The organism is Arthrobacter sp. TMT4-20 (assembly GCF_054510775.1).
The window spans coordinates 172323-229304 of the sequence record NZ_JBTNDW010000002.1; the positions used below are offsets into that span (position 1 = coordinate 172323).

General features: G+C 61.8%; 50 protein-coding genes, 5 tRNA genes and 1 other RNA gene (1 of these 56 cut by a window edge). 23 read left to right on the forward strand and 33 right to left on the reverse strand.

Annotation, left to right across the window (positions count from 1 at the left end):
* Positions 1-172 precede the first annotated feature (172 nt).
* From ACX80Z_RS03880 to ACX80Z_RS03910, 7 genes are all read right to left on the reverse strand, one after another.
* A complete protein-coding gene (locus tag ACX80Z_RS03880) occupies positions 173-925 on the reverse strand; it encodes an EAL domain-containing protein (RefSeq protein ID WP_459314961.1) in 753 nt (250 codons plus the stop codon).
* A gap of 2 nt (positions 926-927) precedes the next feature.
* Positions 928-1893 (reverse strand): aldo/keto reductase, encoded by a 966-nt coding sequence (locus ACX80Z_RS03885; protein WP_019482853.1) that lies wholly within the window; start codon positions 1891-1893, stop codon positions 928-930.
* 73 nt (positions 1894-1966) lie between these two features.
* The gene (gene ndk / locus ACX80Z_RS03890; protein ID WP_019482854.1) at positions 1967-2383 is read right to left on the reverse strand and encodes a nucleoside-diphosphate kinase; all 417 of its coding nucleotides are present in this window, start codon (positions 2381-2383) and stop codon (positions 1967-1969) included.
* Between the two features lie 47 nt (positions 2384-2430).
* Positions 2431-2898 carry a DUF4233 domain-containing protein gene (locus tag ACX80Z_RS03895; protein ID WP_459303839.1) on the reverse strand — a complete coding sequence of 156 codons (468 nt, stop codon included), beginning with the start codon at positions 2896-2898 and terminating at the stop codon, positions 2431-2433.
* An 11-nt stretch (positions 2899-2909) separates the two neighbouring features.
* The gene (locus ACX80Z_RS03900) at positions 2910-4295 is read right to left on the reverse strand and encodes a bifunctional folylpolyglutamate synthase/dihydrofolate synthase (protein WP_019482856.1); all 1386 of its coding nucleotides are present in this window, start codon (positions 4293-4295) and stop codon (positions 2910-2912) included.
* A gap of 50 nt (positions 4296-4345) precedes the next feature.
* Positions 4346-7675 carry an isoleucine--tRNA ligase gene (gene ileS, locus ACX80Z_RS03905; RefSeq protein ID WP_459314962.1) on the reverse strand — a complete coding sequence of 1110 codons (3330 nt, stop codon included), beginning with the start codon at positions 7673-7675 and terminating at the stop codon, positions 4346-4348.
* Positions 7676-7975: 300 nt separating this feature from the next.
* Positions 7976-8746, reverse strand: a complete 771-nt coding sequence (locus tag ACX80Z_RS03910) for an SDR family oxidoreductase (protein WP_459314963.1) — start codon at positions 8744-8746, stop codon at positions 7976-7978.
* Positions 8747-8777: 31 nt separating this feature from the next.
* On the opposite strand from ACX80Z_RS03910, the gene valS reads away from it, so the two are divergent.
* On the forward strand, positions 8778-11396 hold the full coding sequence (valS, locus tag ACX80Z_RS03915; protein WP_459314964.1) for a valine--tRNA ligase: 2619 nt from the start codon (positions 8778-8780) through the stop codon (positions 11394-11396).
* Positions 11397-11483: 87 nt separating this feature from the next.
* Here the strand turns inward: valS and ACX80Z_RS03920 are convergent, their stop codons facing one another.
* The 6 genes from ACX80Z_RS03920 to ACX80Z_RS03945 form a co-directional block, all read right to left on the reverse strand.
* The gene (locus ACX80Z_RS03920; RefSeq protein WP_459314965.1) at positions 11484-12113 is read right to left on the reverse strand and encodes a mycothiol-dependent nitroreductase Rv2466c family protein; all 630 of its coding nucleotides are present in this window, start codon (positions 12111-12113) and stop codon (positions 11484-11486) included.
* An 80-nt stretch (positions 12114-12193) separates the two neighbouring features.
* Complete coding sequence (gene clpX, locus ACX80Z_RS03925) at positions 12194-13486, reverse strand: ATP-dependent Clp protease ATP-binding subunit ClpX (protein WP_024475453.1); 1293 nt, start codon at positions 13484-13486, stop codon at positions 12194-12196.
* A gap of 163 nt (positions 13487-13649) precedes the next feature.
* Positions 13650-14324 (reverse strand): ATP-dependent Clp protease proteolytic subunit, encoded by a 675-nt coding sequence (locus tag ACX80Z_RS03930; RefSeq protein WP_019482862.1) that lies wholly within the window; start codon positions 14322-14324, stop codon positions 13650-13652.
* 52 nt (positions 14325-14376) lie between these two features.
* Positions 14377-14973, reverse strand: coding sequence for an ATP-dependent Clp protease proteolytic subunit (locus ACX80Z_RS03935; protein WP_024475965.1), 597 nt, complete (start codon positions 14971-14973; stop codon positions 14377-14379).
* Positions 14974-15208: 235 nt separating this feature from the next.
* On the reverse strand, positions 15209-16723 hold the full coding sequence (gene tig / locus ACX80Z_RS03940) for a trigger factor (RefSeq protein WP_459314966.1): 1515 nt from the start codon (positions 16721-16723) through the stop codon (positions 15209-15211).
* Positions 16724-16810: 87 nt separating this feature from the next.
* Positions 16811-16884 (reverse strand) — tRNA-Pro (locus ACX80Z_RS03945).
* Positions 16885-17016: 132 nt separating this feature from the next.
* Between ACX80Z_RS03945 and ACX80Z_RS03950 the strand changes: the two genes are divergently transcribed.
* Positions 17017-17090 (forward strand) — tRNA-Gly (locus tag ACX80Z_RS03950).
* Between the two features lie 90 nt (positions 17091-17180).
* On the opposite strand, the gene ACX80Z_RS03955 is transcribed toward ACX80Z_RS03950, so the two are convergent.
* Positions 17181-18104: an Fpg/Nei family DNA glycosylase gene (locus ACX80Z_RS03955; protein WP_459314967.1), complete on the reverse strand. Its 924-nt coding sequence runs from the start codon at positions 18102-18104 to the stop codon at positions 17181-17183.
* A 4-nt stretch (positions 18105-18108) separates the two neighbouring features.
* Entirely contained in the window at positions 18109-18582 is a 474-nt protein-coding gene (locus ACX80Z_RS03960; RefSeq protein ID WP_019482866.1) for a ribose-5-phosphate isomerase, read from the reverse strand.
* Between the two features lie 176 nt (positions 18583-18758).
* On the opposite strand from ACX80Z_RS03960, the gene pepN reads away from it, so the two are divergent.
* From pepN to ACX80Z_RS03980, 4 genes are all read left to right on the forward strand, one after another.
* Positions 18759-21311 carry an aminopeptidase N gene (pepN, locus tag ACX80Z_RS03965; RefSeq protein ID WP_459314968.1) on the forward strand — a complete coding sequence of 851 codons (2553 nt, stop codon included), beginning with the start codon at positions 18759-18761 and terminating at the stop codon, positions 21309-21311.
* A gap of 31 nt (positions 21312-21342) precedes the next feature.
* On the forward strand, positions 21343-21837 hold the full coding sequence (locus ACX80Z_RS03970) for an OsmC family protein (protein WP_019482868.1): 495 nt from the start codon (positions 21343-21345) through the stop codon (positions 21835-21837).
* 312 nt (positions 21838-22149) lie between these two features.
* A complete protein-coding gene (locus ACX80Z_RS03975; protein ID WP_019482869.1) occupies positions 22150-22797 on the forward strand; it encodes a mechanosensitive ion channel family protein in 648 nt (215 codons plus the stop codon).
* Positions 22794-23279: a globin gene (locus tag ACX80Z_RS03980; protein WP_019482870.1), complete on the forward strand. Its 486-nt coding sequence runs from the start codon at positions 22794-22796 to the stop codon at positions 23277-23279. Before ACX80Z_RS03975 ends, ACX80Z_RS03980 begins: the two co-directional genes overlap by 4 nt.
* Before the next feature lie 7 nt (positions 23280-23286).
* Here ACX80Z_RS03980 and ACX80Z_RS03985 read toward each other — a convergent pair whose 3' ends face one another.
* Both ACX80Z_RS03985 and ACX80Z_RS03990 read right to left on the reverse strand, forming a co-directional pair.
* Positions 23287-23955, reverse strand: coding sequence for a hypothetical protein (locus ACX80Z_RS03985; protein WP_019482871.1), 669 nt, complete (start codon positions 23953-23955; stop codon positions 23287-23289).
* A 3-nt stretch (positions 23956-23958) separates the two neighbouring features.
* Positions 23959-24441, reverse strand: a complete 483-nt coding sequence (locus ACX80Z_RS03990) for an acyl-CoA thioesterase (protein ID WP_116777877.1) — start codon at positions 24439-24441, stop codon at positions 23959-23961.
* A gap of 156 nt (positions 24442-24597) precedes the next feature.
* Between ACX80Z_RS03990 and ACX80Z_RS03995 the strand changes: the two genes are divergently transcribed.
* Positions 24598-25479, forward strand: coding sequence for an acyl-CoA thioesterase (locus ACX80Z_RS03995; protein WP_019482873.1), 882 nt, complete (start codon positions 24598-24600; stop codon positions 25477-25479).
* Between the two features lie 133 nt (positions 25480-25612).
* Here the strand turns inward: ACX80Z_RS03995 and ettA are convergent, their stop codons facing one another.
* On the reverse strand, positions 25613-27295 hold the full coding sequence (ettA, locus tag ACX80Z_RS04000) for an energy-dependent translational throttle protein EttA (RefSeq protein ID WP_019482874.1): 1683 nt from the start codon (positions 27293-27295) through the stop codon (positions 25613-25615).
* A gap of 103 nt (positions 27296-27398) precedes the next feature.
* A complete protein-coding gene (locus ACX80Z_RS04005; RefSeq protein WP_459314969.1) occupies positions 27399-27902 on the reverse strand; it encodes a single-stranded DNA-binding protein in 504 nt (167 codons plus the stop codon).
* Between the two features lie 31 nt (positions 27903-27933).
* Between ACX80Z_RS04005 and ACX80Z_RS04010 the strand changes: the two genes are divergently transcribed.
* The 4 genes from ACX80Z_RS04010 to ACX80Z_RS04025 all read left to right on the forward strand — a co-directional run bounded on the left by ACX80Z_RS04010 (position 27934) and on the right by ACX80Z_RS04025 (position 32531).
* Positions 27934-29508 (forward strand): recombinase family protein, encoded by a 1575-nt coding sequence (locus tag ACX80Z_RS04010; RefSeq protein WP_459314971.1) that lies wholly within the window; start codon positions 27934-27936, stop codon positions 29506-29508.
* Positions 29509-29714: 206 nt separating this feature from the next.
* The gene (locus ACX80Z_RS04015; protein WP_459314972.1) at positions 29715-29882 is read left to right on the forward strand and encodes a hypothetical protein; all 168 of its coding nucleotides are present in this window, start codon (positions 29715-29717) and stop codon (positions 29880-29882) included.
* A 210-nt stretch (positions 29883-30092) separates the two neighbouring features.
* The gene (locus ACX80Z_RS04020) at positions 30093-31214 is read left to right on the forward strand and encodes an AAA family ATPase (protein ID WP_459314973.1); all 1122 of its coding nucleotides are present in this window, start codon (positions 30093-30095) and stop codon (positions 31212-31214) included.
* Between the two features lie 225 nt (positions 31215-31439).
* Entirely contained in the window at positions 31440-32531 is a 1092-nt protein-coding gene (locus ACX80Z_RS04025; RefSeq protein WP_459314974.1) for a hypothetical protein, read from the forward strand.
* Positions 32532-33195: 664 nt separating this feature from the next.
* Here the strand turns inward: ACX80Z_RS04025 and ACX80Z_RS04030 are convergent.
* Entirely contained in the window at positions 33196-34116 is a 921-nt protein-coding gene (locus ACX80Z_RS04030; protein WP_459314975.1) for a tyrosine-type recombinase/integrase, read from the reverse strand.
* A 423-nt stretch (positions 34117-34539) separates the two neighbouring features.
* On the opposite strand from ACX80Z_RS04030, the gene ACX80Z_RS04035 reads away from it, so the two are divergent.
* The 3 genes from ACX80Z_RS04035 (at position 34540) to ACX80Z_RS04045 (ending at position 39755) form a co-directional block, all read left to right on the forward strand.
* Positions 34540-37824, forward strand: a complete 3285-nt coding sequence (locus ACX80Z_RS04035; RefSeq protein ID WP_459314976.1) for a type ISP restriction/modification enzyme — start codon at positions 34540-34542, stop codon at positions 37822-37824.
* A gap of 1362 nt (positions 37825-39186) precedes the next feature.
* Complete coding sequence (locus ACX80Z_RS04040; RefSeq protein ID WP_459314977.1) at positions 39187-39312, forward strand: hypothetical protein; 126 nt, start codon at positions 39187-39189, stop codon at positions 39310-39312.
* Between the two features lie 65 nt (positions 39313-39377).
* Positions 39378-39755: a hypothetical protein gene (locus ACX80Z_RS04045; protein ID WP_459314979.1), complete on the forward strand. Its 378-nt coding sequence runs from the start codon at positions 39378-39380 to the stop codon at positions 39753-39755.
* A gap of 26 nt (positions 39756-39781) precedes the next feature.
* Here the strand turns inward: ACX80Z_RS04045 and ACX80Z_RS04050 are convergent, their stop codons facing one another.
* From ACX80Z_RS04050 to mptB, 4 genes are all read right to left on the reverse strand, one after another.
* Positions 39782-39940 carry a hypothetical protein gene (locus tag ACX80Z_RS04050; RefSeq protein ID WP_459314981.1) on the reverse strand — a complete coding sequence of 53 codons (159 nt, stop codon included), beginning with the start codon at positions 39938-39940 and terminating at the stop codon, positions 39782-39784.
* A 269-nt stretch (positions 39941-40209) separates the two neighbouring features.
* Positions 40210-40285: transfer RNA gene (locus ACX80Z_RS04055), tRNA-Arg, on the reverse strand.
* Positions 40286-40450: 165 nt separating this feature from the next.
* Entirely contained in the window at positions 40451-40861 is a 411-nt protein-coding gene (locus ACX80Z_RS04060) for a DUF3224 domain-containing protein (RefSeq protein WP_019482876.1), read from the reverse strand.
* 55 nt (positions 40862-40916) lie between these two features.
* The gene (mptB, locus tag ACX80Z_RS04065) at positions 40917-42446 is read right to left on the reverse strand and encodes a polyprenol phosphomannose-dependent alpha 1,6 mannosyltransferase MptB (RefSeq protein WP_019482877.1); all 1530 of its coding nucleotides are present in this window, start codon (positions 42444-42446) and stop codon (positions 40917-40919) included.
* Between the two features lie 292 nt (positions 42447-42738).
* Here mptB and ACX80Z_RS04070 point away from each other — a divergent pair, with 292 nt between their 5' ends.
* The 5 genes from ACX80Z_RS04070 (at position 42739) to def (ending at position 45966) form a co-directional block, all read left to right on the forward strand.
* Positions 42739-43233 carry a hypothetical protein gene (locus ACX80Z_RS04070; protein WP_459314982.1) on the forward strand — a complete coding sequence of 165 codons (495 nt, stop codon included), beginning with the start codon at positions 42739-42741 and terminating at the stop codon, positions 43231-43233.
* Positions 43234-43253: 20 nt separating this feature from the next.
* Positions 43254-43856: an oligoribonuclease gene (gene orn, locus ACX80Z_RS04075; protein ID WP_083850901.1), complete on the forward strand. Its 603-nt coding sequence runs from the start codon at positions 43254-43256 to the stop codon at positions 43854-43856.
* Between the two features lie 140 nt (positions 43857-43996).
* Positions 43997-44072 (forward strand) — tRNA-His (locus tag ACX80Z_RS04080).
* Positions 44073-44187: 115 nt separating this feature from the next.
* Positions 44188-45345: an acyl-CoA dehydrogenase family protein gene (locus ACX80Z_RS04085; RefSeq protein WP_459314983.1), complete on the forward strand. Its 1158-nt coding sequence runs from the start codon at positions 44188-44190 to the stop codon at positions 45343-45345.
* 48 nt (positions 45346-45393) lie between these two features.
* Positions 45394-45966, forward strand: coding sequence for a peptide deformylase (gene def, locus ACX80Z_RS04090; protein WP_019482881.1), 573 nt, complete (start codon positions 45394-45396; stop codon positions 45964-45966).
* Positions 45967-46062: 96 nt separating this feature from the next.
* On the opposite strand, the gene ACX80Z_RS04095 is transcribed toward def, so the two are convergent.
* Positions 46063-47346 carry an MFS transporter gene (locus ACX80Z_RS04095; RefSeq protein ID WP_459314984.1) on the reverse strand — a complete coding sequence of 428 codons (1284 nt, stop codon included), beginning with the start codon at positions 47344-47346 and terminating at the stop codon, positions 46063-46065.
* Between the two features lie 115 nt (positions 47347-47461).
* An RNA gene (gene rnpB, locus ACX80Z_RS04100) (RNase P RNA component class A) lies at positions 47462-47866 on the reverse strand.
* Positions 47867-47974: 108 nt separating this feature from the next.
* Here rnpB and ACX80Z_RS04105 point away from each other — a divergent pair.
* On the forward strand, positions 47975-48739 hold the full coding sequence (locus ACX80Z_RS04105; protein WP_459314985.1) for a YaaA family protein: 765 nt from the start codon (positions 47975-47977) through the stop codon (positions 48737-48739).
* A gap of 4 nt (positions 48740-48743) precedes the next feature.
* Here ACX80Z_RS04105 and ACX80Z_RS04110 read toward each other — a convergent pair whose 3' ends face one another.
* The 3 genes from ACX80Z_RS04110 to ACX80Z_RS04120 form a co-directional block, all read right to left on the reverse strand.
* Entirely contained in the window at positions 48744-49724 is a 981-nt protein-coding gene (locus ACX80Z_RS04110; protein ID WP_459314986.1) for a reverse transcriptase-like protein, read from the reverse strand.
* A 4-nt stretch (positions 49725-49728) separates the two neighbouring features.
* On the reverse strand, positions 49729-50469 hold the full coding sequence (locus ACX80Z_RS04115; protein WP_459314987.1) for a zinc ribbon domain-containing protein: 741 nt from the start codon (positions 50467-50469) through the stop codon (positions 49729-49731).
* Positions 50470-50582: 113 nt separating this feature from the next.
* On the reverse strand, positions 50583-51482 hold the full coding sequence (locus tag ACX80Z_RS04120; RefSeq protein ID WP_459314988.1) for a Nif3-like dinuclear metal center hexameric protein: 900 nt from the start codon (positions 51480-51482) through the stop codon (positions 50583-50585).
* Between the two features lie 110 nt (positions 51483-51592).
* Here ACX80Z_RS04120 and msrA point away from each other — a divergent pair, with 110 nt between their 5' ends.
* The 3 genes from msrA (at position 51593) to epsC (ending at position 53764) form a co-directional block, all read left to right on the forward strand.
* The gene (gene msrA, locus ACX80Z_RS04125) at positions 51593-52117 is read left to right on the forward strand and encodes a peptide-methionine (S)-S-oxide reductase MsrA (RefSeq protein ID WP_459314989.1); all 525 of its coding nucleotides are present in this window, start codon (positions 51593-51595) and stop codon (positions 52115-52117) included.
* A gap of 100 nt (positions 52118-52217) precedes the next feature.
* Entirely contained in the window at positions 52218-53153 is a 936-nt protein-coding gene (cysK, locus tag ACX80Z_RS04130) for a cysteine synthase A (protein ID WP_019482888.1), read from the forward strand.
* Positions 53154-53176: 23 nt separating this feature from the next.
* Entirely contained in the window at positions 53177-53764 is a 588-nt protein-coding gene (gene epsC, locus ACX80Z_RS04135) for a serine O-acetyltransferase EpsC (RefSeq protein ID WP_019482889.1), read from the forward strand.
* 104 nt (positions 53765-53868) lie between these two features.
* Here epsC and gndA read toward each other — a convergent pair whose 3' ends face one another.
* The 4 genes from gndA to ACX80Z_RS04155 form a co-directional block, all read right to left on the reverse strand.
* Complete coding sequence (gene gndA, locus ACX80Z_RS04140; RefSeq protein WP_019482890.1) at positions 53869-55308, reverse strand: NADP-dependent phosphogluconate dehydrogenase; 1440 nt, start codon at positions 55306-55308, stop codon at positions 53869-53871.
* 206 nt (positions 55309-55514) lie between these two features.
* The gene (locus ACX80Z_RS04145) at positions 55515-55853 is read right to left on the reverse strand and encodes a DUF732 domain-containing protein (RefSeq protein WP_459303861.1); all 339 of its coding nucleotides are present in this window, start codon (positions 55851-55853) and stop codon (positions 55515-55517) included.
* A gap of 103 nt (positions 55854-55956) precedes the next feature.
* Positions 55957-56032, reverse strand: a tRNA-Val gene (locus ACX80Z_RS04150).
* A gap of 87 nt (positions 56033-56119) precedes the next feature.
* Positions 56120-56982 carry the 3' portion of an NAD-dependent protein deacetylase gene (locus tag ACX80Z_RS04155; RefSeq protein WP_459314990.1) on the reverse strand. 73 nt of this gene lie beyond the right edge of the window, so 863 of the gene's 936 nt are visible here — the last part of the coding sequence; its start codon lies beyond the right edge, outside the window; the stop codon is at positions 56120-56122.

A 56982-nucleotide genomic window follows, 5' to 3' on the forward strand; every position in this document is an offset into this window, starting at 1 on the left:
AACTGGCTCAACTGGCTCAACTGGCTCAACTGGCTCAAGATAGGTGACCCGGCTGACCTCCCGCGGTATGGCGAGCAACCCGGTCAGGTGGGGTCAATCTGGGCATCGGTGCCGGGAATGTTGACCACCGGCGTCCAGGTTCCTCACGACCCAGCCTGAAACCTGACCGCTGCTAGAGGACAGCCGCCCCGAACTGTAGCTGCGGGAGCTCCTCGAAGGCGGGCTTCGCGAACCAGTATCCCTGGAACAGGCCGATACCAGCCGCCTGCAGCGCGAGGTATTCCGCTTCGGTCTCGATGCCCTCCGCGAGGACAGTGATGCCGAGCTTGTCTGCCATGTCAACGATGCCAGCGACGACTGTCTGCCGCGCCGGGCTGGTATCGATTCCGCGGATCAGCAACATGTCGATCTTGATCAGGTCGGGTTGGAAATCGACCAGAAGACCCAGTCCCGCGTGTCCGGCACCGAAGTCGTCGATGGCGGTGGTGAACCCATGTTTGCGGTATTCGATGATGATGTTCGTGAGGTGCCCGGTGTCCGAGACCTCCTCGTTTTCAGTGAATTCGAACATGATTGACGACGGCGGAAAGCTCCACCGGGCGGCTGCCCGCAGCGTCGCGCGAAGGCATGCAGCCGGTTCGTAGACCGCGTTCTGCATGAAGTTGATCGAAAGTTTCAGATCCTCCCCCGCAGGGAACAACCGCGATGCCAGCTCAATGGCTTTGACACGGCAGTCCTGGTCAAAGCGATACTTCTGCTCGGGTGACACCTTGGACAGGATCTCGTAGGCGCCCTCCCCCGAGGTTCCCCTGACCAACGCCTCATAGCCCCAGACGCGACCGGCAACGGCGTCGTAGATCGGCTGGAAGGCCATGCTGAAGTCGAAGTCGAGCTCCGCTGCTGTGGTGCAACTGCCGCAGGCCATGGTCAGGGGGTCGACCTCGGGAAAATCCGGTCCAGTTCCTGAAGTTCAGTTTCGGACGGGGCCCAGCACACCGCCTCGGCATTCTGTTGAATCTGCTCCGGTTTGGTGGCTCCGGCGATCACTGACGCGACGGACGGCTGCGCGGCGAGCCAGGAGAAGGCCACCTGCAGTTCGGTCAGGTCGCGGGCCCGGGCGAACGCTCCGAAGTCGGCCAGCTGGTTCCAGTCAGCCCCTTCGAGCAGGTTCGTCCGGGAGTGGGTCAGCCGGCTACCGGCCGGAACCTTCGAGGCACTGTATTTGCCGGTCAGCAGACCGTTCGCCAGCGGGAAGAACGGCAGCACGCCAATCCCATAGGCTTCGGCTGCCGGAACCACCTCGGCCTCGATGCTGCGCTCCAGCAGGTTCCAGTGGTTTTGCGCGGATATGAAGGGCGTGTACCCGCCGAGCTGGGCAACAAACTCGGCTTCGGCGAGCTGCCAGCCTGCCCGGTTTGAATGGCCGATGTACCTGACCTTGCCGCTCTTGACCAGTGCGTCGAGGGCCGAAAGGGTCTCCTCGATGGGGGTCAGCGGGTCAGGTGCATGGAACTGGTAGAGATCAATAAAGTCCGTGCCCAGGCGCCGCAGTGATGCCTCGACCGCCTTCATGATGTAGCGCCGCGACCCCCTGGCGCCCCAGTCCGGGCCGTTGGCACCCTTGAGGTCCAGTCCAAACTTGGTGGCGACCAGCACGTCATCGCGGTTTTTGACCAAGGCTTTGCCGAGCATTTCCTCGCTCAGGCCAGGCGTCTTTCCATAGGAGTCCGCCACGTCGAAGAAGTTGATTCCCGCGTCGACAGCTGCGCCGATCACCGCGTTGGTGCCGCGCTGGGTTTCGGTTGGCGTTCCGGGGCGGCCCAGGTTGTTACATCCGAGTCCCACCACTGAAACGTTCAATCCGGAGTTGCCGAGCCTGCGATATTCAGTCATGGCTCTACGCTACAACACCGGTTACCCGAGGCATCTTTCGGCGCCCCGGGTAACACCCGGCGTCGACGAGGGGTCAGGCGAACCAGATACCGATTTCGCGCTGGGCCGACTCCGCCGAGTCCGAGCCGTGGACGAGGTTCTGCTGTACCTTCAGGCCCCAGTCGCGGCCGAGGTCGCCGCGGATGGTGCCGGGTGCGGCTGCCGTCGGCTCGGTGGCGCCGGCAAGGGACCGGAATCCCTCGATAACCCGCTCGCCCTCAAAAATCGCAGCCACGATGGGCCCGCTGAGCATGAACTCGACGAGTGGTTCGAAGAAGGGCTTCCCAACATGCTCGTTGTAGTGCTCTTCGAGCATCTCGCGGCTGGCCGAGACCAGCTTGAGGTCCACCAGGGTGTATCCCTTGGCTTCCACCCGGGACAGGATGGTCCCGGACAGTGCGCGGGACACGCCGTCGGGCTTGATCAGTACAAGAGTGCGTTCAGCGCTCACAGAAGTCCTCCAAAGTGTTGGGTATGGCCAGTGGAACTCTACTAAACTTATCCTGCGGGCTCTGACCCGTCCTCCGGGTTGGCCCGCTCCCACTCAGCCTGCTGGCGGTCCCGCTCGACGTTCTCGGCGTCGAGGCGGATGCCGGTACGAATCCCGTACAGCCAGGTCAGGGCGAACAGCACCCCAATCAGGAACATGGTGGGTTCGATGAACCCGGTCGCGATGATCACCAGCTGGAGAATCCAGCCGATGGCAATGCCGTAGGGCTTGGTGAGGAATGCGCATGCCCCGACCAACGCGATGGCCAATGCGATGCCCACCGAGAGGATCAGCACCGGTGAGATGGTGTCGCGCAACAGGCCGAATGCGGTGAGGGTCGCGAACAGCACCACCAGCGCCTCGAGGGTGAGGACCACCGAGGCGAAGGTGACTTTGATGGAACGCCGTTTCTTGGGCATTCCGGGTCGCCATTCGCGTTGCGCCTTGGTCATGCGACGCTTTCGATTCTGCTCCATCAGAGTCAGCCTCACTTGCCCAGCAGGGTGCGGGCTTCCCCCACCACCGTGATGGAACCGGTGATGAGGATGCCCCCTGCGAGGTCGTTGTTTTCTTCGGCCTTCATGACCGCCCATTCGAGGGCGTCATCGAGCCGCTCGGCGATGTGGACGTTTTCCTCGGCGAAACCAGCCGCCAACGCATCCTGCAGGAGCTCGGCCGCGGGAATGGCGCGGGGCGAGGTTGACTGGGTCAGGCAGATGTCCTCGAGGATGCCACCGAGTTCCTCATGCAGTTCGGCCAGGATGGCCCCCGCGTCCTTGTCCTGGAGCACACCGACCACCAGGATCAGCCGGCTGAAGTCGAAGGCTTCCTTGACCGCCGCTGCTGCTGCCTTGGCGCCGGCGGCATTGTGCGCGGCGTCGACAATGATGCTCGGTGCGGTCCGCACCACTTCGATCCGCCCCGGCGAGGTCACGGTCCGCAACCCTTCGCGGACCACCGCCGCATCAAGTTCACGGGTCCCGCCACCGATGAATGCCTCGACGGCGGCGACGGCGACGGCGGCGTTCTGCGCCTGGTGCGCCCCGTGCAGGGGCAGCAGCAGTTCCTCGTACCGGCCGGCGATCCCGTTGATGGACAGCACCTGGCCGCCGACGCCGATCGTCCGGGTTTCAACCCCGAACTCAACACCTTCGAAGCGGAACTCAACGCCGACTTCGCGGGCCTTTTCGAGGAGCACCTGGGCGGCCTCCTGGGGTTGGGCCGCACTGATCAGGAACCCGCCGGGCTTGATGATCCCCGACTTTTCCAGCGCAATGTCGTATTCGGTGTCGCCGAGGAGTTCCGTGTGGTCCAGGGAGATCGGCGTGACGACAGCAACCTGGCCGTCGCCCACGTTGGTGGCGTCGGTGATCCCGCCGAGGCCCACCTCGATGATCGCGACGTCGACCGGCTCGTCGGCGAAGACCGCGAACGCGAGAATGGTGATGCTCTCGAAGTAGGTCAGCCGGGGGTCGCCCGCCGCTTCCAGTTCGCCGTCGATGATTTCCAGGAACGGCCTGATCTCGTCCCAGATCCGCACGAAGGTTTCGTCGGAGACCGGTTCGCCGTCGATGCTGATGCGCTCGGTGACGCTGCTCAGATGTGGGCTCGTGTAGCGCCCGGTCCGCAGCTCATGCGCCCGCAGGATGCCCTCGACCATGCGTGCGGTCGAGGTTTTCCCGTTGGTTCCGGTCAGGTGGATGATCGGGAACGCCTTGTTGGGTTCGCCGAGGATTTCCATTGCCCTGATCATCGGGGCCATCCGCGGTTCCATTTTGTTCTCAGGTGCCCGGCTCAGCAGTTCCGCGTAGACACTTTCCACCGAAAACTTGTCGAACGCTGTAGGCGCCGGGCCGTTTGACTCCGAATCCATTGATTCTGAATCCCTTGGCTCTGAATCCCTTGGCTCTGGGTTCTGCTGGCTCATGAGTGCCTCTCTACTGTGACGGTAAACTCGCCGTCCGTTGGCGCAGCAGCGACAACGTGCAGTTCGTTGGTCAGCGTTTCCGCTTTGATGAGTGCCGCGTTCGATGTCAGGGCATCGACCAGGTCCGGTGCGACGCCAAGCGTGGTCACGATCCGGTCGCTGATGTGCAGGTCCGCGTCGCGGCGGGCCTGCTGGATGGCCCGGATCGCGTCTCGGGCCGCTCCTTCGGCGGCGAGTTCCCCGGTGACGACGGTATCGAGCACGAGGAAGCCGCCCCCGGGCAGCACCGTGACAGCCTTCCCAGAGTTGTCGCCGTCGTCGGCCACCACTGTTTCCAGGGTGTATTCGTGGGGTTCGAGCGCCAGCTCGCCGGCGGTCACTGCACCGGCTGCGGAGACCGTCCAGTCGCCGGCTTTGGCGGCCTTGATGGCGGCCTGGACATTCTTTCCCAGGCGCGGCCCGGCGGCCCGGGCGTTCACCACCAGTTTCTGCACAATCCCGAATTCTTCGGGTGATGCGTCGGCGGCGTCGAGGAGCCGGACCTGCTTGATGTTCAGCTCGTCGGCGATGATCCCCTGGTACTGACCAATCAGGTTGCCCGCCGACGGCGCCACGACGGTGAGGTGGGCCAGCGGCAACCTGACGCGCAGGTTGGCTGCCTTCCGGAGGCTCGACCCGGTGGAGCAGATTTGGCGGGTGCGTTCCATCCGTTCCACGAGGTCGGGTGCCTCCGGGAATGCCGACGCCTCCGGCCAGTCGGTCAGGTGCACCGAGCGCCCGCCGGTGAGCCCACGCCAGATTTCCTCGGTGACCAGGGGCAGCAGGGGCGCTGCGGCCCGGCAGACCGCTTCGAGGCAGGTGTAGAGCACATCGAAGGCGTCGGCGTCCTCATCGAAGAACCGCTGCCGGCTCCGGCGGACGTACCAGTTGGTCAGCGTGTCCAGGTAGCGGCGCAGCGTCTCGCAGGCGTCGCTGATGTTGAAGGCATCGAGCGACGCTGTCATATCCCGCACCAGGTTTCCGGTGTAGGCGAGGATGTAGCGGTCCACTGGTTCGGCGAGGCGATTGGCCCGTTCGGGGCTGACCGTTTTTGCCTCGTAGCCGGTGCCGCCGGCTGCCGCGTTGGTGTAGAGGCTGAAGAAGTGCCAGACATTCCAGAGCGGCAGGATGACCTGCCGGACGCCGTCGCGGATGCCCTGTTCGGTGACGATCAGGTTTCCGCCACGCAGCACCGGGGAGGACATGAGGAACCAGCGCATGGCGTCGGCGCCGTCCCGGTCGAGGACCTCGGTGACGTCCGGGTAGTTGCCCAGGCTCTTGGATGCCTTCTGGCCGTCGTCGCCCAGGACGATGCCGTGGCTGATCACGTTGCGGAACGCCGGCCGGTCGAACAGCGCCGTGGAGAGCACGTGCAGCATGTAGAACCAGCCGCGGGTCTGGCCGATGTATTCGACGATGAAGTCAGCAGGGTTGTGGGAGTCAAACCATTCCTGGTTTTCCATCGGGTAATGTACCTGGGCGAAGGGCATGGAACCGGAGTCAAACCAGACGTCCAGTACGTCCTCGACCCGGCGCATGGTGGACTGGCCCTCAGCTGGTGTGCGGGGGTCGTCGGGGTTGGGGCGGGTCAGCTCATCGATGAAGGGACGGTGGAGGTCCGGCTCCCCGGCCTTGTTCAGCGGCAACCGGCCGAAGTCCGCCTGGATCTCGGCGAGCGAGCCGTAGACGTCGGTCCGCGGGTAGGCGGGATCGTCGGACTGCCAGACCGGGATGGGGCTGCCCCAGTACCGGTTCCGGCTGATCGACCAGTCCCGGGCGTTGGCCAGCCACTTGCCGAACTGCCCGTCTTTCACGTTCTCGGGGATCCAGTTGATGCCCTGGTTCAGGTCCACCATCCGGTCCTTGATCTTGGTGACCTCCACAAACCAGGACGACACAGCCCGGTAGATCAGCGGGTTGCGGCACCGCCAGCAGTGCGGGTAGCTGTGCACGTAGCTGGCCTGACGGACCAGGCGTCCGCTGTCCTTCAGCACCCGGGTGATGGGTTTGTTCGCCTCGAAGACCTGCAGTCCGACGATGTCGGCGAGAGGCCCCTGCCCGTACATCGGGAGGAAGCGCGCACCTTCATCGACTGAAAGGATGACCTGGATGCCAGCCTCCTCGCAGATTTTCTGGTCCTCTTCACCGTAGGCGGGTGACTGGTGCACAATGCCGGTGCCGTCGGTGGTGGTGACGTAGTCGGCCACGAGGAACCGGAAGGCGTTGCGGTAACCGCCCTGTTCGGGGTCGGCCAGGTAGTCCCAGAGCGGTTCGTAGGCCAGGTCCGCGAGCTCGGCGCCCTGCAGGGTGCGCTCGGTGGCGGCTGTCGCCTCTTTCGCTGAGGCGTAGCCGAGGTCCTTGGCGTAGTTGCCCAACAGGTCAGCGGCGATGAGGAAGCGGCGGTCGTCGTCGGCCAGTGTTGGTCCGGCGGGAACCAGTGCATAGGCAATGTCGGGCCCGACGGCGAGAGCGGCGTTGGTGGGCAGGGTCCAGGGCGTGGTGGTCCAGGCGAGGGCCTGCACCCCGGCGAGCTCCTGCGACAGCTCGGTGGTGCCGGCCAGGATGGGGAAGGTCACGGTGACGGTCTGGTCCTGGCGGTCCTGGTAGACGTCGTCGTCCATCCGCAGCTCGTGGTTGGACAGCGGCGTCTCATCGTTCCAGCAGTAGGGCAGCACCCGGTAACCGTTGTAGGTGAGGCCTTTGTCGTACAGGTTCTTGAACGCCCAGATAACCGACTCCATGTAGTCGACGTTCAGCGTCTTGTAGTCGTTGTCGAAGTCCACCCAGCGGGCCTGGCGGGTGACATAGTCCTGCCACTCGCCGGCGTATTTCATCACTGAGGACCGGCAGGCGTCGTTGAATTTGTCGATGCCCATGGCTTCGATCTGCGCCTTGTCGCTCATGCCCAGCTGCTTCATCGCTTCCAGCTCGGCGGGCAGTCCGTGGGTGTCCCAGCCGAACCGGCGCTCCACACGGTGGCCGCGCTGGGTCTGGTAGCGGCCCACCAGGTCCTTGGCGTAGCCGGTCAGCAGGTGGCCGTAGTGGGGTAGCCCGTTGGCGAACGGGGGGCCGTCGTAGAAGACAAACTCATTTGAGCCGTTCTCACCGTCGGGAAGGTCTGCGCTGCGGGCGTCGATCGACGCCTGGAACGTGCCGTCTGCGTCCCAGTACTTGAGGATTCGTTCCTCGATCTCGGGGAACCGCGGGGACGCCGAAGAGGAGGAGGCAGCGCCAGCCGCGCTGTCATGGCTGGTGGCCTTGGGGTAGATCTGTGGCATGTTGTTCATCCTGTAGGCAAGGTGTGGTTCAGTTACCTGCGAGGACGCGTCCAACAATCGGGTCAGCCTGCAACCCGGGTGCCAAACCCGCGGTACCACCTCACTTGCCGCCAACGAGACATATCTTCTCGCGGCTGCCACTTCGTGACCGCTATGACGGGCTTACCCGTCCGGTTCTACTAGCCTGCAGCACGAAGGACGTACGACAGGGGTTCTTCCGGAAGCTCACCGGTGATGGCCGGGTCAAAGCTGTTGCACCTAGTCTAGCGGAAACTGACCGGCCCGCGCGGGGCGCCAATGGAGCTGGGACTACTGGCTCCGGATCACCTTGTGCGCTGCGGCCTGCGCCAGCGGGCGGACCACAATCTCGTCGAGGTTCACATGGTGGGGCACCGTCACCGCGTAGACGACGATATCCGCCACGTCCTCGCTGGTGAGTGGCTTTTCGACGCCGTCGTACACCTTTGAGGCGGCGTCTGCACTGCCCAGCCGGTTCAGGGAGAACTCCTCGGTGTGCACCATGCCGGGCAGCACCTCGACCACACGGACACCATGCTCGGCTTCCTCCAGCCGCAGCGCCCGGGTCATGGCACGCTGGGCAGCCTTCGCCGCGTTGTAGCCGGCGCCACCTTCGTAGGAGACCATTCCGGCCGTCGACGTCAGGTTCAGGACAGTGCCGCCATCCGCCTGGCCCCTCAGCATGGGGAGAAACGCGCGGGTCATCTTCATCGTGCCCACCACGTTCGCCTGGTACATCCAGTCCCAATCGGCAGTCTTCGCGTCGACCAGCCGGTCGGCGCCGCGGGCACCGCCGGCAATGTTGATCAGGGTGTCAGCACCACCTGCGTCGGCGACGGTGCCCAGAAGGCGCTCGACGTCGTCGTCCTCGGTGATATCGGTGGGCACCGCGATGGCCCCGGTCTCGGCGGCCAGCTCCGCCAGACGGTCGGCGCGACGGGCGACGGCGAAGACCCGCCACCCCTGGGCCGCGAGCAGGCGGACCGTGGCCTGCCCAATGCCGGTGCTGGCTCCGGTAACAACTGCTGCTCGCTGCGCTGGCGTGATCTGGGTGGAAGTCATGGATCCAACTTATCGTGAAACAATTGCCGGTATGGCTGAACACACTCCGGGCACAGACACGCCCGCAACAGTAAATGTCCCTGACAAACCGGTTCTTGAGGGTCTCGAGTCCCGGCTCGCCGCACAGTGGCGGGCGGATGGTACCTACACCTTCGACCCCGAGACGTCCCGGGCGGAGGTGTATTCGATTGACACTCCCCCACCCACGGCATCAGGTTCGCTGCACGTAGGCCACATGTTCTCGTACACCCAGACCGACGTCGTCGCCCGGTATCAGCGGATGCGCGGCAAGAACGTGTTCTACCCGATGGGGTGGGACGACAACGGTCTGCCCACTGAACGCCGCGTCCAGAACTACTATGGTGTGCGCTGCGACCCGTCGGTCGCCTACGACGCCGGCTACACCCCTCCCGCTGAGCCGCCCAAGAACCAGCGCGACTTCGACGCCGTCTCGCGCCGGAACTTCATTGAGCTGTGCGAGGAGCTCGCGGTCCAGGACGAACTGGTGTTTGAAAACCTGTTCAGCACCCTCGGCCTCTCGGTTGACTGGAACCTGACGTACCGCACCATCGACGACACGTCCCGTGCCGTCAGCCAGCGCGCGTTCCTGGAGAACCTCGCCGGCGGCGACGCGTACCTTGCCGAGGCTCCCACCCTCTGGGACGTCACGTTCCGCACGGCAGTGGCACAGGCCGAACTCGAAGACCGGGAACAGCCGGGCGCCTACCACCGGATCGCGTTCCACACCCCCGGCGGGGAGAAGATCTTCATCGAATCGACCCGCCCGGAACTTCTGCCCGCCTGCGTGGCGTTGGTGGCGAATCCCGACGACGAGCGGTACCAGCACCTGTTCGGCACCACTGTCACGTCGCCGCTGTTCGACGTTGAGGTTCAAATCAAGGCGCACCCGTTGGCGAAGCCCGACAAGGGCACCGGCATTGCCATGATCTGTACCTTCGGTGACCTCACCGACGTCATCTGGTGGCGTGAGCTGCAGCTGCCCACCCGCGCCATTGTGGGCCGCGACGGCCGGATCCGCTCGGAAACCCCCGAGTGGATCAGCACGGAGAAGGCACAGGAAAACTATTCGGCCATCGCCGGGAAGACCGTTTTCAGCGCCAAGGAAGGCGTCGTTGCCTTGCTGCGCGCCAGCGGGGAGCTGGAGGGCGAGCCGAAGAAGGTAGTCCACCCGGTCAACTTCTACGAGAAGGGCGACAAGCCGCTCGAGGTTGTCACCAGCCGCCAGTGGTACCTCCGCAACGGCGGCCGCGACGAAGCCAAGCGGGAGAAGCTCATCCAGCGCGGCCGGGAGATCGACTTCCACCCCGCGTTCATGCGGTCCCGGTACGAGAACTGGATCGAAGGACTCAACGGCGACTGGCTGGTCTCCCGGCAGCGTTTCTTCGGCGTCCCGATTCCGGTCTGGTACCGCCTCGACGCCGACGGGGAGCCTGACTACGAGGCTCCGATCGTGCCGACCTACGAGGCACTTCCCGTGGACCCGGCAGCCGAACCGGCTCCCGGCTTTGAGGAGAGCGCCCGCAACCAGCCGGGTGGTTTTGTCGGCGAGAACGACGTGTTGGACACGTGGGCGACGTCGTCGCTGACGCCCCAGATTGTGGGCGGCTGGCCGAAGAACCCCGACCTGTTCGCAAAGGTCTTTCCGTTCGATCTTCGGCCGCAGGGCCACGACATCATCAGGACCTGGCTGTTCTCGAGCGCCGTCCGCGCCGATTCGCTGCAGGATTCGGCACCGTGGCGCCATGCCGCCCTGTCCGGCTGGATCCTGGACCCGGACCGCAAGAAGATGTCCAAGTCCAAGGGCAACGTGGTGGTCCCCACCGACGTGCTCGAGGAATTCGGGGCCGACGCCGTCAGGTACTGGGCTGCCTCAGCCAAGCTGGGCGCCGACACGGCCTATGAGATTGCGCAGATGAAGATTGGGCGGCGGCTGGCCATCAAGCTGCTGAACGCGTCGAAGTTTGTGCTGAACCTTGGTGCCACCGAGCACACGGTCCTCACCGATGACACCTCGGTGGTCACGAACCAGCTGGATTTGTCCCTGCTGGCTCAGCTGGGACAGGTCATCGACGCGTCGACTGCCGCGTTCGAGAAGTATGACTACGCCAAGGCTCTGCAGCTCAGCGAGACGTTCTTCTGGTCCTTCACGGATGACTACGTGGAGCTCATCAAGGACCGCGCCTACGGTGCTGCCGGTGAGGCCGAGCAGGCGTCGGTACTGGCCACCCTCGCGACCACTCTCGATGCGATGCTGCGGATGTTCGCGCCGTTCCTGCCCTTCGCTACCGAGGAGGTCTGGAGCTGGTGGCGCAGTGGATCGGTGCACCGGACCGAATGGCCGACGTCGGGCCACCTCGCCGGAACCATCCGCACCGCCGATACCGGCGTGTTGGGCACAGTGGCGCTCGCCCTCGGCGGCATCCGCCGGTCGAAGTCCGAGGCGAAGGTGAAGCAGCGCACCGAGGTGCTCAGCGCCGTCGTCAACGGCTCTGCTGCGCAACTGCGCCAGCTCAACGCCGGCCTGAACGATCTGCTGGCGGCAGGCAATGTGCGCGAACTGCGCCTGGCCGAAGCCGAGGGTGAGCTGTCGGTGTTCGAGGTAGAACTGGCTCCCGTCGAAGCGGTCTAGCCTGCAGCTGACGCAATCCTGAAAGAGGGAGGCCCCGCAGACCGATTCGGTCTGCGGGGCCTCCCTCCCTTTTTCGGTTACTGCCAGCTAGTCGAAGGAAGGGCTCTCGGTGCGTGAACGTTTCAGTTCGAAGAATTCCGGGAATCCGGCGAGCATGACGGCGCCGTCGAAGATCCGTCCTGCGTCTTCGCCCCGGGGGATGCGGGTCAGTACGGGGCCGAAGAAGGCCGTGCCGTTGAACGCGACCACGGGGGTGCCGACTTCATCGCCCACCCGGTCAATTCCGTCCTGGTGCGAGGCGCGGAGCTGGGCGTCGTATTCCTCGCTGGTGGCGTAGTCCGCGAGTTCGGCGGGAAGTCCGACTTCCTCGAGGGATTCGCGGATCACTGCAGCGAAATCCTGGTTCTTTCCCTGGTGAATCCGGGTGCCCATTGCATCGTAGAGCTTCTTGATGTTGTCATCACCGTGGAGTTCAGCTGCGGCAACGATGACCCGGACGGGCCCGTAGGCCTGCTTCATGAAGTCCTGGTATTCCTGGGGAAGATCACGGCCGTCGTTGAGCACGGCCAGGCTCATGACATGCCAGTCGACCTTGATGCTGCGGACCTTCTCCACTTCCTCAATCCACCGGGAGGTGATCCAGGCGAAGGGGCAGGCGGGATCAAACCAGAAATCGGCCTTTTGGACATTGTCGGTGGGAACAATCGTTTCAGTCATATTCCCTACAACCCGGGTACCAACCGGCGTATTCCGGCCGGACGCCGAAATTTCCGGCGTTAGGCCGACTTGTTCCGGCGCTAGGCCGACTTGTTCCGGCGCTTCGCAACGACGTCGTGCGAGATCAGCGTGGGTTCCGCCTTCTTGGCGACCACATCTTCAGTGATGACAACTGTGGCAATGTCATCCCGGCTGGGCAGGTCGAACATCACGGGCTGAAGGACTTCCTCCATGATGGCGCGCAACCCGCGGGCCCCGGTTCCCCGTTCGAGCGCCTGATCGGCGATGGCCTCGAGAGCCTTCGGCTCAAAGGTGAGCTCGACGCCGTCGAGCATGAACATTTTCTGGAACTGCTTGATCAGGGCGTTCTTCGGTTCGGTCAGGATCTGCATCAACGACTTTTGGTCGAGGCTGGTCACCGTGGTGATGACCGGCAGACGTCCGATGAACTCGGGAATCAGGCCGAACTTGAGCAGGTCCTCGGGCATGACGTCGCCGTAGCTGGCTTCCTCACTCTTCAGTGAGGACAACGGGGCGCCGAAGCCGATCCCCTTGCGTCCCGCACGGGAGCCGATGATCTCTTCCAGGCCAGCAAATGCACCCGCAACGATGAACAGGACGTTGGTGGTATCGATCTGAATGAATTCCTGGTGCGGGTGCTTGCGGCCGCCCTGGGGCGGCACCGAGGCGACAGTACCCTCGAGGATCTTCAGCAATGCCTGCTGCACGCCTTCACCCGATACATCGCGGGTGATTGACGGGTTCTCGCTCTTGCGGGAGATCTTGTCGATTTCGTCGATGTAGATGATGCCCTGCTCGGCCTTCTTGACGTCGTAGTCAGCGGCCTGGATGAGCTTCAGGAGGATGTTCTCAACATCTTCCCCCACGTAGCCCGCCTCGGTGAGCGCCGTGGCGTCCGCGACGGCGAAGGGGACGTTCAGCCGGCGGGCCAGGGTCTGCGCGAGATAGGTCTTGCCGCAGCCGGTGGGGCCGATGAGGAGGATGTTCGACTTGGCGATCTCCACGTCCTCGGCAGGCACCGCGTCGGAGAGGTTTCCCGTGCTCCGCGGGGCATGCCCGGACTGGATCCGCTTGTAGTGGTTATAGACGGCGACGGCGAGGGACCGCTTGGCGGGTTCCTGACCGATCACGTATTCCTGCAGGAAATCGAAGATCTCGCGGGGCTTCGGAAGCTCGAAGGTGCCAAGGTCAGCTACCTCGGACAGCTCTTCCTCGATGATCTCGTTGCAGAGATCGATGCATTCATCGCAGATGTACACACCCGGGCCGGCAATTAGCTTCCGGACCTGCTTCTGGCTTTTCCCACAGAAAGAGCACTTAAGCAGATCTGTGCTCTCACCAATGCGAGCCATGTGTCAGTCCCCTTACGTGGATCTGTTGAAATCGACACCCGATATCCGAGCTGATGGAACCGGGCTACCTTCCACTCTAGGACAATTGGCGCGGCTATGAAGCACCAAAAGGCCCGTGGTGCGATTGTTTCGCACCACGGGCCTTGGTCCGGAGAAGAGTGCCTTACGGCTTGTTGATCTTCGGAGGGCTGATCTTGCGTGACGTCAGAACTTCGTCCACCAGGCCGTACGCCTTGGCGTCGGCGGCGGTGAGGATCTTGTCGCGTTCGATATCGATGTTGACCTGCTCGGCGCTCTTGCCACTGTGCAGGGCCAGCGTGTCCTCGAGCCAGGTGCGCATCCGCATCACTTCGTTGGCCTGGATTTCCAAGTCCGACGCCTGACCACCCTGGCCGCCGCCAAGGGCCGGCTGGTGGATCAGGACACGGGCGTTGGGAAGTGCAAGCCGCTTGCCGGGGGCCCCTGCCGCGAGCAGCACGGCTGCAGCGCTGGCAGCCTGGCCGAGGCAGACGGTCTGGATTTCAGGGCGGATGAACTGCATGGTGTCGTAAATTGCGGTCATGGCCGTGAACGATCCACCCGGCGAGTTGATGTAGAGCGTGATGTCGCGCTCTGGATCGGTCGACTCAAGCACCAGCAGCTGGGCCATCACGTCGTCGGCCGATGCATCGTCAACCTGCACGCCAAGGAAGATGATGCGGTCCTCGAAGAGCTTGGTGTACGGGTCCTGGCGCTTGAACCCGTAGGGGGTGCGCTCTTCGAACTGGGGAAGAACGTAGCGGTTGGACGGCATCTGCGGTGCGGCGCCGCCTGCTGCGGCTCCAAAATTGTGGTTCATGGTCTCTCCTGGGTGATCTCTGCTGTGGTGGGTGGGGCGCAGGCGCAGCGACTTAGTCGCGCTGCGTTCCGCCGCCGCCGGATACCGTGTTGGCGTGCGCAGCGATCTTGTCGAAGAAGCCGTATTCCAGGCCCTCCTGCGCAGTGAACCACTTGTCGCGGTCGTTGTCCTTGAGGATTTTCTCGACCGTCTGCCCGGTCTGCTCTGCCGTGAGTTCAGCCATCACGCGCTTCATGTGCAGGATCAGTTCGGCCTGGATCCGGATGTCCGACGCCGTTCCACCGATGCCGCCGGAGGGCTGGTGCATCAGTACCCGGGCGTGAGGGGTCGCATAGCGCTTGCCCTTGGTGCCCGAGGAGAGGAGGAACTGTCCCATCGACGCGGCAAGCCCGGTGGCGACGGTGACCACGTCGTTCGGGATGAACTGCATGGTGTCGTAAATGGCCATTCCCGCGGTAACCGACCCGCCGGGCGAGTTGATGTACAGGAAAATGTCTTTGTCCGGGTCTTCAGCTGACAGCAGCAGCAGCTGGGAGCAGATGGCGTTGGCGTTGTCATCCCTGACCTCTGAGCCGAGCCAGATGATGCGCTCTTTCAGGAGCCGGTTATAGATGTAGTCATCCCGGCCAGCGGGGTCTACGGTCGCCATGGTCGGGGTGGTGGGTTCGATTGCCATTGGAAGTTAGCCTCTCACTCTGGTTGGTCTACCGGGTGCCGGTAGCCGACCGTTTGTCTCTCATTGGACAGTAACTTGTTTGGGGGTCCGTTTGATCCCGCTGCGGAGGCTGTTCGCTGACGGCGCACCAGAGCGGGGGCTGCGGAACTTAACGGCCGAGGGCCGTCCTCCCGGGTGGGAAGACGGCCCTCATTCGTCAATGGTGGGGCTATGCCTTGCTGGACTCTTCGTCAGCTGCAGCCTCGGCCTTGGCTGGCTTTTTCGGAGCCGCCTTCTTCGCAGCGGGCTTCTTCTCCGCAGCTGGCTTCTTTTCAGCGGCTGGCTTCTTCTCAGCGGCAGGCTTCTTGGCTGCAGGAGCCTTCTTGGCTGCTGGGGCCTTCTTGGCCGGCTTCTTCTCAGCGGGCGCCTCGGATGAGTCGTCAGCTTCATCGCCGGGGCGAACGAAGTCGCTCAGGTCAACAACGGATCCGGAGCTGTCCGTGACGACTGCCAGTTCAAGGACCTTCGCCAGTGCCTTACGACGACGGACCTCTCCGACAATCATCGGAACCTGACCGCTCTGATCCAGCATCTGAGCGAACTGGTTCGGCTCCATGCCGTACTGGCCGGCGGTCGACACGATGTAATCGATCAGCTCCGGCTGGCTGACACCGATTTCTTCCTTCTCGGCGATCGCGTCGAGGATCATTTCGTTCCGGAACGCCTGCTCGGTGTTCTCGCGAATCTCGGTGCGGTGCTCTTCGGTGTCGTGACCCTCGGCGTTGGCATGGGCGTTTTCACCGGTGAAGTGCTGTTCCAGCTGATCCTCGATGAAGGCTGCTGGGACGGGGACCTCGATGAGCTCGATGAGCTTCTCAAGAACCAGGTCACGAGCTTCAACGCCCTGCTCGGTGACCTTCTCTTCGGCTGCGCGCTTGGTGAGGTCGGCGCGCAGTTCAGCGATGGTGTCGAATTCGCTGGCAAGCTGGGCGAAGTCGTCGTTGGCTTCGGGGAGTTCGCGCTCCTTGACGGCGCTGACCTCAACCTTGACCTGCGCCTTGTTGCCGGCGTTCTCGCCGTTGGCCAGCGTGGTCTCGAAGATGGCATCCTCGTCGGCGCTGAGTCCGGTGACGGCTTCGTCCATGCCCTCAAGCATGGTGCCGGAACCGATCTGGTAGGAAACGTCCTGCGCGGCGTCAACCTGCTCGCCGTCGACCGTTGCTACCAGGTTTACGGTGAGGAAGTCACCGTCGGCGGCGGGACGATCAACCGCGGTGAGGGTACCGAACCGGCCGCGCAGCTCGTCAAGAGCCTTGTCGACGTCGGCGTCGGATGCCTCTGCTGCTTCGACGGTCACTTCGAGACCCGAGTACTCGGGAAGGGTGATCTCCGGGCGGACATCCAGCTCGACGGTGAACAGGAGCTGTCCATCCTTGGCGGCGGGATCCGGCACTTCGGTGATCTCAACCTCTGGGCGGGTCAGGGGACGGATTCCCGTTTCCTGAACGGCGCTCTGGTAAAAGTCATTCAAACCATCGTTGATTGCGGTTTCGATGACGTAACCGCGACCTACCCGCTGGTCAATCAGCTGGTTGGGGACGCGTCCCTTGCGGAAGCCCGGAACCTGGACCTGGGCGGAGATGGTCTTGTAAGCCGCATCGATGTTTGGCTTGAGCTCCTCAAAAGGAACTTCAACATTGAGCTTCACTCGCGTGGGAGTGAGGTTTTCGACAGCGCTCTTCACGGCGTAGTACTCCTGAATGATTGAAGATGAATGACCACACGGCGCCCGTGGAATTACCGGAACGGCATCCGCGGCGATAATGCAGAGTCGGGGTGACAGGAGTTGAACCTGCGACTTCCTGCTCCCAAAGCAGGCGCTCTACCAAGCTGAGCTACACCCCGTAAGTGCAGCCATTAGTCTACGTAACTTTTGCTCCAGTTGCACATTTGGCTAAACGGCCTTGCCTGTGGTGTAGTTATAGGCGTTCCGACGGCCTGAGCCGCTAAAGTAGTTAGTAGCTTGCTCGGGTTTTTGGGGATGTAGCTTAGTGGTAAAGCCTCAGTCTTCCAAACTGATGATGCGGGTTCGATTCCCGTCATCCCCTCCAGAATGTGGGTAGATGTCCCCAGCCCAGTCCAATAAAAAAGCACCCCGCCAACCTGGCGCCGGGTGCTTTTTTCGTTTGACTACCGGGCTGCTAGGGCGCCTGGCAGCCGGGACACCAGAACAATTTCCGCGCCGCCATCTCGGCAACTGCCACCGGCGTTCCGCAACGGCGGCAGGGCAGACCTGCCCGCCCATAGACGTAATGTGCGTCCTCGCGTTTGACCCGGGACGACGACGAGGATCGATCGGCCGGCGACGTCGTAATAATCCGGCCAGCACGCACTCCGTCGCCCATGATCGCGGCGATGTCCTCCCACAGGACTGTGGCTTCCTCAACGCTGACCGATTTGCCGGGGCGCCACGGGTCCAGCTTTTGCCTGAACAGCGCCTCAGCCCGATAGATGTTGCCTACGCCCGCGATCACCGCCTGGTTCATCAGGAGCAGGCCCACCGGGCTGGCGCTCTTGCGCAGACCGGACGCGAACCGGGCGACGCCGTCGGGCGCATCCAGAGCGGCGCTGCCGAGCGGATCGGGGCCAAGGCGGGCGACGACGGCGTCGCGCTCCGGTTCGGTAATAACCTCACAGGCTGTCGGGCCGCGCAAATCGGCCCAGCCATAGTCGCTGACGAGGCGCAGACGGACGGCACCCACGGGAGCCGGCGGCCCGGCGTAGGTGGCGTCGGGGGTGCCGGCGACCTCCCGCTCCCCCACCTTGCGCGGCGCACCGATGCTGGACGCGCCCATGAACGACTTGTCGCCGCCGAAGCTCCAGGCACCGTAAAGCCCCAGGTGCACGCGTAGGAAAAGTGTGGGGGTGGGACTTTCGTCGAGTCCGTCGGCGAACTCGACGAAGAGTTGTTTTCCATGCGCGGCGGCTCGCACCAACACGCGTCCGTCCAGGCCCGCCGCGCCAGCAGCAAACCGACCCTGTGGGCTGGAGGCCGCGACCTGCTGCCCGCCGAACACTGAGGACAGCTGGGACGCCAGCCGGTGAATTGAATGGCCTTCGGGCATGGGACTACAGGTTGACGCTGCCGGTGGTCTCGTAGGCGGCGAGCTGCCCGATCCGCCGCACGTGGCGTTCGGCGTCGCTGAACGGCTCGGCGAGGAACGCGTCAATGATGAGTGTTGCTTCCTCGACCGTGTGCTGCCGTCCGCCGACTGCCACCACGTTGGCGTCATTGTGCTGGCGCGCCAGCTTTGCGGTGTCCAGGCTCCAGGCCAGCGCAGCGCGGACTCCCCGCACCTTGTTGGCAGCCATTTGTTCGCCGTTGCCGGATCCACCGAGCACAATGCCCAGCGCTTCGCGCCCCGCCTGCTGGTCAATGACGACGGCCTGCGCTGCGTTGATGCAGAACCCGGGGTAGTCATCCTCGGCGTCGTAGACCTGTGGTCCGTGGTCGATGACCTCGTACCCGGTTCCGCGCAGGTGCTCGATCAGATGGGCACTGAGCTCCATGCCGGCGTGGTCAGTGGCGATATGAACGCGCATGAAAGATCCGTTTCGATGAGATGGGTGTGTGCTGTCAAGGGTACTTGGTTGCCGGGTGTGCAGGTTGGTCGACGCTGATGAAAGAATGGCTGTGCTGCGTAAGCTGCATCACACCCGACGCCCGCCACCCGCAGGGCTTCCCATCATCTTTTTCGAAAGGCTCCACTTTGCCAGGCATGAATCTGACGCGCGAAGAGGCACGAGCTCGCGCTGACATTTTGACCGTCACCTCCTACGACATCAACCTTGACCTCACCCGTGGCGACACAGTCTTCGGGTCGCGGACTGTCGTGAAGTTCGAGGCCACCCAGGGTGCTTCAACGTTCATTGACGCCGTCACCAAGGAGGTGTCACGGGTGACCCTGAACGGCGTCGAGCTCGACCCGTCCGAGGTCTCTGATGGAATCCGCATCCAGCTGCCCCAGCTCGCGGCAGCCAATGAGCTGGTGATTGACGCTGACATGTTTTACATGAACACCGGCGAGGGTCTGCACCGCTTCGTCGACCCGGTCGACAACGAGGTGTACCTCTACACCCAGTTCGAGGTTCCGGACTCCCGGCGCGTGTTCCCCGTCTTTGAGCAGCCCGATCTCAAGGCCACCTTCAGCTTCACCGTGACGGCGCCGTCGCACTGGGATGTCATCTCCAACTCCCCCACGCCCGTCCCTGTCGACGCCGGTTCGGCCGACGACGGCGTCGCGACGTCCACCTGGTCCTTCGAGCCCACCGGTGTGCTGTCGTCCTACGTCACTGCCCTGATCGCCGGACCGTACCAGTCGGTGCGCAGCGAGCTCACCAGTTCGGACGGCCGTGTCATTCCCCTGGGTGTCTTTGCCCGGAAGTCTCTGATGCAGCACCTCGACGCCGAGAACGTGTTCGCGTTGACCCGGCAGGGGTTCGCCTTCTTCGAAGAGCAGTTCGGAACCCCGTACCCGTTCGCCAAGTACGACCAGCTCTTTGTCCCCGAGTTCAATGCGGGTGCCATGGAGAACGCCGGCGCCGTGACTTTCGTGGAAAGCTACGTTTTCAGGTCCCGGGTCACCGACGCCACCGTTGAGCGCCGGGCCATCACCATCCTGCATGAACTCGCGCACATGTGGTTCGGCGACCTGGTGACCATGCGGTGGTGGAACGACCTTTGGCTCAATGAATCCTTCGCCGAGTTCATGTCCACCCTCGCCGCCGCCGAAGCCACCGAGTTCAAGCAGTCATGGACCACGTTCGCCTCACTGGAGAAAGCCTGGGCCTACCGTCAGGACCAGCTCCCCTCCACCCACCCGATCGTCGCCGACATCAACGACCTCGAAGATGTGCAGGTGAACTTCGACGGCATCACCTATGCCAAGGGCGCCTCGGTGCTCAAGCAGCTGGTGGCCTGGGTGGGCCAGGACAAGTTCATGGAAGGCGTCAGGGAGTACTTCGGCAAGCACTCCTGGAAGAACACCGAACTGGTGGACCTGCTGTCCGAGTTGGAGAAAGCCAGCGGCCGTGACTTGAAGGAATGGTCGGCCCTGTGGCTGGAAACGGCTGGCGTCAACACCCTGCGGCCTGAACTCGAGGTCGACGACGACGGCGTGATCACCAGCTTTGCGGTCCTCCAGTCGGCTGTTGCCGACTACCCCACGATCCGCCCGCACCGACTGGCGATTGGCTGCTATTCCCTGGATGATGCCGGAAAGCTGCAGCGTATTGACCGGGTGGAACTCGACGTCGACGGCGAACGCACCGACGTGCCTGAACTGGTTGGCCGGGCCCGCCCCGACCTGGTGCTGCTCAACGACGATGATCTGGCCTACGCGAAAATCCGGCTCGACGAGGTGTCGTTGCGCACAGCAACGCGACACCTCAAGGACTTCAACGACTCGCTCCCCCGCACCCTGGTCTGGGCTTCAGCCTGGGACGCAGCCCGCGACGGTGAGACACCGGCCCGCAACTACGTGGAGCTGATCCTGCAGAACATCGGCGCCGAATCCGATTCGTCGGTGGTGCTGGTCCTGCTCCGTCAGCTCGCCACGACGCTCGCGTTCTATGTGAACCCCGTCGACCGGTCAGCGATGACTATCGCGGCCGCCGACAGCCTCTGGGAACTCGCCCAGCGGGCCGACGCCGGATCGGATTCACAGTTGCAGTTCATCAAGGCGTTCGCAGGACACGCGCAGACCGGACCCCATCTGGACACCATTGAAGCGATCTTCACCGGCTCCGAGGTGCCCGCGGGGTTGGAGATTGACGCCGACCTACGCTGGGAGTTGGTGACCTCACTCGTGGCTGGTGGCAGGTTCGCACAGCCGGACATCGACGCCGAGCTCGAGCGCGATGCCACCGCCACCGGTCAGCTGGCAGCCGCCCAGGCGAAGGCGGCCATCCCCACGCCGGAGGCGAAGGCCGAAGCGTGGCACAGCATCATTGAGCGGTCGGACATGCCCAACGCGGCCCAGCGGTCAGCGATTGCCGGGTTCATGCGCGTTCACGACCCAGCAGTCCTTGCTCCCTTCGTGGACAAGTACTTTGCTGCTGCCCCTGACGTCTGGGGCAGCAGGACTCACGAGATCGCTCAGCAAATCATCGTGGGGCTGTATCCATCGCGGTTAACCACCCAGGAGACGCTGGACAAATCTGCAGCCTTCCTGGCCGCGCTCGATGCCGAAAGCACCTCGTTGCGACGCCTGATCCTTGAGAGCCAGGACGGGATTGTGCGGGCTCTGAAAGCGCAGGCCGTCGACCGGTAAATCAGGCGGTTTGGGGTGTAGTTTATAACCCATGAACCTCTCCGAGCACCACTATCGGATAGCTGTCAGATGGACCGGGAATCGTGGCGAAGGCACCCGGTCCTACCGAGGCTACGGCCGGGACCACGAGGTGTCGGCTGTGGGTCCGCCGTTGCTGCTCGGCACGGCGGACCCCACCTTCCACGGAGACAAGGACAGGTGGAATCCTGAACAGTTGCTGCTCGCGGCACTGTCCCAATGCCACATGCTGTCCTATCTCCATATGGCGGTGAAAAACGGGGTGGTAGTGACCGCCTACGAGGATCCCGCCGTCGGCACCATGAGGTTGAATGGCAACGGCAGCGGCGAGTTCATCAGTGTCACCCTGAAGCCTCGGGTGACCATCACCGATCCCCTGCTGAAATACACCGCGCAGGCCATCCACCGTGATGCCGCCGCGTCCTGTTTTATCGCGCGGTCGGTTAACTTTCCGGTCAATCACGAACCGGTGGTAGTGGTGGTGGAAGAGGCCCCGCAGGACGCCTAGGAAGCGTCGTCGGTCCGGCGCGGATGGAGCCGTTCCTCCGCGCCGGGATCAGACCCGATTTTCCGCTCGCTGCTTCGGGTGGCCCTCTCGGCCTGCGCCAATCCAGCGCCGCCCGGCGGGCCCGACGTCGTCCCCCGCGGCACCCATGCCCAAATTGAGTGTTTGGCCGACAATCCGCCGGGAGAGAAATCCGCTGCCGCCGGGGATCAGGATGCATCTCGGCTCGACCTACGGCGCTAGCCTAGGACCAGACACCCTTTCCGCCGCTGGCGGGGAGAACCCTGCGCTTGTGAAGGAAACGGTCACGCCCCCATGCAGTCGCCCACCCAGATTGGTTTAGGAGACCAGCTACTCCACGCCGCCATCATCCTGGTGGCTGGGCTGGTGTTATGGCTGGTGGTCCGCTTCATCATCAACCGGATGGTGCGGCGGGTGCGCAGCGGGTCCGACCTGTTCAAGAAACCGCATCTCAAATGGGCGCAGCCCGTCCTTCGTACCCTCGACCACAAACGGCGGGTGCAACGAACCGAGACCATCGGAGCACTGCTGCGCAGCGTTTCGGGCCTCACCATCGCGATCATTGCCATCATGATGGCCCTGCAGGCGCTCGGCGTGGATATTGGTCCCATTCTCGCGAGCGTCGGAATCGTGGGTATCGCCATTGGCTTTGGTGCCCGCGAAATCATCAGGGATGCGTTCCTCGGGTTTTTCATCACCCTCGAGGATCAGTACGGAATCGGCGACACCATCGAGGTCGGCGACACCGTCGGAGTGGTGCAGTCGGTAGGTCTGCGGATTACGCGTCTGATCGATGACAACGGGGCCATCTGGTACCTCCGCAACGGGGACATCATGAAAGTGGGCAACCGTTCACAGGGCGACTACGTGGCGCCAGTAGCTGCCGATGCCGCACCCGTTGCCCCGGTACCCGGCGCCGAACCTACAGGAGAGAAATCATGACAAACCCCGGAAACGCCGAAGGCATCCCCATCCCGTCCCGATTCGGGGAGCCGCTCGCCAGGCTCACACCGGTGGGTCCGCGATTCGACCAGCCAGCCTATACCGACAACTTCTACGAAGCAGTCGGAGGGCATCCGGTCTTCGTGAAACTGGTCGATATCTTCTACGCCGGCATCGCCGATGACGAGTTGCTGCGCCCGATGTACCCCGAGGAGGATCTCGGACCGGCCAAGGAACGCCTGCTGATGTTCCTTGAACAGTACTGGGGCGGTCCCAAGACGTACGGGGAGCAGCGAGGGCATCCGCGACTCCGGATGCGGCACATGCCGTTCGCCGTGTCACCCCAGGCCCGGGATCACTGGTTGACGCACATGCGCGCTGCCGTCGACGCCCTGGACCTCGCACCTCTCCATGAGGCGACGCTGTGGGATTACCTTGAGCGGGCTGCCCATTCGATGGTCAACTCAGCGGACGACCGCTAGGACCCGTTCATATCACGGTAGGGATCCGCGACAGCACATGGCCTCGCGAGGTGCTGATCCGGGTCCACCGCCCGTTGGTCAGGACCAGTGGACGCTCTTCCCCGGCGAGGAAACCCAGGGCGAAGGCCCCGAAGGCTGCACCCGCTGGCACCTCGACTGCCAGATCTTCGATGCTGCGACCCCAGATCGCTCCCCTGGCACTGTTGACGATCAGGGCACCCGGATTGTTCGGGACGGTCTCCGCGACTTCGCGGATACCGTTTCTGGCTGCAGTCTCGACAAGCTCGGCGCTCAGGTCGCCGCGCGGCTCCCACCCGGAGCGTGGGGGCAGCACCCCGGTCCAGCTCTCGGTGACCGTGGTCGGGGGAACCTGCAGGACGACGTCGTCGTCGGCCATCCGGGCGAGCCGGTCCGACACCGAGGCCAAAGCAACAGTGGTGTCCACGTTCGCCGGGGCTGCCAGCGGCATGGTCCGCAAACCAAGAACGGTGGGGATCGCCTCGCCGAGGATGCGCGGCCGGAGAATGCAGATGTAGGCGGCGAGGACAGTTCCCGTCGCCTGCAACCGGACGGCGCCGTCTTCGGCTGCCCTGGCCCGGGCGATGAACGTCCGCAGGTCGGCGACCACCAGAGGGTCGGTGAAGATCAGCTCGGTTGATTCCGGCGGTGACACCATCGGTCAGCCGTCCTGTCGGCGCCGGAAGGCCACCGGGTCGCCGAGCCAGCGCTCCAGGGCGGCGCGCTGGGCCTCGTTGAGTTTCGCGGGCCGGCCGGTGGTCCGGTTGACGAGGATCATGGTGGAAGCCGCCAGAGCGTAACTGATAGAGCCGTCCGGCTCCGCGATCTGGTAGCCCAGATCAAAGCTTGAGCCGCCGATGCCGGTCACCCAGATGCTGATCTCCAGCGGGCTGGGGCGGTAGTTCAGCGGCGCCGAGTATTCGATCTCGTGCCGTGCAACGAGCGTGAAGTGGTCCGGGCCGATCAGGTCAAGCAGGGTATCGGACGGTTCGGCGCCGCCCTGGCCCGGGTCCGAGAGTGGCAGGTGAATGAACTGGACGCGCGCGTCTTCAAGGTACTGCAAGAACCGCACGTTATTGACGTGTCCGTAGGAGTCTTCGTCGCCGAAGCGTAGCTGAATAGGGAAGCGCTGGATCCGGGGCATGCTCCCATCCTCTCAAACGTAACCCGGCCCGGCTAAACGCTTCACCACTGGTGTTGAGGGGCGGACGCGTGTGCAACTAAGGTCAGAAGTACTTTCGACGTCGTTCCCGCGACGGACCTACCCCACGCATCACCGCACTACAAGGAGAATTTACCTATGGCTGTCGAGTCCACTGTCGATCCAACCCAAACGCTGGTCGACCTGCTTGATCTGAGCAGCGCGGATGGAGCGCAGACCGACGAGGAGATCTTCGTGGGTACCTCGGTGCAACAGGCAGGGCGGCGGATTTTCGGTGGTCAGGTGTTGGCTCAGGCACTGATCGCGGCGATTCGCACCGTCGAGCCGACCCGGGAAGTCCACTCCATGCACGCCTACTTTTTGAGGGCGGGAGATGCGCTTGAACCGATCACCTTCGGGGTGCAGCGTCTGCGTGATGGCCGGTCCTTCTCGGCCCGGCGGGCGCACGCGTACCAGAATGGGGTCCCCATCCTGTCGATGATCGCCTCCTTCCAGCAGCCCGACGACGGTCTGTCCCACCAGGAGCGGATGCCTGAGGGAGTACCCGATCCTGAGTCGCTCCCCAGCACCGCCGACCTGCTCGGCGACATGGACCACCCGTTGGCACGCGCATGGTCATTTGACCGGCCGTTCGACATTCGGCATGTGGATGGTGCGCTCTATGTACAGCACGACAGCGACCGGGTGGCACGCAATGCGGTCTGGATGAAAACCTTTGCTCCGATGCCGGCAGATCAGGGACTGCACCGGGCGGCCCTTGCCTACGCCAGCGACTACACGCTGCTCGAATCAATCCTCCGCCAGCACGGCCTGAGCTGGATCACCCCCGGCATGAGTGTCGCCAGCCTGGATCACGCCATGTGGTGGCACCGTCCGGTGAAGGTGGATGAGTGGTTGCTTTATGTTCAGCAGTCCCCCAGCGCTTCGGGGGCACGTGGCCTCTCGACCGGGCAGATCTTCAACCGTGCCGGCGAGCTGGTGGCAACCGTTGCCCAGGAGGGCATGGTCCGCGTTCCCTGATGCCCCCACCTGGATCGAGTCAACCGAAATAACCGGAAAATCGCCGCAAACGCGTCCTTGGTGTTTTTCGATGAAAAGAAGGAGCGCCCCGACCGTTAGTGGCCGGGGCGCTCCCTTTTCAACGAGTTAGCTGTTAGTCGCGGGTCAGGCGGCGGTGCGTGACGCGGTGAGGCTTTGCGGCGTCGGCGCCGAGCCGTTCCACCTTGTTCTCCTCGTAGGACTCGAAGTTACCCTCGAACCAGTACCACTTGTCCGGGTTCTCCTCGGTGCCCTCGTAGGCGAGGATGTGGGTCACGACCCGGTCGAGGAACCACCGGTCGTGCGATACCACCACGGCGCAGCCGGGGAATTCCAGCAGTGCGTTTTCCAGGCTGGACAGCGTTTCGACGTCGAGGTCGTTAGTCGGTTCGTCAAGGAGGAGAAGGTTTCCACCCTGTTTGAGCGTCAGGGCCAGGTTCAGCCGGTTACGCTCACCGCCGGAGAGGACACCGGCACGCTTCTGCTGATCGGGGCCCTTGAAGCCGAAGGCCGATACGTAGGCCCGTGAAGGCATTTCGACCTGTCCCACCTGGATGAAATCGTGTCCGTTGGAGACAACCTCCCAGAGGGTCTTCTCTGGGTCGATGCCACCACGGGACTGGTCGACGTAGGAGATTTTCACCGAATCACCGATGGTCAGCTTTCCGCCGTCGATTGGTTCCAGGCCCACGATGGTCTTGAACAGCGTGGTCTTACCGACGCCGTTGGGGCCGATGACGCCGACGATGCCGTTGCGGGGCAGCGAGAAGGACAGTCCGTCGATCAGGATGCGATCGTCGTAGCCCTTGCGCAGGTCAGTTGCTTCAATGACCTGGTTACCCAGGCGTGGGCCCGGCGGGATCTGGATGTCTTCGAAGTCGAGCTTCTTGGTGCGCTCCGCTTCTGACGCCATCTCCTCGTACCTGGCGAGCCTGGCCTTCGACTTGGTCTGGCGGCCCTTGGCGTTGGAGCGAACCCATTCGAGTTCCTCGGTGAGGCGCTTGGACTGCTTGGCATCCTTTTTGCCCTGCACCTCGAGGCGGGCACGCTTCTTTTCCAGGTAGGTGGAGTAGTTGCCCTCGTAGGGGTACAGGTGGCCGCGGTCGACCTCGGCGATCCACTGTGCAACGTGGTCGAGGAAGTACCGGTCGTGGGTCACGGCCAGGACAGCTCCGGCGTAGCTCTTGAGGTGCTGCTCGAGCCACAGCACACTTTCAGCGTCGAGGTGGTTGGTGGGCTCATCGAGGAGCAGCAGGTCGGGCTTCTGCAGAAGCAGCTTGCACAACGCAACCCGGCGTCGTTCGCCACCAGAAAGGATTGTGACATCGGTTTCCGGGGGCGGGCAGCGCAGCGCGTCCATGGCCTGTTCCAGCTGGGAATCGAGGTCCCAGGCGTCAGCCGCGTCGATGGCTTCCTGCAGTTTCCCCATCTCTTCAAGCAGGGTGTCGAAGTCGGCGTCCGGGTTGGCCATCTCTTCGGAGATCTCGTTGAATCGCTGGATCTTGCCGTAGATCTCACCGACACCTTCCTGCACGTTGCCCAGAACGGTCTTTTCCTCGTTCAGGGGCGGCTCCTGCAGCAGGATGCCCACTGAGTAGCCAGCGCTGAGCTTCGCTTCGCCGTTCGAAGGGGTGTCCAGGCCTGCCATGATCTTCAGGATGGTGGACTTGCCCGAGCCGTTGGGGCCCACGACGCCAATCTTCGCGCCGGGGTAGAAGGACATGCTGACGTCGTCGAGGATTACTTTGTCGCCGACAGCCTTGCGTGCCTTGGTCATTGTGTAGATAAATTCCGCCATGCTCCAAGGCTAGTCGGTGCAACCAACTATCTCCCATTTGTGTGCGGTAGCTCCCGTTGCCTGACAGGAGCGTTCCCCTTCAGAGGGGCGGCGCCACCGAGTTCTAGAAGGGTGCATCACTGAGTTGACGTCCTGCTTCCGGTGAACTGGTGCCACCGGAAGACGCGTCATCGGCGTCGTCGGCGTCAGCGGCGTGCCCGGCGTCGGCGCCAGCGGTCTGCCCGTCAGCCTGCCGCCTGTCAGCCTGCCCGTCGGGGTGCTCTGCGCCGTCGTCGTCGGAGCGCTCCGGGTAGCCGCCCGACGCGTCCATGATCTCCCCGGTGGCCTGGTCGACCCGTGGATAATCCACGTCGGAGTCCTGCACATCCGATGGATCACCCGCCGTCGACGTTTCCCCTCCGGTGCGATCGGCGCTGGTGCGGTGGAAGTGGGCGGTCCCCCACATCAGGTCATGCCCGACCGTTTCAGCGTCGATATCTACCGAGGTACCGGTTCTCCCGTCCTCCCGGATCCACGGCCGGACCCGAAGCCGCCCGCTCACCACCACCTTGTCGCCCTTCTTGATGCTCACTCCGGCGTTGGTGGCCAATTGCCTGAACATCGACACGGCGTACCATTAGACCGGGCATAATAAGCGCATGACGACGAGCGCGATTTACCTTAGGATCTCAGCAGACAAGGGCAAGGCTACCGGCGAAACAGGGCTAGCAGTAGACCGGCAGGACGCCGAGATCCGCAAGATGCTAGACCGCAAAGGCTGGAAGGCTGGGAAGGTCTATACGGACAATGACCTGACCGCTTCCGGTGCGAAACGCCGCCCAGCTTACGAGCAGATGATTAGCGACTTCCGCACAGGAGAAATTCAAGCTATTTCCGCTTGGGATCTCGACCGGCTATGGAGAGTGCCGACCGAGTTCGAAGCTCTCCTACAGCTTGTGACCGATCAAGGCCTCATGCTCGCAACGGTAGGCGGTGATGCTGACCTCTCTACAGACAACGGAATCCTCTACGCACGAATCAAAGTAGCTGTAGCAGCCGACGAACTACGCAAGCGTGCAGCGCGTCAAAGAGCTAAGTTCGCTCAGGACCGAGAGCAGGGCAAGAACCACTGGAGAGGGCGCAGACCGTTTGGGCTGGAACTGGATGGGAGTCTCAATGAGCGGGAAGCGGAAGCGCTCCAGACGGTAGCCGGGATGATCCTTGAGGGCGCGACGCTGAACAAGTGTGTCCGGTGGCTCAATGATGAAGGCGTGACTACTACTTTCGGCGGTCCGTGGTCTCGCAGTCCCCTCAAGCGCACCATCATGCTTCCCCGCCTTATCGGGAAGATGGAACGCAATCCTCTGAGCAAAGCTGACATAGCGAAGATCAAGGAAGAGAACGAGAAGTTGAAGAAGGAAGGGAAGCCAATCCCTCCGACTCCGGAACCGGAACTAGTCGAGGGAAATTGGGAGCCAATTCTTGAAGACAGCACATGGATTGCTGTACGCGGGATTCTGACCAATCCAGCGGGCTTGCGCAAGAGCCAGACCAAGCACACAGAGAAGGATTATCTCCTGTCCGGTGTCGCTACCTGCGCGAAGTGTGGCAAGAAGGCGTATGGCACCATGCTCAAACGAGCCAAGGGCAATCGAGTGACCGCATACGCCTACCGGTGCGCTGATATCGCCGGACACTTCAGCAAGACTATGGACCGGACCGATAAGTACGTCTACGAGTCCACCATGGCAATGCTCATGCTTCCCGGTGCGCAGGGCGCCTATGCCTCTGTGCAGACCGTCAATGATCTTCAGTCACTCAGGGAAGCACGCGCGGCTGAATTGACCTATTGGGAGGACTGGCGAAAGGAAGCAGCACGTGAGAGATTCCCGACCGATGACTACCGCCTACCGCGTGAAGCTCATGAGGGACGGTTAGCCAGGATTAACGGAGAGCTTCTGAGCATTGAGCGGCTGGAGGTTATCGGCATTGACGATACGGGAGCGCTATTGGAGAACTGGGACAGCATCAGTCTTGAAAGGAAGAGGAGTATTCTCCGGACTGTCTGGAAGGATATCCAGATTAGGAGCACAGGTAGGGGCGTGAGGTTCAGTGAGGACCACATCAAACTGATTCCGTCCGCTCAGACACAGGCCGCACTGGATAGAGCCACTACTCCGGTAACTGAGCCGGTTCGCCGTGAAGACCTGAACTTCAGAGAGAGGGTTTCTTGATAGCGGCTCTGCCGTGATAGGATGCAGGTTGCACTAAGCGCTCCGATGATCGGGGCGCTTTCTGCGTTAAGGGGCGACTTAGATAGTCTATAGAAGAGTTGACGATAACCCTTGGGAAATGGTATGTTGCAACCTAGCATTTTTGATGTGCTATACTGATTACACGAGCACATTCGTCAAGCAACAAACCCAGAAAGCATTTCGATATGGATAGACACGCGCCCAAAAAGCCTCTTACTAAAGCCAAGATCAGCCTTGCGGCTACCCGCCGACGCATCAAGAGCACTGAAATTGCCCTGCAGGACCTCGTGATGAAAGAACGCAAGCTCCTCAAGGAAATTGCAGTTATGACTGACGAGCAGCTACCGGTCTAAGAAGACAAAAAAGACCCCCGGCAGAATTCCATGTCAACACCGGGGGTCTGAATAAATAGCGTTACCAAGGACCAAAAGATCACTAAGTACTCACTTGCTTATAGGTCCATTATACAGCACCAAAAAACAACAAGTGAAGCGCCAACGGGCGAAACCGCGACGTTAGGAGTCCTAAGGGACAGATCAACTTACACAATCGAAAGCAACGACATGTCCACACTCCCCGACCTCTGGGACCAATTTACCGTCCCAGTCCTCTCCACTGACGAAGAACCCAAAGTCCGGCTCAAGTCAGTGACCGATATGCTCAAGACCTCAGAAATCGACTGGATTGTCGACGGGCATATTCACCGCTCAGGATTGACGCAGCTATACGGAGCGTCTTACACCGGCAAAACTCTCGTGGTGCTAGACCTAATCATGAGTTGGTGCGCAGGACTGACCACTTGGCAAGGCCTCCCCCTCTGTAACAACGGCGAACCTCAGCAGGCCGTCTATGTCGCAGCCGAAGGCGGCGCAGCTCTGTCCGTGCATGTAGACGCATGGCTCAAATATCATCAAGAAGTGGACCGATCCCTGCTGGACGGGTTGGTGTTCCTCGACGGCGGCGAGGGTGACCACGTCTTCCTCGGCATCGGTAAAGAACAGCCGAACCTTGAGGACTCCTGGACTCGCCTCAGCGCTGAGATGAATCAACTGGAAGTCACTCCGTCAATCATGGTCTTTGACACTCAAATTGACCTAGCACCGGGCATCGACGAAAACTCCAATACGGACATGGTGGGTATCCTCCGGAGAATCAAACGCCTCGGCGATTCCTCAGGCTTCATGGCCATTGTCGTGCACCACACTGGACACGACGGCAACAAGGCCCGCGGAGCATCCGGCATGATGGGCAAGTGCGACGCTCAAGCCAAGCTCGTGCGAATCGGCGAAGGCAAGGCCAGTCTTGAATGGATGAAAGTCAAAGGCCGCGCACGCCCTCAGGAAACATTCTCCTACCAGATCACCGGACAGAAGCTCCTGCCTGAACTTGATTCCGAAGGTGCCGTGTGCGCTCCGCTTTCCAAACAACAAGCCAGTATCGCCCAGCATCAAAGCAAGTGCCCGAGCAGTGCGTTGCTCCAAGGCATCAAGGATTTGCTAACACGGGATTCTGCCACCTCGCGTAGAGCGATTGCCGAGTCGATGGGCATTAACAAAGACTCCACCCCCCTCAAGGATGCTCTCCTTTGGATGGAAAACTCCAACCTCATCGAAAAGACCGGAGCAGGTCGTAGCTCCGGATATACATTGGCGGCGCTGAGCATGGTTCCGGACACAACTAACTGACTGCCAGTCAAATAACCTTCAACACTTCCTAATCGCCTGCCCAGACGAATGCAGAAAATACAGACAATTGGCTAAAAAGCCCGGAAACACAGGGAACTAGAGCTGCTAACTGTCTGGTAATCGTCTGCCGGATGAAAAAACGCAATTGTCTGTATTGTCTGGGGGGCCGTAGGCCCCAGACAATCACATAGGGCCGACGAGTAGGAGCCAATCAGAAAGACCAAAATGGAACAAGCAACCTTCAGAGAACTCGCTGGGGACATCCACATCTTTTCAGCAGAAGCATCAACCTTTATCCGACGATGGTTCAAACCTTCCGACAAAATTTGCATTGTCGGAAGGGACGGACGTAAGACTATTTCCCAGTCACTCGGAGCGTGGGAAGCCGCCTCCCTGACCGACCAGCAGATTCGTGATGATCTCGTCTTCTCTGGTGGCTCATGGAACGTCTACGTGGCGGTAGCTCCCATCATCGATGACGTGACCACCTACCGACGCGGAACCGAGAAAAACGTGGCCTACCTTCCCGGCGTGTGGGCTGATGTCGATGTGAAGCAGGGAAGCTTCGATTCCCAACGGGAAATCCTGGACTTCCTTAACGATTTGGAATGCAAACCAACAATGATTGTGGGTTCCGGTTCGGGGGGCGTGCACGCCTACTGGAAGCTGAAACTCGCAGAACGCGGCACCAAAGAACTCTTGTCCCGCTGGTGGAGCTACCTCGACCAATCCGCCGGCGACCGGCAGATCGACAAGCTGATTGACACAGCACGAATTCTCAGGCTCCCAGGCACGGTGCACTTCCCCAAGACAGGCGGCCCACTGGGCGCTGTAAGGCTTCTAAGCGAAGGACCGGAGTCGTACACCGTTGCTCAGTTGGAAGCCGCCTCAGAGGCCGCCTACAGGCTCAAGCAGGAGTCACGCCGAGTGCTGCGGAGCCGTGAGAAGGAAGCTCCCGCCTTCGAAACGCTCAACCAGTGGACAGCGGCTGTGCACCTGTCACAGCTTGAGAGCGAAATCAACGAACGCATGCCATGGAGCACGATTCTTGAGCCGTACGGATGGAGATTACGTCGCACACTATCCGACGGCTCGTTGGAGTGGAGTCGACCAGGCAGCGGTGACCGGAGCGCCGTCACAGACTATGAAGGCTCCCCCGTCATGAGTCTACTCAGCACATCCCACGACACGGGACTGTTCGACTTGCTCGATTCCGAAATCCCACTGACCAAATACCGAGTGCTCCTCAGGCTCCACTTTGCAGACAATCATGAAGCACTTCTCAAAAACTACCTATCAATCAAGGAACCAAAATGACGGAAAAGATCGACTACTGGGACGGCGAGTCCACCTTCTTCATCGAAGACCCCAAAACCGGGACGGTACACATACTTCGGGAAAGCGGGTGCTCGGTGGAGATAGCCGAGCGCAAATGGCAAGAGGACAGGGACCTACTGGAAGAAAGAAGGCGAGCTACTCACCCCATAGTCCGGGCAGCCCGAGACACAATGCTCCGTTTGCACTGGATCCGTCTCGACGCTCGCATCTACTGGATCCGTCTAGCCGCTCGCAGAACCTGGTTCAGTCGGGCCACAGGTGACGGTGCCGCGAACGGTTGCTAGGGCACTGGTTCCAAGTGCTAGTTCCTAAGGGCCTACTTCCAAGGCTGAACTTGACGAGGGGGTATGTTGTGATGATTTTGCAGCTATTTCGTCAAAGAGGCTGGGGCCATAGGTGCCGAAGACGTCCCTAGATGTTTTGAAAAATACTGCGGCATCCCTATCCAGCACTCCCCTGTCCAGAAGTACAGGACGCGCTAAAAGTTCTTGTAACTTTCCCTGAACGGCTACCACTAAAACTTTTTGTAAATTGAGGATCAGGCAAGAATCGTCCTGCGAATCGGGGCAGTCGCAAGGTCTGTTCACGCTGGACGCCAAACAATGCTAAGAATTCTTGTAACACAAACCGTCAGATGCGTCTGTCACGACAGTGCCCTTGCGACTGTGTAGCCAGCCGACTTCGTGAGGCTGTGGCGTGCCCGGTCATACCGGCGGGTGGTGCGTGGGTCAGCGTGACCCATGCTGTCCTGTAGATCATGCAGAGCGGTTCCTGAGTCCAGAGCGATAGTGGCGAACGCGTGACGCAAACTGTGAGGGCTGATCTCCCCCTCAATTCCCGCCTTGCGTGCCAGCCGTTGCACCGTGCGGAACGCCTCAGAGGATGCCCACGGCTTGCCGGTGGCCGTGGTGAACAGCGGCAGGCCTACGCTTGCCGCAGTCACCAGCTCCCGCCCCGTGGTGTCGAGATAGGCATTGAGAGCTTCCACAGCCGGTGCCGGAACGGCAACCTTGGCCTGTGTACCGCCCTTGCGTTGGATGCTCAGCGTCCGGTGTCCGGTGTCGTGCCCATAATCCGTGGTGCTGGCGCTCAGCGCCTCGCTGAGCCTGATCCCGGTGAACAGCAACAGACTCACCAGCGCACGGGACCGGGGACTATCAGCCTGGGCAGCGCTCAACAAAGCGCGCGCCTGATCCTTGCTCAGCCCTTGGGTACTGGAGTGGTCAGCGTCCACCTTGGGACGTTCCACCAGCTCCGCCGGGTTAGCCGTGACCAGCTCAGCGGATACCGCGTAGCGGTAGAAGCTCGACACGGCCGCTAGCTTTTGCGCAACGGTGGCCGGTTTCCCGGTCAGCGCGTGACGGTAGCCGTCCACATGCACCCGCCGAACGCTCAGTAGGTCCACCTGGTAACTGTCCAGCCACGCACAGTAACTCTCCATGATCCGTGCGTAGGCACGAAGCGTGTGGGGTGATCCTCGCTGCGCCAGCTTCCACGCCGCGATAGTCGGCGCATGCCGTGACGCGTTCCCAACGGGTCCAGTGGTCAAGTTCTCAAGTTCCATACACACATGATAACCGACATTATCATGGGTAACTTCCGGAAGCTCCTCGCTAATTTTCCCCGGAAGTTCTCTGAGATACCCGACATGGCCTGAGTCTGCAGATGCTCGAGGTTTAGGCGATCGATTATGGGGTCACTTGCGAACGACGCTCTCAAATCGAAGGGACATGATAAATCCGAACGTAGACAAAAAGATGTCCTCCTATTCAGCCTCCTTCCTAATCCGCCCTCGATTCCCACCCAAGGACCCGGGTGAGCCGATCTTTGCTGCCGCGCCCGAACGCTACAAGCAAGAACCTTGCCCCGTCGGCATCCCACAAATTCACCCCTCACGTGTTTTGGAGTCAATATTCAGTAATCTGCGTCTGTAGGCTGGCACAACTGGCTTGATCCTTTTCAAGCTGAATGAAAGGGGCGTTCGTTCTTGACTACTTTTGATGAAGCCGTCCAGCTGTTCGGAGTTGAGGCTTCAGCGAAACTCCGCGGTCCAGGCCAGCGTGAAGCACTAATTCGGACGCCGATCGATGCCTTTTTGCGCCGATGCGGCGATGTGCTGGGATTGTCTGTTCAACCGCACGATGAGGTGAGCGAGGCCGAAGGAACGGTGCGCCCGGACTACGCCATTGACGTAGGCGGTGCCATAACCGGATACGTCGAGGTCAAGGCTCCAAGCGTTCCTGTAAATCCTGAGCTGTATGGGAGATCGAGTCATAATCACAAGCAATGGCAAAAACTTCGCGAACTCCCGAACCTGATCTACACGAACGGAATCGAGTGGAGGCTGTGGCAGAACGGAGAGCCGGTTGGCCCACCTGTCCACATGCAAGGACCCTCTGACCTAGCGATGGCGCGTTCGAATCTGAAGCCGGGCCCAGGATTCGAGCGGCTAATCACTGAATTTCTTCGTTGGAAGCCTGCCGACATCAACAGCGTTAATCGACTTGTGGAAACGATCGCCCCGCTGACTCGGCTCCTTAAGGAACAGGTCCAAGACAGGATTACTCAAGAACGAAAGCTCAAGAAAACCAACGCTTCGACTGAAAGTCTCGTCTTTTTGGGTCTGAGAGCAGACTGGCGACGTATGTTGTTTCCGGGTGCCACCGATGACCAGTTCAGCGATGGGTACGCCCAAACTGTCACCTTCGCTTTGCTGCTTGCCCAAGCTGAGGGTGTGAATCTTGATCGTGGGGACCTCCACCAAATCGGGGCTAAGTTGCGTGGCTCGCATTCATTGATGGGTCGCACTCTTCAACTTCTCACTGACCAACTTGACAGTGGATTTCTTAGCGGACTCGACTTGCTAATTAGGGTTATTGGCTCGGTAAATTGGAACAGGGTCGAGTCGGGACGTGGCGACGTCTATCTTCACCTTTACGAGCACTTCCTCCAAATTTACGATGTGGACAGCAGAAAGAAAACCGGTTCGTATTACACCCCGGTCGAAGTCGTAACAGAGATGGTGCGCCTGACCGAAGAGGTACTACACCTACACCTTGGTCGCTCTCGTGGCTTTCGGGATCCGCGAGTCCATACAGTTGACCCAGCGATGGGCACCGGCACATTTCCTCTGGCCATAATGAAGCGTGTGGCCGAGCAAGCCGCCGCTGAGTATGGGGACGGAGCCGCTCCAGAAGGCCTAGCCAATCTCATGGAGCGACTTTATGGTTTTGAATTACAGTCAGGTCCATTTTCAGTAGCTGAACTTCGAATCTCAGGATTGATGAAGGAGTTCGGGGCCAAGCTTCCCGACAAAGGACTTCAACTGTTCGTCGCGAACACCCTTTCTGATCCAAAGTCAGTCCAGCCCGACCTGTCCAGCACCCTCCAGGTCATCGCTGAACAGTCGTACCGGGCAAACCAGATCAAGCGGGAGACAAACGTCCAAGTCATAATTGGCAATCCACCGTACAGAGAACGCGCAGCGGGAATGGGCGACTGGGTCGAATCTGGTGGCGGCGCGAAGGAATACCCGGCGATTATGCAGGATTTCAAGGAGAAGGGCAAAGGCAGCACCGAGTTCAACCTAAAAAATCTTTACATATATTTCTGGCGATGGGCTTTCTGGAAGAGTTGGGAATCCACCCAAGAACTGGAGGAAGTTGAAGGTGATTCCGGAGTCGTCAGCTTCATTACCGCGCAAGGATACTTAACAGGTGATGGATTCGCAGGGATGCGACGTTACATCCGAAAAAAGGCGCGCCTTGGTTGGATCATCAATCTCACCCCCGAAGGCAAGAGACCGCCGCAAAAAAACGCCATATTCTCAATCGAGACCCCGGTCGGCATCGGAATTTATCTAAGGGACCGGGACACAGACGAAGCCGTTCCTGCTGACATAAAATACATAGAGCTTTCGGGCACACGCGACGAGAAATTTCAAAAACTAGCCGAACTTTCATTAACATCGGATGGGTGGCAATCAGCCAGGACGGGTTGGACAGCACCTTTCACTGCGCAAGCTAATAGCCTCTGGGACGACTACCCGTCCATGAGTGACTTATTTCCCTGGTACAGCACCGGTGCCGCTATGAATCGCACATGGGTCTACGCGCCCACCCGTGAGGTTTTAGAGAATCGATGGCGTGAGCTGACGCTTGAGGGAAACCCCGAGCGTAAGCAGGACCTCCTAAAGAAGTCCCGCGACAGTAACCTCAACAAGGTCAAGAAGCCACTTCCAAAAGTCAGGTCGGAGATCGATGTGATGATGCCGTTGAAGGCAGAGTTCACGACGGCCAGTCCCGCAATCGAACGAGTAGCATATCGTTCATTTGATCGGCAGTGGGTGATCGCCGACTATCGTGTTCTCGATATGCCCCGCCCCGACCTATGGGCTGCTAGGCAACCGGGCCAAATATTCATTAGCGAGCAACATTCACAAGCGTTTAGTGGGGGTCCGGGACTAAGCTTTTCGTCGTTAATACCTGACGTGGACCATTTCAATCTTCGAGGCGGAAGAACTTTACCTTTGTTGCATCCCAATGGCGAGTTCAACGTCACGAAAGGGCTACTTCAATCGCTTTCCGGTGTCCTAGGCATGCAGATCACCGGAGATGACCTGCTTGACTACGTTGCCGGTGTATCGGGACATCCCGGGTTTACGGCTCACTTCGCAACGGAACTACGAACCCCTGGAATACGCATCCCGCTGACTTCTGATCCTGCGCTGTGGCTTCGAGCCGTCGATCTAGGACACCGAGTTGTGGATCTCCACACCTACGGCGGTAGATCTGGCAACGGCGGCACAAGCTTGATTAGGGAAACTGGCGACCCCGAATACAAGGTTACAGTCAGCGAAATGCCTGACGGATTTCGGTATGACTCATCGGCTCAAATTCTCTATGTGGGCGAATCAGGCGAATGGCACGGTGTCAGCCCTGCTATCGCTGAATATAGTGTCGGTCAGAAAAACATTGTTTCCATGTGGTTCAAGTACCGCGTTAAAAAGCCGATCACCCGCGGGGGGACTGAACTCGACGGTATAGTTCAAGAACATTGGCCAGCCGAGTGGTCTCGGGAGCTAAGCGAATTGCTAATTGTTTTGGGTCGACTCGTAAAAATGGAACCCGATCAACAACAACTGCTTGACTGCGTGATGGCAGGCGACCTACTTCCGAAAGACAAACTCACTGCGGAGGGTGTGGAATGGCCAGATCAAAAATATCGCCCCCAGTTCCCCATGACGGAGCCAGATCATGAACAAGTGTTCTAATCAAAAAGTTTGATTGAATCTCTATCCACCACCCAATACGTATAGCAAATTCAATTGCAGTCTAATTAGCCACATTAATTGATAGATCACTAACAGGGGAATACTTGAATCACCCACAACATCAATTACCTACACAACCGGCCCTTACAAGGAGAGCCTCTCTCGGTCGATCGAATATCAAGCGATCCAGCTGAAGTTGGCGCTGCCCCCGACCTGAATGAGAAACATCCGCTCCATCACGAAGTAGCCATACTGGAAGCACGTCGCGCCATTGTCCCGGGTCGACGTAGCTGTGCGCTACGGGTCTGAAACGTCAAACAATCGGGTACTACGCGTCATGGGTTCGAAGAGGCATCGGGTGGATCACCACCAGCGGTGACGGCACTGTCCGTTCTGACATTCCCAGCGGGCTATATTCCGTTCAAGCTGGCCAGTCTTCGGGTGGATCTGCTCCATCATGTCCAAACAGCAGCCTGCGAAGACCGTGTTCGGCATCGTTTCCTGGACATCCGGGAGGTATTCTCCGTAAGCGATCTTCCACGCCTCAGTCCGGCACTTCGGACAAAGGGGCAGCTTCGGCCGTCGTGGCCTACGAGCGAGACTAATCATGACGACACGGTACTGTCCTGGTGCGATACCTGCACAGCCTGGTAGTAGCTAAAGGTTTTTGTAAGCCGAACTTGTCGTTTCTGCGCTCTGCGTAGATGTTCCGCGGGAGACCGAAGCGCCGGAAGACCGACAGGTCACCGAATAGTGTTCTTTTCAAGACCCTCCGGCTGGACCCCCAAGAGACGCAGGAGCGGTCATTTATACCGTCTATGAACGCGCGTTAGAGCCGCGACACGCCGAGGCCGAGGCACCAAAAACTTTTTGGGGCTGTGCACAACTAGTCCACAGCCCTGTGCACAGAGTAGCTAAATCCCCGGTAACTCAAGGGACCGACACGCGCGCGGACTCAGATTTCTGTGGAGGAGCTGTGGATGAATGGTCGAATACTTACAAGCTTGTCATTTACCCCGATGGGCCGACCGGCGCAACCGGTAGACTTGTGAGTGCAGACAAAAAGGCCTCAGACAGACACAGGGTCCTCTGAGAGCTAGACATGAAATTTTAGGTACGAAATATCTTCCAAGGGATATAGAAATACCTTACCAGTGGATCGAGCCGCTGCTACACAATGTGACAGCGTTTCCATCCGGCGAGTTTCAGTTGACTGTCTGTTTAGGAAAAAAAGATGGTTAAGAACGCAAGACAGACAAGTAGCAAGGCGGCAACAGCAGCAAGCAAGGTTCTGAGGGATGGGCGCACAAGCGCTGCCTCCAAGACCGCAGCGGCAAGTGCGCTCTCCCAGAAGGGCAAGAAGTGAACCGGGACCTGGATCAGCCGCTTGACGGTGAGGAACAGTTCTACTGGGGCCGCAAGGGCAACACTCAGCCCTACACGCTGACCTATCACGCCGCTAGCGGCACATGGAAGAGCGATCTGTAACATCTAGGTGCACCACAGAAGGCCTCACCCTCCGGGGTGGGGCCTTCTCTGTGTAACGTGTCGGTATGCCTCAGGAACTCCTCATAGCCCTCATAGCCGCAGGTGCAGCCCTTGCCGGTACCTTGCTTGGTTCTTTCCTCACGCGGACCACCGAACACAAGCAGTGGATTCGTAACGAAAAAAAGGAAGCCTATTGGCGATTCATCGAAGTACACAGTGATATGAAGCTAGACGACACCCTGCCTTCACTCTCGCGGGTTAGATTGGTTGGTTCTGGCGCGGTCTATAGTCTCGCTAGCGACGTGAGTAACCAAGTCCAAGACGTACACCGACGAATAACGAAGGAAGACGCAAAATTTGAAGACCTAGAGCATGAAACTCAAGAAGGGCGCAAGGCCGTCAACGCCTTGGTTCACGCCATGAAGCGCGACCTGAAGCTTTAGCCCTTGAAACGCTTTAGTAAGACTATCTACCAGTTGGTTTGGCCGTCAGCCCAGGAACTGGTGTTCCGATCGAATCGGCGCTCGGTCGAGCACATGCGGAAACTAGCGTAGGCCAGGCCGCTGACTGCGACCCCTGACTTGACGTCGGTGGCCACATAGCCTCGGACTGTGATGTTGTCGCTCATCGAATTCCCCTTCAGCAAAGGTGTGCGCTGGCGGGTGTGCCAGCAGACACTATTTCACCGGTACCGGGGTGCGGGCGGGGGCTGTGGCAACGCTATGTGGACAGGCTGAGGGAAGGGTCTCAGGTGGAGGGAAAGTCATCAACACGCTGGACCGGTTGCGGTCGGCCGCAACTCCGCGGGCCGCCTCTGTTCCGGGGCTGGGGTCTTGCCTGCGGGCCGCCTCTGTTCCGGGGCCAGCGTCTTGCCTGCTGGTCGGCCCGGTAATGCTGTGGTGCCCCCGGCGCGATTCGAACGCGCGACCAACGGATTAGAAGGCCGTTGCTCTATCCACTGAGCTACGGGGGCGACTTTTCTAGGTTACTACGCCGCCCAGCATCGTCGTGACGTTGGGCGCCCCGGTTCTACGTCAGCATCTGGACATGCGTGGCTGACATGCAGGGCATTTCCGTCCACGGATGGCCGGGTTGCTCGCCGGGGTCCGTGTTGGTCACCGGAACGGATGGTGGTTCGCTACGCCCCGAAGGTCACCTTGAGTTCGAGGTGGTGCTGGCCTGCGATGTCCTGTGAATAGACCGCCTTGCCGGAGATTCCCGTGAGGCCTTCGGTACCGGATCCCGGGATGATGTGGCCTGAACTGGCTGCAGCGCTACCCTCGGCAATCCCCCAGTGCTGGACGATCATGGTGCCCACCCTGCCGCCGACCGATCCGGTGAAGACCTCCGACGCGACGTAGCCGGCGCCGAAGTCGTTCCCCGCCATCAATAACTCGGCGAAACTGGTCCCAGCCAGGTCGCCGGTAAAGACTTTGGTGGCGCTGACCCGGGACAATTCACTCGACGACCCGGGAACTGAATAGGGCTCGGGACTCCAGTCAGATATCTCGAAATCGCCGCTGATGATGTGTTCTGTCGATTCGGTCATTGACCCAGTATCGCCGGTTCAGCCCGAGAAAGCATGTTTGGGAGGACCCCAATGATCAGTGCAGCTCGCCTGCCGCCGGGGTTTCATAGCGTTTCCGGAACAGAATCTTGGTCTTCGGATCGAGGAAAACCAGGTAGCACGCGAAGCCCAGAGCCACCACCGCAGCGACCTGCCGTGCCACCGTCAGGCTGAGCTCGAAGTACGGGAAAATGTCCAGCTGATCCGAGATGGCGTAGATCATGAAAAAGGACACCATGAAGTAGAGGGTCTTGACCTGCCAGTCGTTGCGGATACCGGTCACGGCGAACAAGGGGATCAGCCACACGACGTACCAGGACTGGATCATCGGCGCGAGAAACACGATCGCCGCGAAGGCGAGGGCGAGCCGGCGTACCAACCGGCTGTGTTCACCGGTGAACATGAGCCACCCGATGATGGCCAGCGAGGTGATCCGTCCCAGCAGGTAGACCACATCAGTGAAGGATTGACCGTCAAAGCCCAGTGCGTCCGCGAGGATCATGACGACCATGCCCAGGAATCCAATGGGCGCGTACCAGATCCAGACGCTGCCCGGGGTGCTCAGTGCGCCCACCCAGCCAAACCCGAACCCGTTGATCATTCCCATCACCCAGAGGATGGCAAATGAGATGCCAGCGGTGAGACCCCAGTAGAGGAACTTCCGCGGCCAGCTGGCACCTTTACCTGCCCACATCAGCCCCATGAAAGGAAGAAAGATCAGCGTGATGGGCTTGATGGCGATGGACAGGGTGACGATCACGATGGCGCGCAGAGGTTTCTGGGTCGCCGCGAGGTAGAGCCCCCAGAGGGCAAGACCGATCATCAGCGCATCATTGTGGATGCTGGCAATGAAATTGATCAGGAAGAGGGGGTTCGCCGCGGTCAACCACAGCGCCCGGTTGGGGTTAACGCCGTGCAGTTCGGCGAGTTTGGGCACGTAGTACACGCACAGTGCCACTCCCACAATGGCGATGAGCCGGAAGAGCAGTATCGAGAAGTCGGGTTGCCCGCCGGTGATGCCAACTACCAGGGCTTCAATCCACAGGAATACGGGCCCGTAGGGGGTGGGGCTTTGCGCCCACATATCGTCGGCACCGATTTGCAGGTAGTTCGAGATCTGGGAGTAGCCGTCGACATAGGGGTTCAACCCTGACAACACCACCTGGCCCTGCGCGATGTAGGCGAACACATCCCTGCTGAACAGCGGGAGGGCCAGGCACATGGGCGCACCCCAGGCAATCACGGCGCGGAGGATCACCGGCCGGGACTCGGGCCCCCACCCATGCAGGCGTTGACCAAGCCGCAGCCAGGAGCGGACCAGAAGCATGCCACCCAAGGCGAGGATCAGGACGGACACCACAGCGCCGGCCGGTTCAAACCGCATCCACATGATGACGGGGACCCTGCGCAACTCGACTGACGCCAGCGACAGCCAGCCGACACCATACGATCCGATCATCATCAGCAGTGATCCCACGAACCCCTGGATAACCGCGACATTCGGGCGGCCCGCCAAGGCTGAGTCCGTCCGGGGCTGCGAGGCGTCGGCTGGCACCTGGGCAGTCATCTGTGGTTATCCAATCTTCGGTCGAACACTAAATCTCGAACGGCTGTGCTGCTGAATTACTGCATCTAAACCGAGGTGCCGTGGCCGGGCAGACTGGCTAGATTTTAGCATTGACAGCTGGTCCGTAGCCGGTATCGCCGCACCCGGTTGCTGCGTCCGGATCCGGCGAAACAGTGCTTACACTTGGCTTGACCAATATTCCTTGACGATTTGGTGGTTGATGGCTTTGGGGCGCCACAGTGCGGAACCTGTCAAACGGCAGAAACCCGCTGACGAACTTCTTGCGTGGGGTGTGTTTATCTCGGCGGCATGTTTCGCCTCCATGTGGGTCCTGGACCTCGACCCCGGACCCGGGTTTATCCTGGGCGCGATGCCTGCGGCAGCTTTCGGTGTGGTCTGGATCCTCAACAACGGTGCCCTCACCCAACACCCCGCTGGAGCCCACTCGGCCTCGTGCCAGCCTGCGCCAACAGCAGCCACTGCACCCGTTGGCACCACAACACCGGGCGCGACGCCGGAGCCCACCTGGGATCACGGTACCCTGCCGGGTCCGCAGCCCACCCGTCCGGCCCTGGCCCAGCCCGCTCGTGAGCAGCCAGCTCGTGAGCAGCCAGCCTCGGAAGCGGGGAGCGACACCGCGGCGAGCCGTTGGGTTCAGGAGTTCGGTCCGCCGGACACCGGCCCCCTGCCGGTTCAGGCTTATCGGCGCAACCGCGGTGCGGGAGTGTTCGCCGGATCAGTTGAGCAACGCTCCGACGGCCGCCAGTGGAGCCACTCCCGCGCCTGATCACGCGGTACATTTGGGGTGTGCCGATATCTAATGAACACATTGTCTGGATTGACTGCGAAATGACGGGGCTCGACCTCGTTTCGGACGCACTCATCGAAGTTGCAGTACTCGTGACTGATTCCGAGCTGAACATTCTGGGAGAGGGTGTCGACGTCGTCATCAAGCCCGACGACGCCGCGCTCGCGCAGATGGGCGATTTTGTGCGGGACATGCACACGACGTCAGGGCTGCTCACCGAACTTCCCGAGGGCATCAGCATGGCCGAGGCTGAGGCTGAGGTACTGGCCTACATCACCAAATGGGTCCCCGAACCCCGCAAGGCCCAGCTGGGAGGGAACTCGGTGGGTACCGACCGGTCGTTCCTGGCCCGCGACATGCCGGCCGTGATCGAGCACCTGCACTACCGGATCATCGATGTATCGACCATCAAGGAACTCGCTCGCCGGTGGTTCACCCGGGCGTATTTCCAGTCCCCTGCCAAGAGTGGGGGGCACCGGGCCCTGGGGGATATCCAGGACTCCATCCGTGAGCTGCGTTACTACCGGGAGTCGATTTTCGTGCCGAGCCCGGGCCCCGATTCGGCGTCCAGCAAGGCGATTGCCGGGTCGATGGCTGACTAGTTCGGGCGCCCGGAGCCCCTTCCGGGCAGCCGGTTGCAGAGGGACCGCAAAAATTGTGTAGACTTGTCTGCGCTGCCTTTTGTAGGTGACAACACGACCGGAAACATCCGGTGGGATGTCATTTTGGCCGAAGGCACATGGTGGGTATAGCTCAGTTGGCAGAGCGCCTGGTTGTGGTCCAGGAGGTCGCGGGTTCAAGCCCCGTTACTCACCCCAAGAAGGTTGAAAGTTAGCCTTGGAAGGCCGTCCCTGAAGATCTTCGGGGGCGGCCTTACCTGTAGGACCCAGGCCGGCGTCAGCTGGCGTTGAGCCACCGTGGAGGTTGGACCGCATGGAACGCAACGTGTTTGAGGAAGACCATCTGCTGTTCCGCGAGGTCGCAGCCGAATTCATTTCCCGCGAAGTGGCACCCCACTACGCCAGCTGGGACCAGGACCACCTCATGCCACGCACGCTGTGGACTGCCGCTGGCGAACAGGGGCTCCTTGGTCTGGCCGTGCCCGAGGAGTTCGGCGGGGCGGGAATGCCCGATTATCGTTTCCGCGCCGTGCTGGACGAGGAGTTCGCCAAAACGAACCACCTCGCCGTCGCCCTCGCCTTCCACCTGCACGACGACCTGGTCCTCCCCCACCTGCTGGCCTACGGCTCCGACGACCTCAAAGCCCGGTGGCTCCCCGGGATGGTCAGCGGCGAACGCGTCACCAGCGTTGCGTGGACCGAGCCCGGTGCCGGCAGCGACCTGCGAGGCATCAGGACCAAGGCGGTGCGCGACGGCGACGACTGGCTGATCTCCGGACAGAAAACCTTCATCGGCAACGGCATCAGCGGTGACGCCTCCCTCGTGCTGGCCCGCACGGACGGCAGCACCGGCCGGGGCTCCGCCGATTCCTTCTCCCTGTTCATGGTCGAAAAAGGCGAGGGGTACAACACCGGCAAACAGCTCGACAAAATGGGCCTGAAAGCCTCCGACACCGCCGAGCTCTTTTTCGATGAGGTTCGGGTCACCGGGGACAACCTGGTGGGCGAACTGGGCCACGGGCTCCGTTACGCCACCGAACAGCTGCCGCAGGGGCGCCTCGCGATTGCCGTTGCAGCCTCAGCTGTGTCCCGCGCCAGCTACGAGGCCGCCGTCACCTACACCAAGGAACGCAACGCGTTTGGCGAGCGGGTTATCGACTTCCAGAACACCCGTTTCCAGCTGGCCGATATCCTCACCGAGGTCGAGGTCACCGAAACGTACGTCGACCAGGCGATGCTCGCGTTCAACGCCGGAACCCTGGACGCGGCCAGCGCTGCCCGGGTGAAACTGTGGGCAAGCGAGCGGGCCAAATCCATCACTGACCGCTGCCTCCAGCTCCACGGCGGGTACGGGTACATCCTCGAGTATCCGGTGGCGCAGGCGTTCCTCGCCACCCGGCTGCTCACCATCTTCGGCGGCACCAGCGAGATCATGCGCGACGTCGTCGGCCGCCACATCGCCGGCCGATAACCGAGCTCGTTAGCCCCTTCCAATTTTCTCCCCTCCAGGAAAGCGACAATGACCGTTCACCCAGTCACCATCACCGGTGAGCCTGTGCTGCACCGCCGCGCCGCCGTCGTCACCGAGTTCGATGAGCAGCTGCGCACCCTCATTGCCGACATGTTCGAGACGATGGACGAAGCCAACGGCGTTGGCCTCGCCGCACCGCAGATCGGCGTGGGCCAGCGGATATTCGTGTACGGGATGGTGAACGACGACGACGTCGCGCCCCGCGGCGTGTTGGTGAATCCGACGCTGGTGACCACCAAGATTTCGGGGGCCGACCCGGACCCCGATGAAGAATCCGAGGGGTGCCTGTCCGTTCCTGGTGAATCCTTTCCGCTGAAACGCGCCGAATGGGTCAAGGTGACGGGTTTTGACGGCTTCGGCGAGCGGGTTGAATTTGTGGCCACCGGCTGGTTTGCGCGTTGCATGCAGCACGAGTATGACCATCTGGAAGGCAAGCTGTACGTTGACCGGCTCGTCGAACCCTATTCACGCGCCGCCCGCAAGGCCATCAAGAAGAATGCCTGGGGCGCTCCCGGTCTGACCTGGATGCCAGGTGTGGACCCGGACCCCTTCGGCCACTAGCCGACGGCGCCCGTCGGTCCGGTCGGCCGGTCCGGTCCGTAGGTCTGGTCTGTCCGGTGGTCCGGTCGGTCCGGTCGGTCCGGTGGTCCGTGGCTGCTAGACCTCTTTGGCGGGGGCACCCGGCTCCTGCCCGGGTTCGAGATCCTCAAGCCGCTCGACGTGGCGGAGCGGCCCAAAGATCGCCACGAGGGGTGCTCCGGCCGTCAGGATGACGCCGATCAGGATAGCGGTCCAGATTCCGACCAGCTCTGCCAGGATGCCGCCGAGGATACTGGCGATCCCCAGCATCCCCCAGCTGACCATCCGGGAAGCGGCCCCGAGCCTGCCCATCATGGTGGGCGGGCAGACCCGCTGTCTGAAGGCTGCCCCGACCACGATGTTCCAGGCGACGCACACGCCCATCAGGAACAGGCCCAGCACGCCCCAGAGCATTCCGTAGCCCGGGGTCATGACCAGCAGCGAGGCGTAGCCCAGCACGCCGGGCACCATCGAATAGCGCCAGACCGGGCCGGACCCAAACCGGTCGGTGGCGCCCTTGACGGTAATACCGCCCAACGCTCCGCCGACGGACGCTGCGGCCAGGAGCACGCCCAGCCAGATCTCGGACTCGTTGAGGGTCCGAAGCACCAAAAGCACCAAAAGCGATGCGACCATACTTCCGCCCAGATTCCAGAGCGCCGCGTTGAACAGGATCGCCCGCAGCGGACCGGTGCTGAACGTGTAACGCAGCCCGTCCTTCATCTCCCGGAAGATCCGCCGCTCCCCCTGGTGCGGCTGCGCCTCCTTGAGCTTCAGGGACGAAATGGCGAACAGGGAGGCGACCGACGTCGCGATCTGCACCAGCAAGGAATTGGAGGCGCCGAACGCCACGGTCAACCAGCCGGCCAGGCCGCGACCGGCCGCGTCCGCGGACGCCGACGACGCCGTCATCAGGCCGTTGCCTTCGACCAGCTCATCCTTCGACACCGCCTGGGGTATCAACGCCTGGTCAGCCAGGGTGAAGAAGACTGCCGACAGGCCGACAAGGAAGGAGACAATGAACAGTTGGGCGATAGACATGATGCCGAACCAGAACGCCACCGGCAGGGTCGCCAGCACGAGGATTCGCGCGATCAGGGACCAAATAATCACCGGCTTCCGTGGCCACCGGTCCACCCAGACTCCCACCGGCAACCCCAGCAGCAGCCATGGGAGGAAAGTCATTCCTGCCAGCGCGGCCACAGCGAAGTCGCTGGCCTGCAGTTCGATGACGGCAATAACGGGGAAGGCGATGGAGGTGACCGCCGTTCCCAGCACCCCGACGGTGCTGGAAAGCCACAGTGCCCGAAAGTTGCGGTTGCGTACCAGCAACGACTTTTGGGGCACCAGGGTGTCGGTCATTGGGATAGCGTAACCGAGCGGAATCGCTTCACTGGCCAGATCGGGAATTCTATTTGAACTTCGTTCCGGGGTCTTGACCAGCGGCCCTGACGCAGAGATAATCACCGGTTTTTTGGGGATGGGTTGACCGATACGCCGGGTTCTGTCCTTCACCACCGTCGCCGGTGGTGAAGTGGCGGCCATCCATCTACGAACGCCGTTGCCGACGCCCTCCAGCGGCCTACCCGGACACTCAGGCGAGCAGCCTTCAAACGCGCCCTGTCTGGCCTTGCTCCGGGTGGGGTTTACCGAGCCGCGCCGGTCACCCGGCACGCTGGTGGTCTCTTACACCACCTTTTCACCCTTACTACAGCGCATTGCTGCGGGCTGCAGCGGTCTGTTTTCTGTGGCACTTTCCTGCGGGTTACCCCGAGTGGGCGTTACCCACCACCCTGCTCTGCGGAGCCCGGACGTTCCTCGGTACACCGATCCCTCGCGCCAGGCGCTTGAGTCGGTGCAACGCGGCCGCCTAGTCAACCCATCCGCACCCGATTCTACGCGGCTGGCGGCCCTGTCCTTAACCGTCCAACGACTGGTGGTCCTCGGTACCCGGCATTTTGGGGGCGGTGAACCTGGGTAAAGTGGTGCGGTGCTGATTTTGCTGCCCCCGTCCGAGGGTAAATCCCCAGCGGTGAAGGGCCCTGTCGTGGATCTCGGAGGTCTTCAGTTCCCTGAGCTCACGGCCGCCCGCCAAACGGTGCTGGGATCCCTGGCTATCGCCAGCACCGGCCCGGACGCTCACCGTATCCTTGGTGTCGGCCCGTCGCTGGGCGCCGAGGTGCTCCGCAACATCACCCTGCTGGATCAGCCCGCGGCACCGGCCTACCAGGTCTACTCGGGGGTCCTGTACGACGCGCTGGGTTACAGCACCCTCACTCCGGTGCAACGCCGGAAGGCCCAGGAATCGGTGGTGGTGATCTCTGCGCTCTGGGGCGCTCTGGGCTTCGCCGACGCGATCCCTGCCTACCGGTTGTCCATGTCGGTGTCACTTCCCGATACCGGCAGGCTCGCTTCCTTCTGGAAGCAACGCCTTGCTGGCCCCCTGGATCAACGGTCCGGCGATTCGCTCATCGTTGACTGCCGCTCCAGCACCTATGGGGCCGCCTGGGCTGGTGTCCCCGAGCGGACAGTCGCAGTGAACGTGTTGCAGGAGCGGGACGGGAAGCGTTCGGTGGTGTCCCACTCAGCCAAGCACACCCGCGGGCTGCTGGCCCGACATTTAATTACCCGGCGGTCCAGCCGCCCCACCACACCGGGTCAGCTCCTGAAGGCCGCACGCGAGCAGTGGCAAGCCGAACTCACCCCGGCCACCTCACGCAAACCAGCCCAGCTCAGCATCATCCTGCAGGGCTAGTCGCTCAGATGGGTTCGGCTGGTCCGTCCCAGTCGGCGACCAGCTCCACTTCAAAACCGGCCGCGTTCTCCAGATACGCCGCGTAGCTCTGCGGGCCGCCGGCGTGCGGATACGCGTCGGCGAACATGGGCGTCCAGCCATGGCTTGTGGCGCGGCGTGCCAGTAAGTCCACCTCAGCCGGGCTTCCGGCCCGGAACGCCAGATGATTCAGTCCGGGCCGACGTCGTTCGTGAAGCTCGCCGGTGACATCGGGGCCTGCTTCAATCACCAGGTACAGCCCGTCGGCGCCAACGTAGCTGGCGCCGTCCGCCCAGGTTTCCCTGGCTGTGAAACCAAGTTGCAGCAGCAGCCAGCCGAGGGAAGCTGTGGCCGCCTGCAGATCACTGACCCACAGCTCAACATGGTGCAGCCGTCCGGACGGCGCCCTGACCGGCTCAGGCTCAGACTCAGCTGCCTCAGCTGCCTCTGCTGCTGGTCGGGCGCTGGCTGGAGAGAGGCTGCGCGGCACCCAGGGGGTGCCGGCCATGCCCGCGTCCATCGCCTCGTTGGACAGACGATCGGCGTCCTTGTTGATCTCCCGCGGAATCCACTGGTACTTCACCCGCCGGGGATCCAGCACCGCCCGGGCCTTTCGGGCCAAAGCCTGCATGTCTGCGTGCTTGATTTTCCAGCGGCCCTCCATCTGCTCAACCACGAGCTTGGAGTCCATCTTGACGAGGATCCGGCAGGTGGGATCGAGCTCGTTGGCCAGTTCCAGACCGGCAACGAGGCCTGAGTACTCGGCGACGTTGTTGGACGCCTTGCCGATGTAGGCGGCCTTCTCCACCAGGATGGCACCGGATTCCGAGTCGCGCACCAGGGCGCCGTAGCCGGCGTGGCCGGGGTTGCCCCTGGATCCGCCGTCGGCTTCCACAATCAGGAACCGCGGAGTTGCCGTGGTGGGGGTTTCGTCGGCGTGGTCAAAAAGGGTTTGTTCAGCGGGCACCGGCTCAGTTGCCCCACTCGTCGGATCGCACCAGAATGGCGCCCGAATCCGGGCAAAACACGAGGTCGTCCTCGGCAGCTTTGCGGAGGTCAGCGAGGTCGCCGGGGCTCAGCTGCATTCCCGAGCCTTCAGAGGTGCCATGGAACAGGCGCGCAGCACCCACACCGCGGCGGGCGAGGGTCTTTTCGTACAAGGCGAGAAGACCAGCCTCAAAGGTCGCTGCCAATTCAGCGCGCTCGGCTTTGACCGAGTCCGCCTCGGCTGCAATGGTGGCCAGTTCGGCGTCGCGGGTGGATTCAATGGCGGCGAGACGCTCCCGGGCGTCGTCCTTCAACTGTTGCGCCGACTGTTTGGCTCCGCGGGCCGATTCGACCCGTTCCATGATGTCCAGTTCGACGTCTTCAAGATCAGAGCGTCGTTTGGTCAGGGACGCGACTTCGCTCTGCAGGGCCATCAGGTCCTTGGGACTGCCCGTGCCGCTGTCCAGTCGCTTCTGGTCGCGCTCGAGCCGGTTGACGACCGACTGCACGTCATCCTCGGAGCGGGTCAGTTCACGCTCAAGATCGAGGAGTGCCGTTTCGGCGCGCACCAGGTCGCCGTCGGTCCCTTCAAGCTGTGAGGAAAGCTCAGCAATGGCCGGATTAGCCCGCGCTGTGGCCGCCTGACGTTGCAGCTGGTTCAGCCGCGAGTCGAGCGCCTGTAGTTCCAACAGCCGAAGCTGCTCTGCCGGTGGTGCTTTTGCCACAGTAAAACCTCCGCAGTTGCTGATGGGGCGTCCATCCACCCTATTGCACAGAGCACGGTCCGGTCACCGTCGAGGAGCCGTGAACCTTCGTGGGCCGACTGCCTGGTTTCCGGCTAGTCGGTGCCGGGCGTCAGGACAAAATCCCAGGGGTCTGAGTTGACGGTGCTGACCCTGATCTCGGCGGTGAATCCCTGATCGGCCAGCACATTCTCCAGGGCTGCGGCAGCGGGCGTCAGCCAGAGCCATTCGCTGCCGAAGTGTGACACATCGATCAGGTATGGCCTGCCATCCCCGGCCGCTTCGCGCGCTTCCGACACCGGGTGGTGGCGAAGGTCAGCGGTCACGTAGACGTCGGCGCGGCTTTCCCGTACCTTCTCGAAGAGGCTGTCGCCTGCTCCGCCGCACACAGCAACCCGGCGTACCACTGCGTCGCGGTCACCGGCAACGCGTACTCCTCCCGCTACCGCCGGCAGGATCGAGAACACCACGCCGGCGAAATCACCCAGGGTGGTCGCCTCGGTGAGATTACCGACACGCCCGATGCCCTCCTCGGGGAGCCCATCAGCGGATTTGGCGAGGGGTTCGACGTCCTCCAGCCCGAACGCGTCTGCCAGCACATCCGATACGCCGCCAACGGCGCTATCGCCGTTGGTGTGGACTGTGGCGAGGGCGCACCCGCCCTCAATCAGACGGTGCACTGCATCGCCCTTGAAGTGGCTGGCCGCCACCGAATTCACGGGCTTCATCATCAGGGGGTGATGGACGATAACCAGGTCAGCACCCCAGTCAAGGGCCTCGCTGATCACGGCGTGGGTGGGATCGACGGCGAACAGGATTTTCGCCGCGCTGCGCTCCGGCCTCCCGACCACCAGGCCGACCGCGTCCCAGCTCTCGGCCAGGGCCTCGGGCCACAGTTCCTCAATGGCTAACAGGGCATCGCCCACACTCGGCGTCGTAGCGCCTTCGGTGGGCTGCTCGGAGGGTTGCTCAGCGGTCTGATGATCAGCTTCCATAGCACTAGTTGTACCCCGCAATTGCTGCTCAGGCCCAATTTTGGGGGTCCCCGTTGTCACTGATCGTGCGCCTCGGGAATCTTCTGGATCGGCAACGCATTGTTATAGGCATGATGACATTCGTACTTGGCGGAGGCTGCTTCTGGTGCCTCGACGCCCTTTACCAAAAAACCCGCGGCGTCACCGACGTCATCTCCGGCTATACCGGCGGTCACACCCCGGACCCTGACTACGACGCGGTCTGCACCGGCACCACCGGTCACGCCGAAGTAGTGGCGGTGACCTTCGACGAATCCATCATCCCGCCGAAGGTGATCCTCGACATGTTTTTCGTGTCGCACGATCCGACCACCCTCAACCGCCAGGGATACGACGTCGGTACCCAGTACCGGTCGTCAATGTTCTACCAGGACACCGAACAGAAGGAACTGTTCGAGCGTTCCATTGAACGGAACCAGGAGAGTTGGTCCACGCCGATCGTCACCGAGGTCAGCCGGCTCCCCCGCTTCCACCTGGCCGAGGAATGGCACAACAATTTCTATGCCAAGCACCCCGAGCAGGGGTACTGCCAGGTGATCATCAACCCCAAGCTGGCCAAGGCGCGGAAGTATTACGCCCAATGGCTGATCGAGTAACGCACCCGCCCGCCAGCACACCCGCGCCGCTAGGCTGAATCCCAGCGTGCACCGGAGCATCCGGCGGACAAGTCCCGACTTCCAACCTAGGTAGGTACCCATGGCAAAAATTTACGACGACGTCACCCAGCTGGTAGGTCGCACCCCCCTGGTGCGCCTGAACCGTCTGACCAAGGGCCTCGACGCCCAGGTCGCCGTCAAGCTCGAGTTCTACAACCCCGCAAACAGCGTCAAGGACCGGATCGGGGTGGCCATCATTGACGCCGCCGAGAAGGCAGGAGCGCTCAAGCCGGGCGGAACCATCGTTGAAGGCACCTCCGGTAACACCGGCATCTCCCTTGCCATGGTGGGCGCTGCACGCGGCTACCGGGTGCTGCTCACCATGCCCGAGACGATGTCCACCGAACGCCGGGTGATGTTGCGTGCCTATGGCGCCGAGATTGTGTTGACCCCCGGGTCCGAGGGCATGCGTGGCGCCGTGGACAAGGCCAAGGACATTGTGGCGACCACCGAGAACGCTATCTGGGCCCAGCAGTTCGCCAACGAAGCCAACCCGGCCATCCACCGCGCCACCACTGCGGAGGAAGTCTGGGAAGACACCGACGGTGCCGTTGACATCTTTGTGGCGGGTGTTGGCACCGGCGGAACCATCACCGGCGTCGGGCAGGTCCTCAAGGAACGCAAGCCTGGCGTTCAGATCGTCGCGGTGGAACCAGCCGATTCGCCGATCCTGAATGGTGGAGCCCCGGGCCCCCACAAGATCCAGGGCCTTGGCGCCAACTTCATCCCCGAAATTCTTGACCGGAACGCCTACGACGAGGTTATCGACGCCTCCGTCGAGGACTCGGTACGGGTTGCACGCGCCCTCGGAACCCAGGAAGGCATCCTCGGTGGCATCTCTTCCGGCGCCATCGTCTGGGCGGCCCTGGAGCTCGCCAAGCGGCCGGAGAACGCAGGTAAGCTCATTGTGGCTGTGGTCTGCGACTTCGGTGAGCGTTACATCTCAACTGTCCTGTTTGACGACATCAGGGGCTAACACCCCTCAACAGAAAGTAGTCTGTGAGTTTTTTAGCGCGACTGCACGAGGATCTTCAGACGGCCCGCGAACACGATCCGGCCGCCCGGGGTTCCTTCGAGAATGGGCTGGTCTATTCCGGCCTGCACGCAATCTGGGTGCACCGCCTGACGCACCGGATGTGGGCCAGACCCGGTCTACGGTTCCCGGCCCGGCTGCTGGCGCAGCTGGCCCGGGCGGCGACGGGGATTGAAATCCACCCCGCAGCGACCATTGGCCGGCGGTTTTTCATCGACCACGGCATGGGTGTGGTGATCGGCGGAACCGCCGAAATCGGTGAGGACGTAATGCTGTATCAGGGCGTCACGCTGGGTGGACGGTCCCTGGAAAAGGTCAAACGGCATCCAACCATCGGTGACCGGGTCACGATCGGCGCTGGCGCGAAGGTGCTCGGACCGATCACTATCGGCGCCGGAAGCGCCATCGGCGCCAACGCCGTCGTCGTCAAGGACACGCCGCCCGATTCAATTGCGACCGGCATCCCGGCGACCTACCGGCATCGCGATTCGGCGCGGGAAAACCTTCCGGCCGTTGACCCGGCGGAGTACATCGATCCGGCACTGTACATCTAGCGCAACATCTAGCGCACCGTTAAAGAGGGTTGGCCCGGCAATTTGCCGGGCCAATCCTCAGTTAACAGCCGCTACGTACCAGTGCTGCCGTGACCAGTGGTGTTCTAATGCGTGTCGACGGCTTCGATTTCCGACTTGTCTTCGCCCCAGAGGGTGTGGAAGGTGCCGTCGATGTCCACCCGGTTGTAGGTGTGGGCACCGAACAGGTCCCGCAGGCCCTGGGTGAGGGCTGCAGGCAGGCGTCGACGACGGAGCCCGTCATAGTATGCCAGCGACGCCGAGAACACCGGCACCGGGATGCCGAGCTGGACGGCGGTCGAGACGACCCGGCGCCAGGCCGGAAGCGCTCCGGCGATGGATTCGGCGAAGGCCGGGGCAAGCAGCAGGTTGGCTGGTTGACCGTCAGCGGTGGCGTAGGCCTTCATGATGTCGTCCAGCAGTTCGGCCCGGATGATGCAACCGGCACGCCACAGCGAAGCAATCTCATCCAGCTTCAGCTCCCAGCCGTACTCCTTGGCCGCTGCGGTGAGCATATCGATGCCTTGCGCGTAGCTGACCAGTTTGGAGGCGTACAGAGCCAACCGAACGTCCTCGACGAAGGTCTCGGGAAGCTCCACGGACCCTTCATGGCCGGCGAGGATCTCCTGCGCCTGGGCACGCTGGTCACGCTGCGACGACAGACCTCGGGCGAACACCGACTCGGCGATGCCGGACGTCGGGCTGCCCAGTTCGAGAGCCGAAACCACTGTCCAGCGGCCGGTCCCCTTCTGGCCCGCAGAGTCGACGACGACGTCAACGAAGGGCTTGCCCGTTTTGGCGTCGGTGTGGGCGAGAACCTCGGCGGTGATCTCGATCAGGAACGATGAGAGGGTGCCGGTGTTCCATTCGGTGAAGATCCTGGCTTGTTCGGCTGGCTCGATGCCAGCGCCCGACCGCAGGAGGTCGTAGGCCTCGCCGATGACCTGCATATCGGCGTACTCGATGCCGTTGTGGACCATTTTTACAAAATGACCAGCCCCGTCGGTGCCGATCCAGCGGCAGCATGGCTCGTCGTTGTACTTGGCGGAGATCTTCTCGAGCATCGGTCCCAGCGAATCGTAGGACTCGCGGGAGCCGCCCGGCATGATCGATGGGCCCAGCAGCGCGCCTTCCTCGCCCCCGGAGACACCGACGCCCACAAAGTGCAGGCCCTTGGTCGCCAGCTCAGCTTCCCGGCGGCGAGTGTCCTCGTAGTGCGAGTTACCGGCGTCGATAATGATGTCGCCCTTTTCGAGCAGCGGCTCGAGCTGGCCGATTACCGAGTCCACCGGGCCGCCAGCCTTGACCATGATCAGCACTCGGCGCGGCGTTTCAAGAGAATCGACGAGTTCCTGCAGGGATTCGGTGCGAATGAAGTCACCTTCGTGGCCGTGCTTCTCCAACAGGACGTCGGTCTTCTCGATCGAGCGGTTATGCAACGCAACGGTGTAACCGTTACGGGCAAGGTTGCGGGCCAAATTTGCGCCCATGACCGCGAGGCCTGTGACACCGATCTGTGCACTCATGAAGTCTCCAATACTGGGTTTGTGCCCCCACTGAGGCGGGCCGATACGCGGACAGCTGGCTAGCCCCGTGTTGCGAAGCAGTTCTTTCACCCTATTACTGCCGGTAGCCCAGTGGCCAGACGGGGTCGGATCGTGACGATCAGGCGTTCAGCATCTGCACTGATGAGTCGCCAAGGCAGCGCCGGGTCCCTAGACGGCGTCGGTCCCTAGGCGGCGTCAGGGCAGAGGTGCTGGGAGGCGAGAACCTGGGTGATCCGGATCCGTTCGACGGTTTCGTCGGTGAGATTCTCCGCCGGGTTGCGGGCGCCGAGTTGTTCGAGGTCGTTTCCAGCGGCCAGCTCCTCACAGACCTGCTGACCGGTGGCGAGGAGTTGTTCGTCCTTTGAGTACGCTGAGTCGGGTGCCGCCTGGCGCAATTCGGTGAGAAACCGTTCCTGGGAAGTGGCAGCACTGGCGGGTCCGCCGGCTGACCCGCAGCCCACCAGCCCAGCCAGCAGACAGAGCATGGCCGCGCTGGCGGCCTGGTTCGTTGTTCTCCGGTTCATAGCCCGATGGCTCCTGCCCGCCCGCTGTCAAGGCCGTAGGTGATTGGCAATGGAAAAACCCCGCCTTCTCAAGCTCTGTCGCTTGAGATGACGGGGTTTTCGGTGGTGGGTCCTACCGGGATCGAACCGATGACATCCACGGTGTAAACGTGGCGCTCTACCAGCTGAGCTAAAGACCCGAACACGTTGCCGGCGGTCCTTGGACCGGCCAACCAACGAAGAATTACTCTACTGGCATTCCAAATGGAATGCCAATCGCCGCCGGACTAACGGCGCTCTAGGTCCGGCAGGGATTCGACGAGGAAGGTCAACGCCTCCGACACCCCGATGTCCACCAGGAGATTGGCCAGATCGTCGCCTCGGGTCTTACCCCGATTGATGATTACCACCGGCTTGCCTGCCTTGGATGCGTGTCGTACAAAACGCAGTCCACTCATTACCGTCAGCGACGATCCGGCCACCAGGAGGGCACCGCCGGCATCGACCACCTGGTAGGCCTCGGCAACCCTGTCTTTCGGCACGTTCTCTCCGAAGTACACAAAGTCTGGTTTCAGCATGCCTGAGCAGTTGGGGCAGGGGGCCATGACGAAATCGCCGGTGTCGTCGACGTCGGCGTCGGCGTCGGGTGCCACGTCCCCGGCGTCGGACTCACGCTCCAGATAACCGGGGTTGAGTGCTTCAAGGAGGACGGCGATCTCGGCGCGGCTGTATTGCGTCCGGCATTGCAGGCATACCACGCGGTCGTAGGTGCCATGCAGGTCGATCACCTCGGCGCTACCAGCGGCCGAGTGGAGCCGGTCAACGTTCTGGGTGATCAGCCCGGACAGCAGACCCCGCGCCTCGAGTGTTGCCAACGCCAGGTGTCCGGGATTGGGGTCCGCGTGACGGAGATGATGCCAGCCCACATGGTTCCGGGCCCAGTAGCGGCGCCGCAGTAGTTCGTCCCCGACGAACTGCTGATAGGTCATGGGGCTCCGGGGAACCGATTCGGGGCCGCGATAATCGGGGATCCCCGAATCTGTGCTGAGGCCGGCCCCGGTCAGCACCGCCAGTCGGTGGCCGCTCAGCAACTCGACTACCGCCCCCATCGCCCTCCCCTGCTCTGCGGTGAGGTCCTGGCCGGTGGCCA

Excerpts from the sequence above, each read along its gene's own strand:
- ACX80Z_RS03880 (WP_459314961.1), bottom strand. The coding sequence starts at position 925 with ATGGCCTGCGGCAGTTGCACCACAGCAGCGGAGCTCGACTTCGACTTC.
- ACX80Z_RS03885 (WP_019482853.1), bottom strand. The coding sequence starts at position 1,893 with ATGACTGAATATCGCAGGCTCGGCAACTCCGGATTGAACGTTTCAGTG.
- ACX80Z_RS03895 (WP_459303839.1), bottom strand. The coding sequence starts at position 2,898 with ATGGAGCAGAATCGAAAGCGTCGCATGACCAAGGCGCAACGCGAATGG.
- ACX80Z_RS03900 (WP_019482856.1), bottom strand. The coding sequence starts at position 4,295 with ATGGATTCGGAGTCAAACGGCCCGGCGCCTACAGCGTTCGACAAGTTT.
- ileS (WP_459314962.1), bottom strand. The coding sequence starts at position 7,675 with ATGAACAACATGCCACAGATCTACCCCAAGGCCACCAGCCATGACAGC.
- ACX80Z_RS03910 (WP_459314963.1), bottom strand. The coding sequence starts at position 8,746 with ATGACTTCCACCCAGATCACGCCAGCGCAGCGAGCAGCAGTTGTTACC.
- valS (WP_459314964.1), top strand. The coding sequence starts at position 8,778 with ATGGCTGAACACACTCCGGGCACAGACACGCCCGCAACAGTAAATGTC.
- ACX80Z_RS03920 (WP_459314965.1), bottom strand. The coding sequence starts at position 12,113 with ATGACTGAAACGATTGTTCCCACCGACAATGTCCAAAAGGCCGATTTC.
- clpX (WP_024475453.1), bottom strand. The coding sequence starts at position 13,486 with ATGGCTCGCATTGGTGAGAGCACAGATCTGCTTAAGTGCTCTTTCTGT.
- ACX80Z_RS03930 (WP_019482862.1), bottom strand. The coding sequence starts at position 14,324 with ATGAACCACAATTTTGGAGCCGCAGCAGGCGGCGCCGCACCGCAGATG.
- ACX80Z_RS03935 (WP_024475965.1), bottom strand. The coding sequence starts at position 14,973 with ATGGCGACCGTAGACCCCGCTGGCCGGGATGACTACATCTATAACCGG.
- ACX80Z_RS03955 (WP_459314967.1), bottom strand. The coding sequence starts at position 18,104 with ATGCCCGAAGGCCATTCAATTCACCGGCTGGCGTCCCAGCTGTCCTCA.
- ACX80Z_RS03960 (WP_019482866.1), bottom strand. The coding sequence starts at position 18,582 with ATGCGCGTTCATATCGCCACTGACCACGCCGGCATGGAGCTCAGTGCC.
- pepN (WP_459314968.1), top strand. The coding sequence starts at position 18,759 with ATGAATCTGACGCGCGAAGAGGCACGAGCTCGCGCTGACATTTTGACC.
- ACX80Z_RS03970 (WP_019482868.1), top strand. The coding sequence starts at position 21,343 with ATGAACCTCTCCGAGCACCACTATCGGATAGCTGTCAGATGGACCGGG.
- ACX80Z_RS03975 (WP_019482869.1), top strand. The coding sequence starts at position 22,150 with ATGCAGTCGCCCACCCAGATTGGTTTAGGAGACCAGCTACTCCACGCC.
- ACX80Z_RS03980 (WP_019482870.1), top strand. The coding sequence starts at position 22,794 with ATGACAAACCCCGGAAACGCCGAAGGCATCCCCATCCCGTCCCGATTC.
- ACX80Z_RS03985 (WP_019482871.1), bottom strand. The coding sequence starts at position 23,955 with ATGGTGTCACCGCCGGAATCAACCGAGCTGATCTTCACCGACCCTCTG.
- ACX80Z_RS03990 (WP_116777877.1), bottom strand. The coding sequence starts at position 24,441 with ATGCCCCGGATCCAGCGCTTCCCTATTCAGCTACGCTTCGGCGACGAA.
- ACX80Z_RS03995 (WP_019482873.1), top strand. The coding sequence starts at position 24,598 with ATGGCTGTCGAGTCCACTGTCGATCCAACCCAAACGCTGGTCGACCTG.
- ettA (WP_019482874.1), bottom strand. The coding sequence starts at position 27,295 with ATGGCGGAATTTATCTACACAATGACCAAGGCACGCAAGGCTGTCGGC.
- ACX80Z_RS04010 (WP_459314971.1), top strand. The coding sequence starts at position 27,934 with ATGACGACGAGCGCGATTTACCTTAGGATCTCAGCAGACAAGGGCAAG.
- ACX80Z_RS04015 (WP_459314972.1), top strand. The coding sequence starts at position 29,715 with ATGGATAGACACGCGCCCAAAAAGCCTCTTACTAAAGCCAAGATCAGC.
- ACX80Z_RS04020 (WP_459314973.1), top strand. The coding sequence starts at position 30,093 with ATGTCCACACTCCCCGACCTCTGGGACCAATTTACCGTCCCAGTCCTC.
- ACX80Z_RS04025 (WP_459314974.1), top strand. The coding sequence starts at position 31,440 with ATGGAACAAGCAACCTTCAGAGAACTCGCTGGGGACATCCACATCTTT.
- ACX80Z_RS04030 (WP_459314975.1), bottom strand. The coding sequence starts at position 34,116 with ATGGAACTTGAGAACTTGACCACTGGACCCGTTGGGAACGCGTCACGG.
- ACX80Z_RS04045 (WP_459314979.1), top strand. The coding sequence starts at position 39,378 with ATGCCTCAGGAACTCCTCATAGCCCTCATAGCCGCAGGTGCAGCCCTT.
- ACX80Z_RS04050 (WP_459314981.1), bottom strand. The coding sequence starts at position 39,940 with ATGAGCGACAACATCACAGTCCGAGGCTATGTGGCCACCGACGTCAAG.
- ACX80Z_RS04060 (WP_019482876.1), bottom strand. The coding sequence starts at position 40,861 with ATGACCGAATCGACAGAACACATCATCAGCGGCGATTTCGAGATATCT.
- mptB (WP_019482877.1), bottom strand. The coding sequence starts at position 42,446 with ATGACTGCCCAGGTGCCAGCCGACGCCTCGCAGCCCCGGACGGACTCA.
- ACX80Z_RS04085 (WP_459314983.1), top strand. The coding sequence starts at position 44,188 with ATGGAACGCAACGTGTTTGAGGAAGACCATCTGCTGTTCCGCGAGGTC.
- def (WP_019482881.1), top strand. The coding sequence starts at position 45,394 with ATGACCGTTCACCCAGTCACCATCACCGGTGAGCCTGTGCTGCACCGC.
- ACX80Z_RS04095 (WP_459314984.1), bottom strand. The coding sequence starts at position 47,346 with ATGACCGACACCCTGGTGCCCCAAAAGTCGTTGCTGGTACGCAACCGC.
- ACX80Z_RS04120 (WP_459314988.1), bottom strand. The coding sequence starts at position 51,482 with ATGGAAGCTGATCATCAGACCGCTGAGCAACCCTCCGAGCAGCCCACC.
- msrA (WP_459314989.1), top strand. The coding sequence starts at position 51,593 with ATGATGACATTCGTACTTGGCGGAGGCTGCTTCTGGTGCCTCGACGCC.
- cysK (WP_019482888.1), top strand. The coding sequence starts at position 52,218 with ATGGCAAAAATTTACGACGACGTCACCCAGCTGGTAGGTCGCACCCCC.
- gndA (WP_019482890.1), bottom strand. The coding sequence starts at position 55,308 with ATGAGTGCACAGATCGGTGTCACAGGCCTCGCGGTCATGGGCGCAAAT.
- ACX80Z_RS04145 (WP_459303861.1), bottom strand. The coding sequence starts at position 55,853 with ATGAACCGGAGAACAACGAACCAGGCCGCCAGCGCGGCCATGCTCTGT.